A 57,004-nucleotide genomic window follows, 5' to 3' on the forward strand; every position below is an offset into this window, starting at 1 on the left:
TCTCGGCGAGCGTACGCCCCACCGTCCCGGTACCGATGACTCCGAAACGCATCCCCGTCTCCACTCCGCTCACGTACCACCCGGCGCCGGACCGGCGCCGACCTCGCACACCCTAGCCCGAACACTCCTGACGGGTGATCGCATTCCGCCGTCGCGCCGCCAGTTCACCTCACACCCCGTTCACGACCCGCTCGCGCGGTCCTTCGGCGCGGCGAGGACGCAGAACTCGTTGCCCTCCGGGTCGGCGAGGACCACCCACGGCTCGTCGCCGCTCTGGCCGATGTCGGGGCGGGTGGCGCCGAGCGCCAGCAGCCGCCGCACCTCGGACTCCTGGTCGCCGTCGGGGCGGAGGTCCAGGTGCAGGCGGTTCTTGCCGGCCTTGCGGTCCGGGTTGACGCCGAACAGCAGGCCGGGCAGCCGGTCGGGCGCGGGCCTGATCTCGTACTCCTCGGCCGAGTCGTCCACCACCACCCACCCCAGCGCCCGCGCCCACCACTCTCCGAGCGCCACCGGGTCTGCGCAGTCCACCACGATCTGTTCCCACACCAAGGCCATGCGGCCGACTCTAGGCCGGGACGGCCGCGGGCGCGGGGGAACACGACGGGCGGGTGGTGATCCGGCGCGGTCTGCACCATCCGTTGACGTCCGGCCGGGAAAGCGCTTACCGTCACACCCGCCCGGCGCGGTGCGGCGCCGCCCGGGCGCCGCTGCGCCGACCCCCACGGCGCCCCGGCGGCCGTGCGCCGCGAGGTCGCACCCGGCAAGGAGCCCCCTTGATCCCCGAGCCGCACTCCCCCACCCACCTCCCGCTCTCCCCTGCCCGCCTCCCGCTCTCCCGTCGCCGCCTGCTCCAGGCCTCCGCCGTGGGCCTGGCCGCCGCGGGCGCCTGGTCCGTCCTCGGCGGGCAGTCGGCCTTCGCCGCCGACGCGTACGACACGCTCCGCCTGCGCTGGCAGGCGCTGCTGACCGGCACCGGCTTCGACCCGGCCGCGCAGCCGTTCGCCGGCTCCCTCGCCTCCCTCGGCGACCGGGCCCGCACCCAGCAGGCGGCGATGGCGCCCACCGCCGGCTCGCTCTGGCCGGACCTGCCGCTCGGCACGGTCTCCGCCAACATCACCTCCAGCTACCTCCGCCTGCGCACCATGGCGCTGGCCTGGGCCCAGCCCGGGACCGGTTCGACCGCCGACGCGGCGCTCGCCACCGCCGTCACCACCGGCCTGGACCACCTGCACGCGATCGCGTACACCCCGACCGCGACCAACTACAACAACTGGTGGGACTGGCAGATCGGCACCCCGCAGGCGCTGCTCGACACCTGCGTCCTCGTCCAGCCGCTGCTCACCGCCACCCAGATCGCCAACTACTGCGCGGCGGTGGACCATTCGGTCCCCGACTCCAAGGTCTCCTCCTACACCGGGACCTCCACCGGCGCCAACCGGGTCGACCTCTGCCGGGTCCTGGCCCTGCGCGGGGTGATCGGCAAGAGCTCGGCCAAGCTGGCGCTCGCCTCCTCCTCGCTCTCCCCGGTCTTCCCGTACGTGCTGACCGGCGACGGCCTCTACCCGGACGGCTCGTTCGTGCAGCACACCTGGGTGCCGTACACCGGCTCGTACGGCGAGGTGCTGCTCGGCGGGCTGAGCAAGCTCTTCGGCCTGCTCGCGGGCTCGGCCTGGGCGGTGACCGACCCGCAGCGGCAGACCGTGTTCGACGCGGTCGACGCGGCGTACGCGCCGTTCCTCTACAACGGCCTGGTGATGGACTCGGTGAGCGGCCGGGCGATCAGCCGGGGCCTGCAGAGCAGCGACGCGCTGCACCTGCAGCAGGACGACCACGGGCGCGGGCACACGATCATCGGGCACATCCTGCGGCTCGCCGACTCGGGCGCCGCACCGGCCGCGCAGTCGGCGGCGTGGCGGGCGGCGGTCAAGGGCTGGATCGCCCGCGACTACTACCGTCCGTACCTCACCGACGCCGCCGTGGACGTCCCCGAACTCGCCCGCGCCCAGGCGCTGGTGAACGACTCCGCCACCTCCGCCGCCCCCGAGCCGACCGGCGCCCGGGTCTTCGCGATGGACCGGGCGGTGGTCCGCCGCGCCGGCTGGGCGGCCTCGCTGGCGATGTGCTCGGCCCGCACCACCTTCTACGAGACCGGCAACGGCGAGAACCTGCGCGGCTGGCACACCAACAACGGCCTGCTCGCCTGGTGGGGTTCGACCTTCGGCAACGGCCAGTACGCGGACGCCTTCTGGCCGACCGTGAACCCGTACCGGCTGCCCGGCACCACCGTCTCCACCAAGCCGCTGGCCGACGCGGCGGGCGGCGCCTGGGGCGCGGCCCGCCCGGACAACACCTGGGCGGGCGGCGCCTGCGACGGCACCTACGCGGCCGCCGGGCAGGCCGTGCGCGGCCTGTCCTCGACCCTGAGCGGGGTCAAGTCCTGGTTCCTGCTGGACGACACGGTCGTCTGCCTGGGCGCGGGGATCAGCTGCACCGACGGCGTGCCGGTGGAGACCGTGGTCGACAACCGCAACCTCGGCCCGACCGGCCAGCACGCCCTCACCGTGGACGGCACGGCGCAGCCCGCCACCCTCGGCTGGTCGCAGCGCTTCACCGGCGCCCGCTGGGCCGCGATCTCCGGCTTCGGCGCCTACCTGTTCCCCGGCGGGGCGAGCGTGAACGCGCTGCGCGAGGCCCGGACCGGCAGCTGGCACGACATCAACGGGGGCGGCACCACCGAGGCGCTGACCCGCCGCTACCTGACGCTCTGGGTCGACCACGGCACCGACCCGTCCGGCGCCGGCTACTCCTACCTGCTGATGCCGGGCGCGGACGCCGCGACGGCCGCCGCCCGCTCGGCCGCCCCGACCGTCACCGTGCTGGCCAACTCCGCGTCCGTGCAGGCGGTCTCCGACAGCGCCTCGGGTGTCACCGCCGGCAACTTCTTCGCCGCGGGGACGGCCGGTCCGATCACCGTGTCGGCACCGGCCTCGGTGCTGGTCCGCGAGTCGGGCGGCGCCATGACCGTCACGGTGGCGGACCCGGGGCGGACCGCCTCCACCGTCCAGGTCACCGTCGCCCGGTCCGGCTACCGGACGGCCGACCCGGCGGCCGGCGTCACCGTCCTGACCACCGGCGCCGCGGTGACCCTGCTGGTCGAGCTCGGCGGCACCCAGGGCGCGAGCCGGACCGTGACCCTGCGCACCACCGGTACCGCGCCCGCCCCGGCCACCGCGACCCGGCTCGCGCCCACCCAGGACGCCTACGTCCGCGACGGCTCGTACGGCGACACCAACTACGGCACCGCCACCACGCTGACCGTGAAGAACACCAACTCGTCCGGCAGCGGCTACAGCCGGCGGGCACTGCTGTCCTTCGACACCTCGGGGGTGGGCGGGACGGTCCGCCGGGCGGTGCTCTGGGTGCGCGGCGCGGTCGCCGACTCCGGCGGCACCCAGACCTCGCTGCAGGCCTTCGCCACCACCGCCGACAGCTGGACGGAGACCGCGGTCACCTGGAACCGCTCCCCCGCCCCGACCACGGCGCTCGGCACCGGCGCGATCTCGACCGCCGCGGACTGGGTCGGCCTGGACGTCACCGCCGCTGTCACCACCGGCGGCCCGGTCACCCTCGCGGTGTGGCAGCCGCTCGGCGCGGTCGGGCTCGCGGTCAACCTCAACAGCCGCGAGAGCGCCGCCTTCCAGCCCCACTTGGAGCTGATCACGTCCTGAGGGCCGGAGGCTACTGGGGCAGGGCGTCGAAGACCCGGCCGAGCAGGGCGTGCAGCTGCGCCCGTTCGGCCGGGTCGAGCGGGGCGAGCAGCGCGTCCTGCACCTGCCGGGCCTCGCCGTCCAGTTCGGCGAGCGCGGCGCGGCCGGCGGGGGTGATCGTGACGGAGACCCGCCGGCGGTCGGCCGGGTCGCGGCTGCGCTCGACCTGCCCGGCCGTGGCCAGCTGGTCGACCGCCTTGGCCAGGTCGCTCGGGTCGATGCGCAGCCGGGCGGCCAGGTCGCGCTGGGCGTGCGGGCCGAAGTCGGCGAGTGCGGCGAGCACCGCCATGTGCCACAGCCGCAGGCCGCGCTCGGCGAGGCGTTCACCGAGGGCGGTACGGGCGGCCTTGCCGACCCGCGAGAGCAGGTAGGTGCTGAGGGCGGTGAGGCTGGGCGGGACGGCGTCCGGATCGTTCATGCCCACGATTCTAGGGTCTGCACCTATAGTGGGTGTCGACCCACTAATTCTCGCCCTTCCGGAGCGCTCGCCATGGACGCCCTGCACCCCCGCCTGCTCACCACCCGCTTCGCCGACGCCTTCGCGTTCTACGCCGCCGTCCTGCCCGAGCTGACCGGCGCCACCCTGGTCCGCGGCAGCGCCGTCGGGCCGTACGCCCACTGGGACGTCGACGGGCAGGGCCTGCTCTCGCTCTTCGACCGCGCCGCCCTCGCCTCCGCCGTCGGCACCGACGCGCTCCCCGCCACCGCGGACGCCCAGGACGCGCTGATGTTCGTCTGCCACGTCCCCGACGTCGACGCCGGCCACGCCCTGTGCCTCCGGTACGGCGCCACCCCGGTCACCGCACCGGCCGACCGCCCCGAGTGGGGTCCGGGCCTGCGCACCGCCCACCTCCGCGACCCGGAGGGCACCCTGCTGGAGCTCCAGTCCTACTGACGGGCGCCCGGGGTGGCCCGGCCCGCCACCGGTCTCCCCTGTTGCTGCCCGGCCCACAGGCGTACCGTGGCCACACGAACGGGTTTCGCAGCCGGAGGCCGCGATGGCAGACCCGAGGGCCTTCCTCACCACCCCCCGCCGCGCCCGAACGCGGCGGCCGCCGCAGGAGCGCGTCCAGGACTGGGCGGAGGTCGACGGCGGCCGCCCGCCGCTCCCCCTGGTCCGCGAGCAGGCGTCCCGCTGCATGGACTGCGGCCTGCCCTTCTGCCACAACGCCTGCCCGCTGGGCAACCTCGTCCCGGACTGGAACGCCCTCGCCGCCGGCGACGACTGGCGGGCCGCCGCCACCCACCTGCTGGCCACCGACAACTTCCCGGAGTTCACCGGGCGGCTCTGCCCCGCCCCCTGCGAGAGCGCCTGCGTGCTGGCGATCGACTCCGAGGCGGTCACCATCCGCAACATCGAGCTGGCGCTCGCCGACCACGCCTGGGAGATCGGCGTGGACCGCCCCCGCCCGCCCGAGCGGCAGACCGGCCGCCGGGTCGCCGTGGTCGGCTCCGGCCCCGCCGGGCTGGCGGCCGCCCAGCAGCTCACCCGGGCCGGGCACACCACCACCGTGTACGAGCGCGCCGACCGGCTCGGCGGGCTGCTGCGCTACGGCATCCCGCCGTTCCGCCTGGAGAAGCACCGGCTGGACCGGCGGCTCGACCAACTCCGCGCCGAGGGCACCCGGTTCCGCACCGGCGTCGACGTGGGACGCGACCTGCCCGCCGACCGGCTGCGCTCCGACCACGACGCCGTGCTGCTCGCCGTCGGCGCCACCGCACCGCGCGAACTCCCCTCCCCCGGGCACGACCTGCCCGGCGTCCGGCACGCCATGGACTACCTCACCCAGGCCAACCGGGCCGACCAGGGCGACTTCCCCCGGCCGCCGCTCACCGCCGAGGGCCGGCACGTGGTGATCGTCGGCGGCGGCGACACCGCCGCCGACTGCCTGGGCACCGCACTGCGCCAACACGCCACGTCCGTCACCCAGTTGGACATCAACCCGCGACCGCCCGACCACCGCGCCGCCGAACAGCCCTGGCCCGTCCACCCGAAGGTCTACCGGCGCACCGCCTCGCACGAGGAGGCCGGCGAGGAGCCACGGGTCTTCGCCGCCACCACCGTCGGCTTCGACCCGGGCCCGGACGGCCGGCTGGCCTCCGTCCGCTTCGCCCACGCCACCCCGGGCGACCGCCGGCCCGAGGCCGGCACCGAACGCACCCTCCCCGCCCAACTCGCCCTGCTCGCCCTCGGCTTCACCGGCCCCGAGCCCGACAGCCCGCTCGCCGGCCAGCTCGGCCTCGCCTTCGGCCCGCACGGCACCCTGGCCCGCGACGCCCACTTCGCCACCGCCACCGCCGGCGTCTTCGTCGCGGGCGACGCGGGCCGCGGCCAGTCCCTGATCGTCTGGGCCATCGCCGAGGGCCGCGCCGCGGCCGCCGCCGTCGACCACTACCTGCGCGGCACCACCGACCTCCCCACCCCCATCACCCCGGCCGACCACCCCCTGATCCCGTGACACCCACGGCGCCACCGGGTCGGGCACCCCGGCGGTCCGCCGGCGCCGCGAGCAGCGGCCCGACATGCACGGTGGCGACGCCGGACCCGCACTCACCGCGGGCCCGCCGCCACGACCCGGGTGGCCGTTCCCGGTGACGGGCCCGGCCACACTAGGGTGCGTTGCCGTGGACGCTGCTGATCTCGACCGCCGGGCCCGGACCCTGTCCGGGTGCATTCCGCCGCCGCTGGTGGCCCGTCTCCTCGAACGGGGGCACGAACGGGAGGTAGAGCTCCAGGCCGGGCGCGGGGAGTGGTTCTGCGCGCTGGCGTGGGCGCGACTGCTGGGCGAGCGCGGCCGACGCGAGCAGGCGGACGAGGTCCTGGCGCCGTACGTCGCGACGGGCTGGTGGACCGCCGCCCGGGCCCGGGCGGAGCTGCTGGAGGGCTGGGGGCGGGCGCCGGAGGCGATCGAGCTGACCCGCCCGTATGCGGAGGCCGGGGACCGGACGGCCCTGGACTACTTCGCCCGCCTGCTGGCCCGTCACGGCCGCGGCTCCGAGGCGTTCGCCCTGCTGCGGCACGGCATCGAGGACTGGTTCCTCGCCGAGTGCCTGGTGGAGGTCGCCGAGGCTGCGGGCCTGGACGAGGAGGCCGCAGCCCTGCTGGAGGCCCGGATCGCTGCCGCGACCCCGGCCTGCGACGACCCCGCCTGCGACCGGACCCGCATCGAGCCGGACAACGCGGTCAACCTGCTCGCCGCCCTCCGGGAGCGCCAGGGGCGGGTCGAGGACGCGATCGCGCTGCTGCGCACCGGCGACGCCCTGTGCGTCAACGCCCGCGACCCGCTGGCCGACCTGCTGGCCCGACACGGCCGGATCGGGGAACTGCGCGTGTACGCGGCCTCGGAGCCCCTCGGGTACGCCGCACAGCGGCTCGCCGAGGAGCTGGAGGCACGAGGCGACGTGGAAGGCGCGGTCGCCGCGTACCGGAAGCCGGGCGGCCCGGCCGTCGGGGGCAATCACGCGGTCCTGCTGGCGGAACTGCTGGCCCGTCACGGGCGGGGCGGCGAGGCGATCGAGGAGCTGCGCACGTTCGCGGACGCGCCGGGCGGCGCGGAGGACTGGATCGTCCACACGCTGTGCGCCCTGTACGCCGACGACGGCCGGGCCGGCGACGGCCTCGCCTACCTCGACGCCCTCAAGGCGCGCCGGGGCGGGCGGGAGGACTGGGAGTTCTTCGCGATGCGGCTTCCGCTCCTGGCCGCCTGCGGCCGACTCGACGAGGCGGTCGAGCTGGTGCGCGCGCACCCCGAGGGCAGCTCCTGGTACGCGGCGTGGCACCTGCCCGACCTGCTCGCCGCGGCCGGCCGTACGGCAGAGGCCGTCGCCGTCCTCGAACAGCACCCGGACTCGCACACTGGCCGGCTGGCCGAGCACCTCATCGACCTCGGCCGCGTCGAGGACGCGGTCCGTGTCCTCCAGCAGCCGAGGGCCGAACCGGTCCTTCCCGTCCCGGACGGCCCGTACTCCGCCGAGCCACCGTTCTGACGCCGTGTGCGACGGCCGGTCACCTCCGGCGCGGGACCAGGCCCTCGCGTTCCCAGACCCTGCGGGCGGCGGCGATCCGCTGCCGCTTGGTGGCGCACCAGCGCTCGCGGGCGAGCGTCTCGCCGGGCGGCTCCTCCACGCGGTAGCAGAGCGGGCAGACGTGCCCGCCCTGCAGTCCCTCCGAGACGGGCGTGCCGCAGGTCGGGCAGTGCCGGGAGTGGTGGACGTTGCCGCGCATGCCCTCCACGCTAACCGGGATCGCACCGGGCCCCGCCCGCTCACCGATTCCGGCCGCGCGGCCCGGTGCGATCTGCGAAAATCCGAGGCCCTACGACAGCGTCCCCGCGGGCGGCGCCTGCCGCACGGCCCGGTTGGCCGTCGTGAGGACGGCCAACGCCAGCAGCCATGCCGCGCAGAGCCAGACCAGGGGCTCGGCGCCGAGTACGGCGATCAGCGCGCCGCCTGCGAGAGTGCCGACCGACAGGGCCCCGGTGGTGAGCGTGGAGACGGCGCTCGTCGCGCGCCCCCGCAACTCGTCCGGGGTGATCGCGAGTTGGTGCGTGGTCATGGCCACCGTGTACACCGGGGCCACCAGTGATTCGGCGGCCGCGACGGCGGCCAGCAGGAGCGGGGTGGGGGCCAGCGCGTACAGCGGGAACATCAGCGCCTCCACCCACAGCATGGCCACGGCGATCCGCCCGAGCGGGAACCGGCGCGTGACCCGGTCCGACACCAGCGCGCCCGCCATCGCGCCGACGGCCGCGCCGCTGAAGACGACGCCGATCCACAGGGGCGAGGCGTCCAGCTGCCGGGCGAGGGTGATGATCAGCAGGTACCCCGCGCCGTAGCGCACCTTGTCGGCGGCCGACACCAGCGTGAGGAAGCGGATGACGGGTTGGCGCCAGAGCCAGCCGAGCCCCTGGCGGATCTCGGCGGTGAGCCGGACGTCCGTGCGGTCCGCCTTCCGGTCCGCCTGGAACCGGGAGCGCATCAGCCCCAGGGACGCCGCGGACATCGCGAAGGAGACCGCGTTCACGGCGAACGGGACAGTCCGTCCGAGCGCGTAGAGCACCCCGGCGAGGGAGGCCCCGACGACGGCCACCGCTCCGGCGGCGGACTGCGAGAGGCCGAGCGCGGCGGAGACGTGCCGCGGACCGACCACGCTGGGCAGGGCCGCGGTGTTCGCCACGTGGAAGAGGGTCGTCAGGATCCCGGCCAGCACGGCTGTGCCGTACAGCTGGGGCATGGTGAGCCTGTCGCACCACAGGGCGACGGCGACCGCGGCGGCGAGCACGGCCCGGCCGAGCTCGCACCAGATCATGGTGGTCTTCCGGTCCCACCGGTCGGCGAGGGCTCCGGCGACCAGGCCGAACGCCAGGAAAGAGACGGTTCCGAGGCCGAGCACCAAGCCGGCCTGGGTCACCGATCCCGTCAGGGCCAGCACGACCAGGGGCAGGGCCGTGAAGTGCGCCTGGTCGCCGACGGCGGAGACCAGTTGGCCACTTAGCAGCAGCGAGAAGTCCCGGTTCCGGAACAGGCCGGAACCGCGCAGGGCATGCATTGACGTTACGCTCCGTAACAGCTCAAGGACACAAGGGTGGCGTCGAAGCTGGTGTCCGAGCTAGGAGACACGGGGCGCGGCGGGCATGCGCGGACCGTATCCGGGGCTGCGACCCGGCGGCAATCGAATTGATCGGGGCCGCACGGCCGCCCCGTGCGGGTAGCGTGACTCGGCATGATCGAGTCCGAGATCGAGATCACCGAGAACCTCGTCCGGGAGCTGCTCCGGGAGCAGCATCCGGACCTGGCCGACCTGCCCGTCCGCGAGGTGGCGGGCGGCTGGGGCAATCAGATGTGGCGCCTGGGACCGAAGTTGGCGGTCCGGATGCAGCGGATGGACAGCGGCCCCGAGCTGCAGTTGAAGGAGCGCCGCTGGCTGCCGGAGCTGGCCGCGCGCCTGCCGCTCCCGGTGCCCGTCCCGGTCCGGGACGGAGTGCCGTCGGAGCGCTTCCCCAAGATCTGGACCGTCATGAGCTGGGTCGAGGGCACGCCGCTGGACCACGGCGGGATCACCCGCGGCGACCACGCGGCCGACACCCTGGCGGACTTCCTCGGGGCGCTGCACGTGCCGGCGCCCGCCGACGCGCCCACCGCCACGGACTTCAGCCTCCACCCCAGGGACTGCACGGGCGGGTTCGAGCACTTCTTCCGCGACGCCGCCCCGGCCGACCTCGCCGAGGAGATCCGCGCGGTCTGGGACGAGGCGGTGGACACCCCGGAGTGGGCGGGCCCTGCGGTGTGGGTCCACGGCGACCTGCACCCCGCGAACGTCGTCGTCGCGGACGGCACCCTGGCGGGTGTGGTCGACTTCGGCGCGCTCTTCGCCGGCGACCCGGCGTGGGACCTCGCGGCCGCCTGGCTGCTGCTCCCGGCGGGCGGCGCCGCACGCTTCTTCGACCGCTACGTACGGGTGGACGAGGCGACCGTGCGGCGGGCGCGCGGGCTGGCCGCGATGAAGTGCCTGTTCCTGATGGCGATGGGCCTGAGCGGGGACCGGGGTCTGCCCGGTGGCAAGCCGGAGTGGGGGCCCGTGGGCCGGTCCGCGCTCGACCGCGTCCTGCACGGTCTCTGACGCCGGCACGGACCTCCCGGCGGCCGCCGGTGGAACCGGGAGACCTTCGGCGGTAGTCCACTCGTTGCCTGTGGTCGCGGCTCGCTAGGGTATCCGGAGCGTTCGGCGGGCAGGTGACCGCGGGCAGGCGACCGGGATTCGGGGGAGGGCGAGTGGACAACGCTGGGTTGTTGCACCAGCTGCGGATGATGCACGCGCAGGTGGGGGATCCGAATCTGCTGGTGGCGGAGCTCCGGGCGGCGCTGCTCTACCTGCCGCACGACGGTCGGGGCCAGGTGTGGTCCGGCGACCAGGGCGGGATCCGCTGGATCTACGCGTTCACCGGCGAGGAGGAGATGGCGGCCTTCGCCGAGCAGCGCGGCTTCCAGGAGGCCGAGTTGCCGTACCTGACGGTCCGCGGGTCGCGGCTGCTGGAGGTCGGTACGGCCGCGGCGGGGATGCCCGCCGGGGTGGCGCTGGACGCCGCCGGACGGACGCCGATGCTCTTCCCGCCGGTGCGCGGGATCGTGCCGGACGAGGCCGCGGTCGACGCGGGGAGGAACTGATGGCCGGCTACCAGGTGGATCCGCAGGCACTGAAGTCGACCGCGGACGGCATCAACCACTCGATCGAGGAGCTGAAGTCGATCGGGATCGTGGAGAACGCGGAGATCGGCCGCGGTTTCGACAACCTGAGCATGACGGGGATGCAGATCGGCTTCGCCGACCTGCAGCAGGTGTTCGACGAGTTCTGCGAGCGGTGGGCGTGGGGCGTCCGCGCGATGGTGCAGGACGGCAACCAGATCGCCGAGCGCCTGCACCTGTCCGCGGGCCTCTACCACGACCAGGAGCAGTACATCTCGGGCGTCGCCAAGGACGTGTACAGCGCGGCGATGGGCAACCCGAACCTGACCCAGGAGCAGGTCGAGGGCCGCTCCTGGGAGGAGACCCTCAAGGACAACCCGATCAGTCAGGTCGCCAACGCCGACTACTCCGCGCAGTCCTTCGAGGCGGCGGCGAACCACTCGGCCGCGGCGTGGAAGAACACCGAGGCCGACCTGCTGGACAGCCGGATAGCGCTCGGCCAGCCCAACCTCGCGTACGACCCGGCCGCCGCGGCCCGGGCCCGGGAAGAGGCCAAGGCGCTCAACGAGCGGGCGCAGCAGCTCAGCGGTGAGAGCCACTGATGGGCCTCCTCGACAGCATCGGCGAAGGCATCTCGGACGCCTGGGACTCGGGCAAGAAGGCGGTCGGCGGCTTCGTCGACGCCAACGCGCACATCCTCGGCGACGGCCTGGACATGATCGGCCTCGACGACGCCGCGCACGCGGTGGACAAGTGGGGCGACGAGTTCGCCGACTCGATGGGCGCCCAGGTCGGCGAGCTCGGGCTCGGCCAGACCGACGACCCCACCGAGCTGGTGCACGGCGACGTCAAGACGATCGGTGAGAACGTCGGCCACCTGAAGAAGTTCGGGACCGCCTTCGAGGAGACCGGTTCCGGCCTGACCCGGCTGGACCACGAGCACTGGCAGGGCGAGGCCGCGGACGCCTTCCGCAGCAAGTTCGCCCCGCAGCCGGGCATGTGGCTCGCCGCCGCGGACGCCTGCGCGGGCGCCGGCCGGGCCCTGGAAACGTACGCGCAGACCGTCACCTGGGCGCAGGACCAGGCGAAGCAGGCGATCGAGGCGTACAACGCGGCGAAGAAGGCCTCCGAGGACGCCCGCAACGCCTACCAGCGCGAGGTCGACTGGTACAACCAGGAGGCGAAGGCCTGGAACGACTACGCCCGCAGCGGCAACGACCCGGGCCCGCCGCCGCCGATGCCGAAGGAGTTCCGCGACCCGGGGGTGGAGGGCGCGAAGCAGGCCGCTGAGATCCTGCGCAGCGCCCGCAAGCAGCGCGACGAGGCGGGCCGGACGGCGGCGCAGGCGATCCGGGCGATCACCGGGCACGCCCCGGCCAAGCCGAGCTTCACCCAGCGGCTCGAAGCGGGCATCCAGGACGCCGGCGACTTCGTGGCGGTCGGCTACCTCCACCTCGAGGGCGGCATCGTCAAGGGTGCGGCAGACCTGGTGAAGTTCGCCCGCGGGCTGAACCCGATGGACCCGTACAACCTGACCCACCCGGCGCAGTACATGGACCACGTCAGCACGACGCTGGCGGGCCTGGTGACGACCGCCAACCACCCGGTCGAGCTGGGCAAGGCCCTGGTCGGCTCGGGGTGGGGATCGGACCCGTTCGAGGCGGGCGGCAAGTTCATCTTCAACGTGGGCTCCGGCATGCTCACCGGCGGCGGCAGCGAGGCCGCCGTGGTCGCCGAGCGGATGGGCATCGGCGCCGCCGAGCGCACCGCGGTGAGCGCCGCCGAACGCACCGCGATCAACGCGGGCGAGCACGCGGCGATCAACGCCGGGGAGAGCGCCGCGATCAACGCCGGCGAGCACGCCGCGATCAACGCGGGCGAGCAGGCGGCCGTCAACGCGGGCGAGCACGCCGCGGTCAACGCCGGCGAGCAGGCCGCCGTCCAGGGCGTCGAGCACGCCGGGGAGAACGCCGTCGTGGGCGCGCACCCCGGCGTCTCCCCCACCAACCCGGCGGGCCTGCCCGAGGGTTGGACCGTCAAGAGCCCGTGGGAGGGGGGCGCCGACCAGACCGCCGGCGTCGCCCACCCGGTACCGGAGCCGACCCCGCACGCCACACCCGCGCCGACGGAGCCGACCGGCTTCCACCCCGCGGAGCACGGCAGCGGCGACGCCGCGTCGTACGTGCACGGCGACGACGTGGCCCCCGCTGGCCAGCCCCACGGCCACGCGCCGGAGCCGACAGGCCACACGCCCGAGCCGGCGGGCCACACCCCGGAGACGCAGCCCGCCCACGTGCCCGAGGAGCCGACCACCGGCCACCACGCGCCGGAGGAGCACCAGCCGGGCCACACCCCCGAGGAGCACCAGCCCGGTCACGGCGCCGACGAGCCCGCCGGCCAGTCCGAGCACGGCAGCTCGGAGCACGGCACGTCCGAGCACGGCACGTCCGAGCACGGCAGCTCGGAGCACGGCACGTCCGACGGACAGAGCGGTCACAGCGGCGACTCCGACGCCGGTCACGGCAAGCACATGTCGGACGACGACTGGACCGCGCTGTCCAAGGACCAGCAGATGCAGGTCGCGGAGGACGAGATCTCGGGCGGCGCCCGGAAGTTCGCCGACAACGACGAAGCCATGCGGTACGGCGCCGACCACTGGAACAGCAAGCTCGACGAGATCGCCCCCGAGGACCGGTCGGCGGTCCGCGACTACACGTACGAGAACGCCGCGGACAACGGCGGCAAGCCCTGCTACAAGGAGATCAACGGCGCGCTGCGCTCCGACGGCCCGGTCCCCGACGACATCGCGCAGCACGTCGACGCGATGGACCGGGCATTGAAGTCGAACCCGATCCCGGAGGACGTGATGGTCACCCGCGGCACCGACCTCGGGCACATCAAGATGGACCCCGCCGACATGGCCGGCCAGGTCTTCGACGAGAAGTCCTACACCTCCGCCTCGCTGGGCGGGCCCGCCGGGGCGTTCGCCGGCAAGGACGCCGTCCTCCACCTGCGGGTGCCCGCGGGGACGCCGGCGCTGTGGGTGGAGAAGGTCAGCGCCTTCGGTGTCGGTGAGCGGGAGATCCTGCTGGGGCGCGGCCTCCAATGGCGGGCGACCAGGGTGGTTCAGGAGGGCGGCCAGTGGCATGTCTATGGTGAGGTGCTGTGATGAGTGACGAGGACGAGCGCGAGCGCGCGTACAGCTGGGGCAATGAGCGGCTCAACGAGGACATGCAGTTCAGCGTGGTGCCGGGTGGCCCCGCCCGGTACGTCCACACCACGGACAAGGCCGTCGAGTACGTCACGGTGTCCCGTGAGGACGGGGTGCTCGGCTACGTGTGGGCGTGCGACGCCGACGACGCGGCGGGGTGGCAGGTGCGCCCGGCGGGTGGCGACGACGCGTACAACGCCGGTGTCGCCTGGACGATGAAGCTGCGGGATCCCAAGGCGCGGGGTCTCACCCCGTCGCAGGCGCTGGCCGAGCTGGCGGCGAGCCCCGGCAACCCGCAGATCGGCCGGGTCGTGCCGGGTTCGCGGGCCCTGGCGAGCGGCCTCGCCGAGCTGCGGGAGCTCGCGGGTGCGAACCAGGCGCCCAAGCCGGAGACTCCGCGCGTGCGCCGCGGGTCCTGACCCCCGCACCACCGCTCCCGGATGCCGCCGGCCCGCACGGGCCGGCGGCATCCTGCCGTCTACTGACCGGACGGGACCGCGCTCGCGTTCCGGGCGAGGTCGTCGACGGGGAAGGTCACCGTCAGCTTGCTGCCGGGGTTCAGCCGCAGGTCGCACCCGGCCGCGGCGGCGGCCAGCTCCCGGCCGGTCAGCACCGCGGTACCGGCCCAGTGCCGGGGGACGAGTCCCTCGGAGGTGCAGGCGTCGACCGCGTGGCCGCCGCGCACGCCCAGCGAGGTGAACAGGGCGCCGGACGCGTCGACCGTGCACACGTGCAGTTCGGCGCCGAGGAGGGTGGCCAGCAGGTCCTGCGGGCCGCGGATCCCGGTGGCGAGCTGCTGCAGCACGGCCTCGGCCTCGCTCTGCGGCTCGGGAAGGTCGGCCGCCGCGCGGGCGGACCGGTGGGCCGGGTTCGCGATGTACCGGGCCGGGGCGCCGTGGTGGTCGATCTGCCAGCAGCCGACGATGCCCTCGGAGGGCACCGAGCCGGCCGCGTCGAAGGCGGTGTCGACCAGGAACAGCCACTGACCGGGCCGGTGCCGGGCCTCGCCGACCACCGCCTCGGGCAGCGCGGGCTCCGCCGCGCCCGGCACGGCGGGAAGGCCGGCGGGCGGCGGCTCGGGCGAGAAGTAGTAGCCCCCGGTGGTGGAGAGGTCGCGGCTGTTGGGCGCCTGCGGGTCGACCGACAGGCACAGCACGCCGTCCGCCAGCACGGCGACCAGCCGCCCCGAGGCGTCGATCAGCACCGACCGGACCGGCGAGCCGAGCCGGACGTCGACCGCTCCCTCGGCCGCGTCCAGCGACCGCACCCGGATCAGGCCGTCGGCCCACGCCGCCGCGATCACCACGCCCTGCGGCGCGTGGGCGACGGCGACCGCCGTCACCGGGCAGTCCCGCCGGTCGACCGGCGCCGCCATCGGCGCGGACCCGGGCCGCCACAGCCGTACGCACCCGTCCCGGCCGCCACTGACCAGCAGGACCCGTCCGGTAGACGCCAGCACCGTCCCGCCGACCGCCGCGACCGGGCCCTCGTGCAGGCGCTGGGTCGCCGTGCCGCCGTCCGCGGCCCGCCAGTGCACCGCCCCGGCCGAGTCGCCGAGCGCGAGCAGCGGGCCGAGTGCCGTGGGCGTCGCCCGGTCGGGTGCGGCGGGCAGCGCGGGCAGGGCGGAACCCGCCAGCAGGCCCGCGTGGCCGTCCCCGTCGAGCGCCACCACGCCGCCGTCCTCCAGCGCCGCCAGCGCGCGCAGCCCGGCCGGGACGGGGTTGGCGGGCACGTCGCTCAGCTGACCGGTCGCCAGCTGAACGGCCCTCAGGCCGCCCTCCGCGTCCGCCAGCACGGCGTAGCCGCTGTAGGCACCGCGGGTGAGCGACCCGGCGAGCAGCTCCGGCTCCCCCACCGCACACCAGGCGGCCCACTCGGCGCGCCACGGGCCGGGCCGGTCCAGCGCGGCGGCCGCGGCCGGGTCGGTGGCCAGCAGGCGGCTGCGCAGCACGGCGGCCCGCGCCCAGGCGTTGGACGTGCCGATCAGCGCCGGGGCGGCCGAGCGCCAGGCCGCCGCGTAGCGGCTGTGCGGGTGCGCGGCGAACCCGGCCGTGACGGCCACCGGGTCCGCGTACGCGAGGAACCGCGGGTCCTCCAGCAGGGCCTCGGGCTTGGCCGCGGCCACGGCGTGGTGCAGCAGCAGGCCGAGCACGCCCGGGTCGGCGGCCGGCAGGTCGGGGCCGTCGGCGACCCGGGGCACCGCCGCCGCCAGCGCGCGGACCGCGGCGTCGTGGTCGGGGGCGGGCGCACCGGCGAGGACCGTGTCGCGCAGCGGGCCGATGCCCAGCGACCAGGTGTCCTCGGCCTCGGAGGTGGCCGGCAGCCACTCGGTCACCCGGCCGACCGCCTCGGGCCCGGCGAGCGCGGCCCACTCCGTGCGGGTGAGCGGACGGTCGGCGGCGGCGAGCGCGCGCACGGCGGGGCGCAGCTCCGCGGGCAGCGCCGCCCACCAGGCGGTCGCGTACCCGGCGGACGGGTCGGCGTCGGCCGGCACCCGGGCGGCGAGCAGGGCGGGGCCGGGGGCGGGGAAGACGTCCTCGGTCGAGAACGGGGCTCCGCCACCGAGCTTGCCGTACCAGGCCGCGAACCGGGCGGGGTCGGTCCAGCGGGGGTCGTCCAGGTCCAGGACGGCGGCGCCGGGGAACGCCGCCACCGCCTCCGGCGTCCCGTGCTTGCCCAGGTCGAGGACGGCCCGTACGTGCGGCAGGCCCGCCAGACGGGTCAGGAACACGGCGACGGCGGCCGGTTCGGCCGCCCGGTCCACGTCCCACACCAGCATCCGCCGGGGCCGCGGGTCGGCGCCCAGCGCGGCCACGAGCCCGTCCGGCGTACGGGCCGGCAGGCCGAGGCGCCGCGCGAGCAGCCGGCTCACGTCGTCCGGGCCGAGGCCCGCCGCCGACTCCGCGACGTCCACCCGCCGGCCGCCCGGCGAACTGCAGGCCGTCGCCAGCCACCGGACCAGGTGCGTCTTCCCGCTGCCCGGGCCGCCCGTCACCCGGCAGAGCCGGGGAGCGGCCGCGTCGTCCAGCCATGCCAGCAGCGCCCGCCCGGCCGGCTGCCGGCCGGCCCGCAGCGGCGGAAGCCAGCCGTCGACGTTGCCCACCATGCGCGCTCTCCCCCTGTCAGGACCGGCGCACAGTCTATGGCGTCACCGTCCGGGCCCTGCTCGATCGTTCGTTCCCCGTGTCCCGCGCGGGACCGGACCGCCGAGCACCGGGCAAGGGGGCGAGGGGGCGAGGGGGCGAGGAAGGACGAACACGTGCGGTCGGCGCATCGGCGCCCGGGTGGCGTCCGCCGACGACGTGCGCCCGACGATCAGGCCGGCCACGGCCGTCGCCTGCCGAGGTCCGCCCGGGGGGGGTGCCCGGTCAGCCGCTCCGGGCAGGCCGGGTGTCCGGCGGGGAGGCCGCGAGCAGGCTCCTGACCCGGCGCTCGGCCAGGATCGGGATGAAGGTCCGGACCTTGGCGTCGCGCAACTCGTCGTAGGCCCGTACGACAAGGGCGTCCACCGTCGCCGGGTCGGCCCCGGGGTGGGTGGACCTCAGTCGGGCGGCCACCAGACCCATCGCCTCCTCGTCCTCCGGCGAGGCCCAGTCCACGCTCTCACCGCCCACCCGCAGCGGCCCGGACCCGCCGTCGGACGGTCGCGGACGGCCCCCGCCCGCGGATGCCGCCTCGCCGGCGCCCGCGGCACGGGCCCTCCCCTTCGCCTCGGCTGCGGGCACGGTGAGGGTCACCACGACGACCTCGCCGGCCTCTCCCGAGTCGTGGTCGGCCACGGTGGTCAGGCCCACGTCCGCCAGCTCGCGCAGCGCCTCCCGCAGCCGGCGCGGCTCGACGCGCAGAGCCGCCGCCGCGCCGTTCACGGGGAACGTCGCCGTCCGCGCGAGGTGCTGCCGGGGATCGGCGACGAGATCGACCAGCAACCCGGCCGCGAGCCGCCCGCCCGGCACCTGCTCGGCCAGCCTCGCCCACTCTGCCGCCCAGGAATCCGACGCCGTCTGCATCAGCTCACACCCCTTCGCATCAGCCCGCCTCGCCCGGCACCGCCGGCCGCCCGACTCACCGTCCCGCAGCCAGCATTCTCCGGCCGTGCCGACCGGATCGCCCGCCGGCGCGGCGTTTCCACCACGGCGGTGCCCGATCCTGACCTGGACCAATGCATTCATGGCTTGTACATGACACATTTTGCGAGCCGACGAGCGCCGTGAGGTGCGCGAGCGTCTACCGCTCGGCCGCCGCCGTCCCGCCGGTCGGCGACCGGGCGGGATCGCCGGTTGCCGCACCGGGCCGAACGACAGCACCGAGGGCGGCGAGGGCGACCGCCACCAGGGCGACGCAGGCGAGGGCTGTGCGCAGGCTCGTGGCAGCGGCGGTCAACCCCACCGCGGCCGGACCGACCAGGAACCCGACGTAGCCCAGGGTGGTCACGATCGAGATGGCCGAGGCCCGCTGATCGACGGTGCCGGCCCGGCCGGCGAGCGAGAGGACGACCGGAGCGCAGACCGATGTTCCGAGGCCCGCGATCACCACGCCCAGAAGGGTGAGCGCAGCCGTCGGGGCGACGGCTGCGGCGAACGTCCCCACCGCGCCCACCAGGGCGCCACCGATGAGCACGCTTCGCTCCGTCCGCCCCGCGAGCAGTCGGTGGTTCAGGGCTCTGCCCGCCGCGGCGGATGCGGCGAACAACGCGGGCCCGACGGAGGCTGCTTGAGGGCTGCTGGAGAACGCGGACCGCAGCAGAACCGCGGCCCAGCTCTGCCATGCGTTCTCGACCAGGTACGCGAGGGCGCAGAACACTCCCAGGAGAATCAGGGACCGGGTCCAGGGCGTGTGCTGCCGTTCGCCGTGCTTTCTCGGCGGAGGTTCGTCGCGGCCGAGCGCGTGCACGAGTGCAGCCGTTCCCAGGACGACCGTTGCCACGATCCCCAGCAGCCCGCGCAGACCGACCCCGTGGTCGAGGAGCGCACCGGAGGACAGCGCGCCGACGACGACGGCTGCCGAGAAGCACGCGTGCGCCGCGCTCATGATCGGGCCGGAGCGGGCTTCCTCCTCGGCCGCCAGCGCGTTGACGGACACGTCCATCGCCCCGGAGGCGGCACCGGTGAACACCAGCGTCACGACGAGCAGTGCGCCGGAGGTCGCGAGCGCGGGGAGGAACCCCGCGGCAGCCATGGCGGCGATGCAGCTCGTGACGGCGGGCTTCCCCCAGCGGTCGACGGCCCGTCCGGCCGGACGCATGGAGCACAGCGCCCCGAAACCGATCATGAGGATGGCCACGCCGAGTCCGCCGTCACCGACTCGGCTCCGGCGCTGGAGCTCGGGGAGCAACGCACCCCAGGCCCCCCAGTACGTCCCGAAGGACAGGAATGCCGCCAGGACCCGGATGCGTCCGCTCTTCATCAAATCGCCCATGCACCAGGATAGTTGACCCGGCAACCACGGCCCGGCGAACGGCAGACCACCGAGCGCGACCACAGGGCCCGCCCGGCCCCCCGCCCGGAGACCGGGCCGGGGGCGGCCGTCGAGGAAGGGCGATCCGCGCGAAAGCGCTCTGGGGAATCAGGCGCCGGAGTTGTCCACGAACCCCACGACTTCGAAGAATTCAACCTTGGGCGGGACGCCGTAGATCCCCGTCACCTTGTCGACGATCTCCTCCGTGAAGAAGGAGCGCCCCTTCTCCTCGTCGTCCCAGATGTAGAAATTCCTTGCCTGCCCGCTGTCTTCGTCGAGCATGAAGCTCTTGAAGCGCAGGCCGGCCATGCCTTCGAAGGGACCGCGGAGTTCGCCTGCGATCTTTGCGAGAGTCGCGTGATCGAACTTCTCGGCCTGCGTGAAAGTGACGAGCACCCCGATCATCTGGCCTCCTGTCAATGGGGACGTTAGCGACGGATCCTATGACACGCGGTCGGGAATTCTCGTCGTCCGGCCGCGAGTCGGAGGTACGGTCCGGGAGCGCAAGAAAAATATGCCCGCAGGCGGGTGCGGTCAGACGGCGCTGCCTCGCATGCCGTCCCGGGTGGTGTCCAGTTTGCGCAGGACCTTGGCGACGTGCTGCTCGACCGTCCGGGGTGAGAGGAAGAGCGCGGCGGCGATCTCCCGGTTGGTCGCGCCGTCGCTCAGCAGGCGGGCGACTTCCCGTTCCCGCGGGGACAGTTGGTCACCGTACCCGGCGCGTCCGCGGGAGGGCGCGCGCTCCTGTCCGAGGCCGCGCAGCAGGTGCCGGCAGCGAGCGGCGTCGGTGAGCGCGCCGAGGCGGTCGTGCACCGCGGCCGCCTCGGTGAGGGCGGCGACCGCGTCGGCGGGTCGGGTGGCCGCCTGGGCGAGGGCGGCGCGTTCGGCGGCGAGGGCCGCGTAGTGGGGCCGCCCGATGCCGGCCCACTGGGCCCGGGCCCGGTCGAACTCCCGCCGGGCCTCCTCCGGGTCGCCGTCGTCGTTGCCGCCGTTGCCGGTGCCGCCGCCGTTGCCGGTGCCGGTGCCGGCCTCGGCGAGCAGGCCGCGGCACAGGTGCTGCTCGGCGACCGCGCCGGGTGCGTCCAGCCCTGCGATGCCGGCCCGGTGCTCGTCGGCCAGTGCCGCGGCTGCGGCGTGCTCCCCCCGCGCCAGGGCGATCTCGACGGCGGTCGGCACCAGGCCGAGAGCGTACACCCACTCCTCCTTGCGCGGCAGCAGGTCGAGGTAGTCGGCGACCGTCCGCCAGGCCGTGTCCGGGTCGTCCCGGGAGAGTTGGATCCTTGCCAGCCCCGCGGCCGCGCCCATCGCGTTGACGTTCATCCGGGCGGTGTCCCGGGCCAGCACCCGGCCGAACCGCTCCACCGCGCGGGACACCCGCCCGCGGGCCGCCGCCGTGACGCCCTCGGCAGTGGCCAGCAGGTCGTCCACGGCGAGCGGCTCGTCGACGAACTCGCCGCGGAAGGCCGCGTACCGTTCGTCCCAGCCGGCCCACTCGCCCGCGAACCAGGACGACAGCAGCTCGTACGAGCGGCAGTGCGTGATCAGCGCGTGGGCGTGGTGGCGCCGGGCCAGCAGCAGCGCTTCCGCGCACCGGTCGGCGGCGAGCGCGTCCTGGCCGAGGCAGAGGCCGGTCTCGGTGGCGTTGACCAGCGCCCGGGCGGTGTGGCGCAGCACCTCGGGGTCGTCGTCGGTACGGGGCAGGGCGTCGAGCAGGACGGCCGCCTCGGGGTGGCCCTGGGCGGCCAGCACAGTGATCCGGTTGGCCCGCACCGAGGCCTTGGCAACGCGGTCGGGGCTGTCGGCGACGGCGGCTTCGGCGCGGTCCAGCCACGTCCGCTGCTCGGCGGCGGAGAACCGGCTGGCCTCCCCGAGGGCGAGCAGCGACATGGCGCGGGCGGCCTGTTCGGGGCGGCGGCCCTCCAACTCCTCGACGGCTCGTTCGATCTCGGCCTCGCCGGCGGGGTCGGCGGCCTGGTTGAGCAGCATCAGCCCGAGGTCGAGCCGGATCTCGCCGCGGGCGGCGACCGGCAGGCCGGGTCCGGCGACGATCCGCCGCAGGGTGGCGATGGTCCGGGTGTACTCGGTGGCGTCCCAGGCGATCCGGGCGAGCGAGAGCGCGGCGCGGGCGTGCAGGTCGGTGGGCAGCCGGGGCTCGTCGAGGATCTCGTTGAGCAGGGCGGCCGCGGTGCCCTGGTCGCCGACCGCCACCGCGTGGTCGGCGGCGCCCATCGCGTGCTCCAGCCAGGCCTCGGTCTCGCCGAGGGCGCGGGCGTGGTGGGCGATCTGGACGAGCGGCGGTTCGGGCAGGGCGAGCAGGACCTCCAGCACCCGCCGGTGCAGCTGCCGCCGTACCGGGCCGGGCAGGTTGTCGTACTGGGCCTGGCGCGCGAGGACGTGGGCGAAGCCGTAGCTGTCGGGGCCGTGCTCGCGCAGCACGGAGGCCGCCAGGGCGTCGAGCAACGCCTCCCCCGCAGCATCCGCGTCCAGGCCGGCGCAGGCGGCGAGCAGGTGCTCGGCGGCCGGTACGGCGAGGACGGCGGCGGCGTTCACCAGGGCGACCGCGGCCGGGGTGAGGCGGCCCACCCGCTCCGCGAAGATCTCCCGCAGGCTGCGCGGCACTTCGACGACCGAGTCCGCCGACCGGCCCGCCATGCTGATCAGGTCCTCCTCGATGACCAGCGGCAGGCCCTCACTGCGCTCGGCGAGGGTCCGGACCAGGGCCGGTGTCGCCTCCTCGCCGAGCAGGGAGCGGGCCATCGTGCGCATGTCGTCGACGGTCAGCCGGCGCAGCGCGATCTCGGCGCCGCCGATCCCGGGCGGGCGGCGGAAGGCGGCGCCGAGGACGGGTGCCCGGCCGGGGACGTCCTCCGCGCGGTAGGTGAGCACGAGTGCGGTGTCGGCCGGCAGGTCGCGGCCGAGCAGCAGGAGGAGTTCCCTGGTGGCCTCGTCGGCCCACTGAACGTCCTCGACGACCAGGACCGCGGGCGTGATCGCCGAGAGCAGGGTGCGCACGCCCTGGGCCACCAGGTGGCGCGGGGTCACGGTGCCGGTCGGGCGCGGCGGGGCCGGCGGGAGGCGGTCCGCGAGTTCGGGCAGCAGGTCGGCCAGCACCCCCGCGGACGGGCCGAGCCGGCCGCGCTCGGGCAGCCGGCGCCCGGCCTCCCGCAGCGCGTCGACGACCGGTCCGAAGGCGAGCGGTTCGCGCAGCGGGTGGCAGGCGCCGGTGAGCACCTCCACACCCTCGCGGCGCAGCTCGGCCGCACCCTCGGCGACCAGGCGGGACTTCCCGACGCCCGCCTCGCCCTCCACCAGGACGACCGCCGGACGGGAGCGCAGGGCGCCGAGCAGCACGGCGAGTTCGCGCTCCCGGCCGACGAACGCGGGGGTTCTCACGACGCGATCGGCCCTTCCTGCCCGGTTCCGGTGCGGCCCGCCACCGGCCGGACTTCCGCGTGGGCCCGTTCGGCGACGCCGCTGAGCAGCCAAGCCTAGCCGGGCCGGGCCCCCTGATGCGGCGTCAACCCGCGCGGCGATCACCTTCCGCACGGACGGATCCGGGCAGGCCTCCGACCGCGGCCTCGCCGACGTGCGCAGGAGGCCGCTGCGCCAGGCCCGCGTCCTCGGCGCCTGCGGCGCCGGATGCTGCCCGCGACGAGCACCGGACGCCGCGGCGACGGTCAGGTCGGTCACGGCCCCGGTGGGTGTGCGCCGCCGCCGCGGGCGGCCAGGACGCGGGCGCCGCGCGCGGCCAGCATCCCTCGCAGCCGCTCGGCCTCCGTCTCGTCCGTCCCGAACGTATGCAGGTCCGGCACCAGGACGAGGCGCACCGCTCCCGCGTCGGCAGCGGCCAGCAGGTGGGTGAGGGCCGGCCCGGGGCCGCGGCGGGAGTCGGGGCGGTCGAGGAACAGGACCGGGCTCGGCAGCCCGAGGCGGCCGGCCAGTGCTCTCAACTGCGCCCACTGGGCGGCGAAGCGTTCGTGGTCCTCCGGGCAGCACCGCAGGTAGCCGGCGGTCGCGGGCGCCGTCCGGGCGGACGCTGGCGGCGTGGCGGCGGTCATCTCGGCAACTCCTCCGTCGGGCCGCGGCGGGCCGAGCACCCACCGGTCTCCTCGGGTCCGGGCGCACCGGCCCCGGTGTCCGATTCAGCCAGGCCGGCTCGCGCGGGGCGAGGGCGGGCAGGGCACAGCTGCGGTACGTGCCGGTCACGGCGCAGGGGAACGGTACGTAGTGCGTTCGCTCCCCCTACGTGCTCGGAGGTCAGGCCGCCTCGGTGAGCGCCGAAGGACCCGTGCGGGCGCCCCGGCACGGCAGTTCCATCAGGCGGCAGCCGAGCCGCTCCAGCTCCGAGAGGGCCACGGCGACCACTCCCTGGTCCAGGCCGAACACGAACGGGCCGGGGATCAGCAGGGTGTCGACCCAGCCGGCGGCGACGGCCCGCAGCAGGTTCTCCAGGGCCGGCAGCCGCTCCGAGCCGCGCAGGCCGTTGTCCAGGAACCTGGTCGGCAGTGGCAGCCCGGATTCGGCGGCGAGGCCCTCCAGCGCCCGACGGTGGCAGTCCATCTCCGCCGGGTCGAACGGGTAGCAGCGCAGGTAGATGGCCGTCCGCGGCGGAAGTCCGGCGCCACCGGTCCCGACCGCGCCGTCCCTCGTGTGATGAGCCGACATTCCTGTCACCGCCTGCTGGCCTCGGGTGCCGCGCCGGGTGCTGCGGCCCTTCCAGGACACCGCGCGGATCAGTACGTATTCAATGAGGGGAGGTACCTACCCTCACCCTCGGTCGCCATCCGAGGCCCGGCATGCACGCAGCGTAACCCAGGCGGAGGGTCAGCGCCGCGCCGCGCCGCAGGACTCGCGGACCGTCAGTTCGGGCAGCAGCTGCAGGTGGCACACCGGCGTCGCGGCCGGGCTCCCGAGCCTGCGCAGCAGGATCCCCAGGGCCTCGGCGCCCACCGCCCGCTTCGGCGGCGCGACCGCCGTCAGCGGCGGCGCACCCAGCGCGGCGAACACGTCGTCGTAGCTGACCACGGCCAGGTCCTCGGGCACCCGCAGGCCGCGGGCGCGCAGCAGCGGAAGCAGCTGCAGGGCGTCCTGGTCGTTGTGGACCAGGACGGCCGTCACGCCGTCCGCCAGCGCCTCGGCCACCGGCGCGGCGTCCACGACCGGGATTCCGCTCTCCAGCACGGGCCCGGGGACCAGCCCGAGCAGTTCGCAGCCCTCCGCGTAGCCGCGGCGCACCTCGTGCGCCGTCCAGGTGTCGCTGCGGGCCATCAGGGCGATCCGTCCGTGCCCCAGCGCGGACAGGTGGCGCAGGGCGAGCAGCACACCGTGGCGGTGGTCGGAGGAGACGGTGTCGAGCCCGGCCGCCTCGCCGCCGGGCGCGGGGCGGCGCTCGACCAGGACGGTCGGCACGGGGAGCCGCGCCACCCAGTCCTGGTCCTGGGGGCGGGCGTCGGCGGTCCAGTTGGGGGCGAGCAGCAGCCCCTCGACGCCGGACCGCAGCAGCTGGTCGACCTGCACCCGGTCGGCGCTCGCCTCGTACGAGGAGATGCCGAGGACGAGCTGGGCGCTGGTCGGGCCGGCGGCCTGGCGGGCGCCCGCGATCACCTCGTCGAAGTACTGCCCGACGCCGGGCACCAGCAGGCCGACGGACGGTCCGAGCACGGCGGTGCCGGCCTGCACCGACGTCGAGACGACCGAGCCGTGCACGCGGTGCACCAGGCCCACCTCGGCCAGCGCGGCGACGTCCCGGCGCAGGGTGATCACGGGCATCCGGAGCTGCTCCGCGAGCTCGGTGACACGGACCGAGCCGAGCTGGTCCACCGCGTGCAGCACACGGGTGCGGCGCTCGTCGGACGTGCTCGACATACCGTTCTCCTGCCCGCTCCCCGGCCCGGTCGGGAGTGCACCGACCGGTCGGCAGGAATGTACCAGTCGATCGGTCGGCGGCCGGGGGTGGCCGCAGGGCGGGAGGAGGGCCCGGCGCCGGGCCGTGGGGGTGGTCCGGCGCCGGGTGCGGTGGGGCGCGGGGGCTCAGCTCGCGCGGACGGTGATGTCGTCGCACCACCCGTAGCCGGTGCCGGTCCCGACGTAGCAGTAGATCTTGGCGGTGGTGGCGCCGGGGCCGGTGGTGAAGGTGGCCGAGCCGCTCGCGAACGCCGTGCCGGTGAACAGGGTGCGGTTGCTGGACCCGGCCGTGTCGTACTGCTTGACGCCGAGCGAGAGTTGGGTGCCGCTCGCCGAGACCCTGCCCCAACCGGCGAGGGTGTACGTGGTGTTGGGCTTCACCTGGACGATCTGCTCGGCCGCGGCCTGGGCCGGGCCGACCTTCACGGCGCGGTTGCCGCCGTGCTTGACGGCGGTGTCGACGGTGACGCCGCCGTAGCTGCTCCACGGGTTGAGCGCGGAGTTCTCGAAGCCGGAGTTGCGCACCAGGTTGACCGGGGTGCAGGCGGTGTCGTCGAAGGCGGAGTCCTGGGAGAACCCGCGGTCGGTGCGGCAGACCTGCGGCACCGGGTTGCCGAACCAGTCGCGGCTGCCCAGGGTGGGGATCGGGGCCCCGACGGCCCGGGCCGGGGAGGTCGCGGCGAGCCGGTAGTCGGCGGGGGCGGCGCCGCCGGCGTTGGCGAACTGCGGGTCCGTGGTCTTCTTCTCCGGGTCGGCGGGCTCGTTGGCCGGGTGGTTGCCGTAGAAGGTGTTGGCGGCCCAGGAGTAGTCGGCGGCGTTGTAGTTGCCGTTGTTGTTGATGCCGTCGAAGCCGCCGCTGCCCAGGTTGACGAACACGTTGTTGGTGAAGCGGGCCTTGGTGGTGCCGTAGCCGTCCTGGACGATGTCCGCGGTCGAGCCGGAGGGGAGGTAGACGGTGTTCTGGTAGAGGTCGGCGCTCGACTCACCGGAGGCGACCAGCCAGCGGTCCTCGTCGTGGTGGCTGAGGTTGTACCGGACCACCGTGCCGGTGGAACTGGACCCGGAGCCGCACGCCCCGCAGAACAGCATGAAGCCGCCCTCGTTGTCGTGGCTGTGGTTGTACTGGAAGACGGCCCGGTTGTTGCCGTAGTCCGAGTCGAAGGCCATGCCGTCACCGTTGTCCGACAGCCGGCGGACGTGGTGCACCTCGTTGAACTGGATCACGCTGTCGTCCGAGTTGATGGTCCAGATGCCGGCGTTGGAGCCCATCGGGCGCATCGCGATGTCGTACGCGGTGTTGTGCTCGACCAGGCCGTGGTCGGCGGCGCGCAGCACGATGCCGTCGCCGCCGGTGTCGCTGACGGTGTTGCCGCGGAACACCATGCGGGTGCTGGCCCGCCAGTTGCTCACCCCGGCGCAGCCGTCGCCGGTGCCGTACTGCGGGCGGCACATCCAGGTGGTGCGGTTGGTCAGGCCCTCGCGGTCGACGCTCCTGATGGTCGAGTTCTGGACCACGACGTCGTCGAAGTTGGTCGGGGTGGTGGTGCCGGAGACCCGGAACTGGATGCCGTTGGACCACTTGGTGGCGTCGCCGTTGACGTTGTGCACGGAGACGTCGTCGACCAGGTAGTGGGTGCCGACGCCGTCGGGGAGGTCGGCGACCTCGACCAGCAGGCCGTTGCGCTCGCGCTTGGTGCTGTTGGTGTCGGCGAAGGTGATCTCCAGGTCGCGGATCTCCCACTGCTCGACGTTGGAGAGGTGGACGGCGGCCTTCTCGGTGGAGGCGGGGTCGCCGGCGACCACCGGGCGGGCGGTGCCGGTGCCGTACGCGGCGAGGGTGATCGGCGACCCGGCGGTGCCGGAGCCCTGGGGCTTCAGCGTGCCGGTGCAGGTGGCGCCGCGCTTGAGCAGCAGCTTGTCACCGGGCTGGAGGACGTGGGCGTTGGCGGTGGCGAGGTTGTTCCACGGGCTGGTCTGGCTTCCGGTGCCGTCCGAGGCGGCGGAACAGTCCAGGTACCAGGTGGTCGGGGCGGCTGCGGCGGTGGTGGCGGGAACGACGGGGAGGAGCAGCGCGGCGGCGAGGGTGCCGGTGAGCGCGGCGCGACGGAGGAGCATGGTGGGGACTCCCGAGGAGGGTGGGGGTGGGGAGGTGGGCGCCCGCACGCACCCTAGAACTGGTGCTTGATCAAGTCAATGCATTGCGATCACATTCGCAGATGCGAGACCGAACGATCAATCATTGGTCATTTGCATTGACCCGATCCAGCAGCCGCTCTACGTTCGAGTCCCCACCCTCAGAGGACCGATCCCCATGCCGCTGCGCCGTCTCCTGCCACCGTGCCTCACCGTCGGTGCCGTCCTGGCCGCCCTCCTGGGCGTCCCCCATACCGCCACCGCCGCGCCCGCGGTGTCCTTCGTCAGCCCCGCCGCGGGCACCCTCACCGGCACCGTCGACATCGAGGTCGACGCCCCGCCGACCACCACCGCCGTCCGCTTCTCCATGGACGGCACCGCCTTCGCCGAAGTCACCGACCGGTACGCGAAGTCGCAGAAGGCGGAGCCGATCTGGCGTACCGCCACCGACGCCGCGTGGTTCCCGCCCGGCACCCACACCCTGCTCGCCGAGGCAGTGACGCCGACCGGGACGGTCACCGCCACCAGGTCCGTCACCACCGTGCGCCCCGCCGACCCGGCCGGGGTGACCACGCTGAACGGCTCCTGGCGGTTCGCCGTGGACAGCGAGCTGAGCAGCGGCGCGCTCGACGGAACGGCGCCGCCCGCCGTGCAGCCGGGCTTCGACGAGTCCCCCACCACCGCGGTCCTGGTGCCCGCCACCTACGGCACCGTCCGCGACAGGTGGAACAGCGAGACCGGGCACCGCGCGCTCTACCGCAAGCAGGTCGACCTGGGCACCAAGGGCACCCAGCGGGTCCAGTTCGTCTTCGACGCCTGCTACTTCAGCTGCGACTACTACCTGAACGGCAGCAAGGTCGGCTCGTCCAGGGCCGGCATGCTCCCCCAGCGCGTCGACGCCACCTCGGCGGCCCACGACGGCGCCAACACGCTCGCGGTGGTCGTCGACAACCGGCAGGCGACCATCGCCGCCTTCACCACCACCGCGCTGTACTGGCAGTACGGCGGCCTGCTGCGGGGCGTCCGGCTGGAGCGCACGGAGGCCGCCGCGATCACCGGCGTGACCGCCGAGGGCGACCCGGCCGACGGGAAGCTGACGATCCGCGCGCAGGGCACCAACGCGGGGACCTCATCCGCGACGGTGACGGTCGGCCTGCAGCTACAGGCGCCCGGGTCGTCGTCCGTGCTGTCCGACACCACGGCCTCGCTGACCGTCCCGGCAGGCGGCGGCGACACCGCGCCGGTGACGCTGACCGTGCCCTCGCCGCAGCTGTGGAGCCCCGCCGATCCCAAGCTCTACACCCTCGTGGTCACCCCGTCCGCCGGCCGGGGTCAACCCGCCACCCTGCACCCCGCGTTCCGCACGGTGGCGGTCTCCGGCGGCGACGTGACGCTCAACGGCCAGGTGCTCTCCGGACTCCGCGGTTTCAACCGGCACAGCGACTATCCGGGTCTCGGCCGCACCGAGCCGGACGGCCTGGCGGTCCGTGAGCTGCGCGAGTTCTACGACAAGGGGTTCCGCATCATGCGCCCCGGCCACTACGCACCCTCCCCCGCGCTGCTGGACGAGGCCGACCGGCTCGGCATGCTGGTCGTCGACGAGATCCCGGTCCAGCAGATGACCGGCACGGCGCTCGCCACCGCCTCCGTCCAGGCCTTCGCCAAGGACCAGCTCAAGCGCATGATCGACCGCGACCGCGGCCACCCGGGCGTCATCGTCTGGTCGGTCGGCAACGAGAACAACACCACCAACGACAGCGGCGCCGCCTACGTCAAGGCCATGACCGACTACGGCCGCTCGCTCGACCCGAGACGCCTCTACACCGAGGCCAACAACAAGTTCACCAGCAGCAAGGCCTACGGCTACGAGGACATCGTCCTGCCGAACATCTACTACGGCTGGTACGGCTCGCACGACGCCTCCGAAATCGCCGCCGGGCTCGACGCCGTCCAGCAGACCGCCGGCGGCAAGCCCCTGCTGGTCAGCGAGTACGGCGCCGAGGCCGTCCGGGGCCGCGACGGGTACGTCCGCGGCACCGAGTTCTACCAGGCGTCCGTGATCGACGAGTACAACCGACTGGCCGGCAACCGGCCGCACACGCTCGGCATGATGGTCTGGTCGGCCGCCGACTTCCTCGTCTCGACCAGTTGGACCGGCAGCAACCCCGAACCCGCCCCGCCCTACAACGCCAAAGGCATCCGGACCTGGTTCCGGGAGCCGAAGCTCGCCTGGAAGGTGATCTTCTCGCCGGTCCGGATCCGCGCCCTCGCCCCGCTCTCCGTCCCGGCCGCCCAGCAGACCTCCGTCACCGTGCCGGTCACCGTCGACGACGTCTCCGGGCGCGGCGCCTCCGGCACGCTCCAGGTCACGCCGCCGTCCGGCTTCACCACCGGCCAGTCGCAGCCGTTCACCGTCTCCCCCGGCGGCAGCACGGAACTTCGGGTCACCCTCGACGGACGGATGCTCGCCGACGGCACCCCGGCGGCCCCCGGGCTGGTCCGGGCCGTGATCGACGCCGACACCGAGGCGATGCCCCGCCCACTGAACCTCACCCCGGGCGGCGCCGTGTTCGCCCTGGACGCCGGCACCGACACCGGCCCCGTCGCCCCCGGCTACCGAGCACTCAAGCCCTCGACGGCGTACAGCTCCACCACCGGCTTCGGCTGGACCGGCGGCGCCCCGCAGTCCCGCGACCGGATCAGCCCGGACGCGCTCCGCGCCGACTTCGCCACCGACACGGTCAAGCGCACCCTCCGCGTGAACGTCCCCGCCGGGAACCACACCCTGTACGTCCTGGTCGGCGACAACCAGTACGCCGCCGACCCGCAGACCGTCGCGGTCGACGGCACCGCCGTGATCACCACCCAGCGCCTCGACACCGGCACCTTCCGCTGGTACGCCGCCCCGGTCACCGGCGGCGGCCCGGTCGACATCGCCTTCTCCCCCGGCGCCGCCGGTACGTACTGGAAGGCCTCGGCGATCGTGATCCAGTAATCAGCCCGGCGCCGGCCGGCCACCGGCCGGCGCCGGCTCACACCCGCGTGACGGCCGCCCCGGCGTCCAAGCTGCGGGCGGCCCGCAGCTTGGAACCAAGCGGCACGGACAACCGGTCTCGCGTCGAGCGCAGCTGCCGCACTCACCACGGCGGGGGTCTCGTCGAGGCCGACGTGGTCCACATCCGCCGTCTGCGGAGGCACCCACCCGGCCGGATCCAGCAGGGCGTCCTCGGTCTCGCCGGCATCGGAGCGGCCGCCGCAGCCCGTGTTCCGATCGAGGACCCCGCGCGGCAGCGGCACCCCGTCCATGCGGCGCGCACTGCACGTCCGACGGCCCACAGGCCCTGCGCCGACCGCGCCGTCCTCGACGGCGGCCTCGCCATGGCCTGGACGGCCATCGCCCTCGCCACCGGCGAGAGTCACCGGACGTCGTTGCTGGAGCGCCTGGCCCGCCGCCCGCCGGCGGCCGGTCAGGCCTGAACCGGCGGGGACAACGGCGCGGCCGGCCCCGGCGGTGCATCCGGGGCCGGCCTCGGCGGTCGCTGTCCCTCTTACAGCCGGGCCGCCGTTCCGCTCCCGGCCGTGCCGGCGGTACGCCGGACGAAGGCGACGGTCCCCTCGGGGCCGGGAGCGAAAGTGTGGGAGCGGGTGCCGCTCAGGGCGTGCGGACCCAGAACTCGATGGACAGCGGGGGCACGGTGAGGGTCAACGTGGGGCCCGACTTCGTGGGCAGGGTCAGGTTGTTGGTGGCGGGCCCGTAGCGGTGGCCCTGGAACGGGGCCGCGGTCTGGGTGTCCACGGTGTAGGTGAAGGCCGTCGTGGTGGACCGGTTGGTGAGGGCGAACACCTGCTTGCCCGAGGGGGTCTTCCAGGCCATGATCCGGTGCTCGGTGTACGGGCTCCCGTCGGTGTGGACCGGCTCCTCGACGTGGTGGCGCACCGAGTCCCACGGCATGTACTTCACGAAGCCGGCCACCGCGTTCCAGTTCTGCGGGTTGAAGTCCCAGTGGCCGACCGGGATGTTCGGGAAGTGGCTGAAGTCGGTGTCGGACGGCGGACGCCAGAAGCCGAGCGAGTACCCCGGCGACTCGGCGTTGGTGGTGGGCTTCAGGGCGTGCAGCCAGAACCAGGTGGGCGAGTTCTGGAAGGTCATCCAGTTCATGATGGACTGCGCGGTGTTGAGCGTGCGGACGTCCGACGTCTTGTTGTCCAGGTACTCGAACTCGTTGTTGAACACCGGCTTCCCCGCTGCGCCCGAGGTGTAGTCGGTGGTGATCTGCTCGTTGCTGTCCGTGCCGATCCGGTGGTAGGTCCACGCGTCGACGTAGGAGAGCGCCTGCGGGTCCGCCTTGATCGCCTGGCCGCGGTCACCGCTCCAGCCGTCCAGGCTGTTGGCGTGGATCATCACGTTGGGGTACTTGGCGCGGATCTTGGGGGCGACGGCCTTGAAGGCGGTCAGGTACTGGGTGGCGTCGTAGGTGCAGCCCGAGTAGTCCGGCGAGAACTTCGGCTCGTTCTGCAGGCCCCACATGGAGATCGGCACCCCGGCAGCGACCAGGTAGTCCAGGTCGCCGACCATCGCGTCGCCGAGGGCGTCGAGGTCCGCGGGGGCGAACGAGGCGAGGGTGCCCTTGATGTAGGAGTTGGTGGACTTCCAGCCGGGTGCCGGGGACCAGTACTCGGCGGCCACACCCTCGATCCCGGCCTGCTGGATCATGCCGGCCAGCAGCGCCGACTGCCCGGGGTAACGGTCGACGATGTGCTTGTTGGTGGCGTCCAGGCCCCGGTGGTAGAGGCCGAGGGCGAGCCGGCAGTACCGGAAGCCGCGGTCGGTGCGGCCGGCCTTGAGCATCTGCTGGTAGAAGCGGGTGCGCTCACTGTCCGTCAGGTCGTACGGGACGCCGCTGACGGTGTTCGGCAGGCCGTTGTTGCCGGAGCCGATCGAGTCCGACTGGATCTCGAAGCCGAGGCCGAGGATGGTCTGCCGGGCACCGTTGTCGTACCGGATGGTGTACGAGCCGGAGGTGATCTCCGCCGCGTGAGCGGGGGTGACGGAGAACAGCGGGGAGACCGCCGCTCCGGCGCCGGCGACGGCGGCGCCCCGGAGCACGGATCTGCGGCTGATCCGGCGCGGCTGGGGTTCGTGCATGGTCGTGCCTCCTGGGTGGGGTGGGGGTGAGGAGGTGCGGAGGTGGATCAGAACCGGGCGACGACGTAGCGGTCGACCATGTCCTCGTCGAGGTCGAAGCCGAGCCCGGGGCCGGTGGGGACGGTCAGCGCGCCGTCGGCGAAGACCGGCGGGTTGCGCAGGATCCGCTCGCGGATCGGGTTGGGCAGCCGGTTGTACTCGTAGGTGCGCAGGTTGGGGACGGCCGCGCAGAGCTGGAGCGCCGCGCAGAGGCTGACCCCGGAGCCGACGCCGTGGGGGGCGATGTCGACGTGGAAGGCGGAGGAGAGCGCGGACAGCCGCATCGCCTCGGTGATGCCGCCACAGCGGGCGACGTTCGGCATGAAGACGTCGATGGCGTGCTGGACCAGCGAGTCGCGCATGTCGAAGCGGGTGAAGTGGGTCTCGCCGTTGACGATCGTCAGGCCGGTGCGGCGGCGCAGCTCGGCGAGGTTGGCGAGGTCGTCGACCTGCAGCGGCTCCTCGTACCAGGAGATGCCGAGGTCCTGCAGGACGGCGGCGACCCGGGTGGCCTCGTCGAGGTCGTAGGCGCAGTTGACGTCGGTGAGGATCTCGATGTCCTCGCCGACCGCCTCGCGGACGGCGGTGAGGTGGGCGCGGTCGGTGCGCTCGCCGCGGCCGATCTTGACCTTGAGGGCCTTGAAGCCGTTCTCGACGAAGCCGAGGGCCTGCTCGGCGGAGTCGGCGGGGTCGGCGTGCAGAGCGACCGGGCTGGCGTAGCAGTCGATCTTCTCGCGGATCGGTCCGCCGAGCAGGCGGTGCACGGGCTGGCCGGCGAGCTTGCCGCGCAGGTCCCAGAGGGCGAGGTCGATGCCGGCCATGGCCTCCAGGTAGAAGCCGCGGTTGTGGCCGCCGGCGGCCTGGCCCTGGTAGAGGCGTTCCCAGATCGCGCCGGTGGCCAGCGCGTCCTGGCCGATCAGCAGCGGTGCGAGGACGGTGGCGACGACGGTGGCGGTGACCTGGGGGGCGGGCAGGCCGTAGGCCTCGCCGATGCCGACGGTGCCGTCCTCGGCGTGGACCTTGACCAGGGTGGCGTACTGGCCGCGGCGCGGCAGCACCAGGTGGCTGGAGGCGGGGTAGCGCAGCCAGTCCGGCACGTCCTCGGGCGAGTCGTACAGGTCGTCGAAGCTGGCCGACAGGGCCAGGGCCTCGATCTTGGCGATGCGGACGGGCTGGGTGCTCACGGGGCTGTCTCCTGGACGTGCGGACGGGGAGGGTCAGACGGTGGCGCGCGCGGTCTCGCGGCCGCTGAGCACCGCGAGGGCGGTGACCAGGCAGGCGGCCATGACGTACAGCGCGACGGGGGTGATCGAGCCGCTGCCGGCGACCAGGGCGGTGCCGATGAACGGGGCGGTGCCGCCGAACAGCGCGCCGCCGAACTCGCGGCCGACGCTGACCCCGCTGAACCGCACCCGGGCCTCGAACTGCTCGGCCACCAGGGCGGCCTGCGGGCCGAACACCATGTCCTTGCAGATCGGCAGGGCGATCACCATGGCGAGCAGGATCAGCGGGGCGCTGCGAGTCTCCAGCAGCTCGAAGAACGGGAAGACGTAGGCGACCGTGGCCAGCAGGCCGGCCCAGACCGTCACCCGGCGGCCGATCCGGTCGGAGAGCCAGCCCCAGAACGGGATGGCGACGATCTCGACCGCGGCTGCCAGGGCGATCGCCCACAGCATGGTGGATTTCGGGATGTGCAGGGTCCTGGTGGCGTAGGCCAGCGAGAAGGCCTGGATCAGGTAGCCCCAGACGAAGCCGGAGACCGTGATCCCCATGGTGCGCAGGACGGCCGCGGGCTGGGTGCGCAGGATGGTCAGCAGGGGGAATCGGACGGTCTGCCCGTGCTCCTCCAGCGCCTCGAAGACCGGCGTCTCGTCGATGCCGCGCCGCACCCACAGGCCGAACACCACCAGGGCGATGCTCAGCAGGAAGGGGATCCGCCAGCCCCAGGTGAGGAAGGCGTCGTCGGGCAGCAGCGAGACCAGGCCGAACACCGCACTCGCGAGGACGAACCCGGCGCCGGTGCCCATCGCGGGGACGGCGCCGAACAGGCCGCGCCGGCCGGCGGGTGCGTTCTCGACGGTCAGCAGGGTCGCGCCGGCGAACTCGCCGCCGACCGCGATGCCCTGGCAGATCCTCAGCACGATCAGCAGGACGGGCGCCCAGACGCCGACGGCGGCGTGCGTGGGCAGGACGCCGACCAGGGTGGTGGCGGCGCCCATCGCCAGCATGGTGACCAGCAGGACGTACTTGCGGCCGATCCGGTCGCCGAGGTGGCCGAACAGGATGCCGCCCACCGGCCGGGCGGCGAAGCCGACCGCGAAGGTGGCGAACGAGGCGAGGGTGCCGCCGGTGCCGGACGAGCCGAAGAAGAGCGGCCCGAAGACCAGCGCCGAGGCGAGGCCGTAGAGGTTGAAGTCGTACCACTCCATGACGGTGCCGACGGTGCTCGCCAGCATCGTCCGCCGGCCTGCGCCTCGGTGCGGCTCGGTGCTCATGTCGCTCTCTGCGGGCGGTACTGCGGTACTCATCATGATCACTCCACCCGGTGGGAACGGCGGGATGGGGTAATCGTATGCGATATACGAAATATTCACCAGGGGGTGGTGCCACTCTCTTTCCCGCGGTCCCGGCCGTCGGCCCACGCGGCCGCCGGACGTGCCGACACACCACTCGGGCGCGCCAGCACGGCGCCCGCCAGTGCGTCCGGGCGCTCCAGCCGGTGCCGGGCGGTGGTCACGAACATCAGGCCGCCGCCGAACGCCACGCTGCTCGGATGCGCCGTGGGCACCGCCGGCTCGTCGAGCACCCGCCCGTCCGGGGCGTAGCGGCGGACCCGGCCGCCGCCCCACAGCGCCACCCACAGGCACCCGTCGTCGTCCACGGCCATCCCGTCGGGCCGGCCGTCCGCCCCGGTGACGGCGGCGAACCGGCGGCCGGGCCCGAGCGCGCCCGAGTCCGGCTCGACCGGGTACGCGGCCACCAGCCCGCGGGCGCTGTCGGCGAGGTAGAGCGTGCGCCCGTCCGGCGAGAAGGCCGGGCCGTTCGGCACGGTCAGCCCGGTCAGGACGCGCACGACGGCCCCGTCCGGGTCCAGCCGCCACAGCGAGCCGGCGGCCCGCGCGGCGCCGGTGTCCATGCTGGTGGCCCAGAACCGCCCGGCGGGGTCGCACACCGCGTCGTTCATCCGCATCGCCGTCGCCGCCCCGCCCTCCGGCCGCGCCAGCCAGCGCACCCGCCCACGGGCCGGCTCCGTGGCGCCGCCGGGATCCGCCCCTCGGGCGACAGGGTCCCGCCCGCCCGAGGGCGGCACAGCGCCCTGTTCGACCGTCCCGCGACCGGCCCGGATCGCCGCCGACCACACGCCGCCCGGCTCCGTGGCCCGCCGACGGGTCGGGGCCGGCAGGGGCCCGGGCGGGGAGTCCCCGGTGCCACCGGCGAGCAGGGCCATTCCTGTGCCCGCTGCGGCGATCCACTCCCCCGGTCGGCCGCGGACCGGTGCGACGGCGCCGAGCGGGAGTCCGAGCGAGGCCTCGCGACGGGCCTCCCCCGGCCGGTCGCCCGGGCAGCTGTAGAGGTCGCCGTCGAGCAGGTCGACGAAGACCAGCCGCCCGTCGACCCAGCGGGCGCCCTCGGCGAGCCGGTACCGGCCGGGCGTCCACTCCTGCCAGCCGGTGGAACTCGTCCCGGCGGAGCTCATCGCAGGGTGCTCCCCGGTACGGCGTCCAGCAGGCCGAGTTCGGCGCGGGTCGGCAGGCCCTCCCAGTCGCCGGCGGCGGCCACCGCGAACGCCCCGGTGGTGACCGCGCGGGCGAGCCGGCCGGCCGCCGGCTCGCCGTCCAGGAGTCCGGAGAGGTAGCCCGCGACGAAGGCGTCCCCGGCTCCGACGGTGTCGCGGACCGGCACCCGCACGGCGGGCAGGTCGACCGTGCCGTCCGGGGTGTGCACCGAGGCGCCGTCCGCGCCGCGCTTGACCACGACCTCCGCGACGCCGAGGTCGAGCAGGGCCTCGATCCGTTCGGCCTCGCCGCGCGCTCCGGCGGGGGCGGCGAGGTCGAGTTCGTCCTCGGAGGCGATCAGCAGGTCGGTGTCCTCGACGAGCGGCCGCAGGACCGCCGCCGCCTCGTCCCTGCTCCACAGCCGGGAGCGGTGGTTGACGTCGAGCGAGACGGTGGCCCCGGCCTGGGCCGCGGCCTCGACGGCCTGCTGCGGACCGGGACCGAGCGCCGCGGTGACACCGGTGAGGTGGACGATCCGGGCGCCCTCGGCGAGGGCGGCGCCCAGGTGTTCGGGGGTGAGCCGGGAGCCGGCCGAGCCGCGGCGGTAGTAGGCGACCCGGACCAGGTCCGCCACCCGGGGTTCGAAGACCACCAGCCCGGTGGGGCCGGCGGGTTCCACCGCCGTATGGGTGGTGTCCACACCCTCGGCCCGCAGGGTGCGCAGGACCAGCCGGCCGAACTCGTCGTCGCCGACCAGGCCGACCCAGCGGGCGCGGTGGCCGAGCCGGGCGAGTCCGATGGCCACGTTGGACTCGGCGCCGGCGGTGGTCAGCCGCAGGGCGCCGCCGAGGATCAGCGGGCCTTCGGCACGGAAGGCGGCCATCGTCTCGCCGACGGTCAGGACGTCGATCATCGCGACTCCCCGGCGAGTGCGCGGAAGGCGGCGATCCGCTCGCGCAGCCCCTCCCGGTCGGGGGCACTGGCGGCCCGGCCGATCAGCGGGCCTCCGACGCCGACGGCCAGTGCCCCGGCGGCGAGGTAGTCGCGCGCGGCGGCCGCATCCACGCCGCCGACCGGGACGAACGCGACCTCCGGGAAGGGGTCGCGCAGCGCCCGCAGGTGGGCGGGGCCGCCGAGTCCGGCGGGGAAGAGCTTGACCGCGGTGGCGCCCTCCACCAGGGCGGCGGCCACCTCGGTCGGGGTCATCGCTCCGGCCAGCACCGGGAGGCCGAGCGCGCGGGCCTCGCCGACCGCGTCCGTCACTCCGGGGGTGACGGCGAAGACCGCTCCGGCGGAGGCGGCCCGCCGGGCGTCGGCGGTGGTCAGTACGGTGCCGGCGCCGAGGGCGGCGTGCGGGCCGAGGACGGTCGCGGCGCGTTCGATCACGCCGAGCGCGTCGGCGGTGGTGAGCGACACCTCGACCAGGTCGATGCCGGATCCGACCAGGGTGAGCACCGTGTCGAGGGCGGCGTCGGGGTCGCTTCCGCGCACGATGGCGAGCAGCCTGCGGTCGGCGAGCCGGGTGAGCAGGTCGGTGGGTTCCATGGGAGCCTCCGAGGTCCACGGACAGTATTTGGAATATCGTATACCTTTCTCGTCAGCATCCCAGCTCATGGAAGGCACGACCGATGACACGCACCGCAGTGATCACCGGGGCCTCGGGCGGCATCGGCCGCGCGGTGGCCGCCCGGCTGGCCGCCGACGGCTACCGGATCGCCGGACTCGACCTCGTCGACCCCGCCATGCCCGAGGTCGCCCACTACCCCGCCGACGTCACCGACGCCGGCCAGGTGGCCGCCGCCGTGGAGCGGGCCGCCGCCGACCACGGACGGCTCGACGCCCTGGTGACCTGCGCGGGCATCACCGAGGGCAGCCCCCTGCACGAGACCTCCGAGGCGGACTGGCACCGGGTCATGGACACCAACCTGACCTCGGTCTTCCTGTCCGTCCGCGCGGTCCTCCCGCACCTGCTGCGGGCCGGCGCGGGCGCGGTGGTGACGGTCGGTTCAGTGCTGCACCGCACGGCGGCGCCCGGACTGCCCGCGTACGCCGCCGCCAAGGGCGCGATCGCCGCGCTCGGCCGGCAGCTCACGGTGGACTACGGGCACCGGGGGATCTCGTTCGTCACCGTCTCCCCGGGCTGGGTCCGCACCCCCGCCACCGAGTCGCGCCTCGCCCCCGGCGAGCGGCTGGAGCGCCTGCGGGAGAGCAACCCGATGCGACACCTGGTCACCGCGGAGGAGATCGCCGCGGCGGTCGCCTTCGCGCTCTCGCCCGCCGCGGCCGCGCTCAGCGGCTCCGAACTGGTCCTGGACGCCGGGGCGTCGACGGTCAGCCCGGCCAGCCTGCTGCGCGACGGCCACCGGCGGCGGATGGGGCTGCCGCCCCTCGACGCGGACTGACCGGGAACGCCGGAGGGGACCGGCTCGGCCGGTCCCCTCCGCGCGGATCACTCTCCTTCGCCGACCTCGTGGGTGGCCTGGGCCTCGACGTGGTGCTTGGCGGCGCGCTCCGCGTCCTGCGGGTCGCGGTCACGCAGGGCGGCCACGATCGCGTCGTGCTCCTCCACCACCGCGCGCCAGTTCTGGCTGTCGACCGGCGCGGTCACCCGGAAGCGGCGGATGGTCAGCAGCAGTTGCTCGGTGAGCTCGCCGAGGATCCGGTAGCCGGCCGCCTCGGCGAGCACCCGGTGGAAGCGGGAGTTCAGCTCCGGCAGGGCCGCGACCCGGCCGGCCGCGAGCTCGGCCCTCATCTCGGCCTGGACCGCGTCCAGTTGCTCCAGCTGCGGGTCGGTGACCCGCTCGGCGGCGAGCTGCGCGACCAGGCCCTCGATCGCGGCGCGGGCCAGGAAGACGCCGCGCATCTCGGTGACGTCCACCTCGGCGACGGAGACCCCGGAGTGCACCCGGGAGACGACCAGGCCGTCGGCCTCCAGCCGCTTGACCGCCTCCCGGATCGGGATCTTGCTCACGCCGAAGTTGCGGGCCAGCTCGTCCATGTTGAGCCGCTCGCCGGGCAGCAGATCACCGTTGGCGATGGCCTCGTGGAGGCTGTCGTAGACGAGGTCGGCCTTGCTCTTCACTACGGGCAGTCGCTCCGCCCACGCCTTCTGTGCCATCCGTCCATCGTATGCGATATCCCTTCGGACGTCACGAGGCCGCCCCCGGTCCCGTCGAGCGGTCGGGACCGGGGGCGGCGGTGGCGCGGAAAGCGGGGTCAGGAGGTGGAGCAGAAGGTGATGTACGTCTGCTTCACACAGCTGACGGTCGTGGTGGCCGTGCCGGTGGCGCCCTTGCCGTCGGTCACGGTCAGCCGGGCGGTGTAGGTGGCCGTGCGGTCCGGGTAGGTGTGGCTCGGCTTGAGCTCGGTGGCGGCCGCGCTGCCGTCACCGAAGTCCCAGCGGTACGAGGCGATGGCGCCGTCCGGGTCGTAGGCGTTCGTGGCGTCGAACCCGCACCAGGCGGCGGCGGTGCAGAAGCCGGTGAACGAGGCGACCGGCTTCTCGTTGGCCGCCGGGTCGGTGGCCCGCACGTACACGGTGTTGCCACTGGTGCGGCCGCTGCTGTCGGTGACCGTCACCCGGGCCGGGTAGACACCGTACGAGGCGTAGGTGTGGACGGGCTTGGCGCCGGTGCCGGTGGTGCCGTCGCCGAAGTTCCAGCTGTAGCTGAGGCCGGTGCCGCTGGACAGCGAGGCGTCCAGGGTGCAGGACTTGCCGGTGTTGTCACAGCTCGCGACGGCGGTGGCGTCGGGTCCGGCAGTGCCACCGGCCGGGAAGAGCGCCGGGTCGTGCAGGTCGAGCAGCGGCTCCTTCACGCCGTCACCGGAGTTGTCGGTCCAGTTGGAGTTTCCGGCCGCCACCAGCCTGTCGCGGACGGCGAGGACACCGGCCCGGTCGTGCGGGCGGTTGCCGCCACGGGTCAGCCACGCCGCCGCGCCCGCGACGTGCGGAGCGGCCTGCGAGGTGCCGGAGTAGTTGGACCAGCCGCCGTTCTTGAACGCCGACTGGATGCAGTCGCCGGGCGCCGCGATGTCCACGCCGCGGCCGAAGTTGCTGAAGTTGGAGAGGGAGTCGTCCTTGTTGGTGTTGTTCTTGTTGCACCAGGCGAAGTTGCCCAGACCGCCGGCCTTGCCGTCGGCGTCGCTGACCGAGGAGACGGTGATCGCGTCCGGCACGTTCGCGGGGCTCTGGTTGGAGACGTCGCGGTGGTCGTTGCCGGCCGAGACGACGATCACGATGCCCTTGGCGATCGCCCGGTTCACGGCGTCGACGACGGCCTGTTCGGTGCCGTCGAAGCCGATGCTGATGTTGGCGACCTCGATCTCGTCGGCGTGCGCGGTCACCCAGTCGATGCCGTTGACGATCTCCTCGGTGGTGCCGGAGCCCTCGCTGTTGAGCGTCTTGACGGACCAGAGCCGGGCGCCGGGGGCGACGCCGACGTAGCCGATGCCGTTGTCCAGGCCGCCGATGATGCCGCCGACGTTGCTGCCGTGGCCGTTGTCGTCGTACCCCGCGTTCTCGACGCAGGAGGTGACGCCCACGCAGTTGACCCGGCGGACCACGTTCAGGTCCGGGTGGTAGTAGTCGGTGCCGCTGTCGATCACCGCGACGTCGACGTCGACCCGCTGGTCCAGGCCGTCGCCGACCTTCAGGCCCGTATTACCGGCGGCGAAGGTCCGGCTGGTCCCGTTGGGGGTGGTCTGGGCGTCGGCGTGGCCCGTGGCCGAGGCCTCGACGTACTTGACCGCCGGGTTCGCCCGCAGCTGCGCCACCGCCGAGGGCGTCAGCTTCGCCGAGAAACCGGTCAGCGCCGACCGGTACACCGAGCCCAACCGCAGGCCCTTCACACCGTGCGCGACCGCCGTGGGGTCGACCTGCGCACCGTCCTTCAACACGACGACGTAGCCGGATTCCGACTCCGCCGGTGCAGCCGTGGCGGCAGGCGCCGCCCCGACTCCGGTGACCGCCGCCAGCACCACGCCGGCGAGTATCGCGGTCCGCTTCATGCTTCCTCCTCGTGGGGGTTCGGGAAGTTGCCGAGAAGGCTAGAAGCGGAACACCCAAGCTGAACCTGCGGTTTACCGCCCCTGACGGGAAACCGACAACCGCGGGGTCGGCACCTGACGCCCCGTGCGGACCGCGGTCTACGATGCGGCGGCGCACCTCGCCGCCCGACCACCGTGAAGGAGCTGGACCATGCTGGAGGCCCTCGGCGTCCCCGAGCCCGAGGAGGAGCTGTACCGCGTCCTGCTGGGTCGGCCCGGGCGCTCGCTCGCCGAACTCGCCGAGGCCACCGGCGCCGAGCCGACCCGGCTGCGGCGGCTGCTGCGCGGCCTGGAGTCCCGCGGCATGGTGACCCGTACCCCGACCCGGCCGGTCCGCTTCCGGCCCGCCCCGCCGGACGCGGCCCTGGAGGTCCTGGCGCTGAGCCTGCACCAGCAGGTCGAGCAGGCCCGGCTGGCCGCCGGGGAGCTGACCGCGCTGTGGCGCGCCGCCGTCGCCGACCGAGACTCCCCGGTGGAGGTGGTGCAGGGCGCCGAGGCCAACCTGCGTTGCCTGCTGCGCGCCCAGCTCGACGCGGTCGAGGAGGTCCTGATCCTCGACCGCCCGCCGTACGTCGCCGAGGCCGGCACCCGTGAGCAGGCCGAGGTCCAACTGGAGCTGATGGCGCGAGGGGTGGGCTACCGCACGGTGTACGACCGGGCCGCCCTGGAGGAGCCCGACCAGCCCGCCACCGCCCGCCGGCTCGGCCGCAGCGGCGAGCGGGCCCGGGTGGTGGACGGGCTGCCGATGAAACTGGTGGTCGTCGACCGGCGGACCGCGCTGGTGCCCTTCGTCCTCGGCGAGGAGCCGCAGACCGTGGTGCTGCGCGACTCGCCGCTGCTGGCCGGGCTGCTGGCGCTCTTCGAGGCGCAGTGGGAGGCGGGTGCACCCCTGTGGTCGGCCGGGCCGCCGTCCGACGGCCTGAGCGAGGAGGACCTGCAACTGCTCGGCTTCGCCGCCGCCGGGTACACCGACGAGCTGATCGCCGGGAAGCTGGGCGTCAACAAGCGGACGGTGGAGCGGCGGATGCGCCGGCTGATGGACTCCCTCGGCGCCCGGACCCGCTTCCAGGCGGGCCTGCAGGCCGGCCTGCGCGGCCACCTCGGCTGAACGGTCCCTGTCGGCGGACGCGAAGAACCCCCGCCCGGCTCAGGGGGAGGTCGAGCCGGGCGGGGGTGTTGGGGACGTACCGGTCGTCAGCCGGCCGAGCAGAGCATGTAGTAGGGGTACTTGGTGCAGGTGACGGACAGCGAGCCGCTGCCGGTGCCGCCCTGGTTGTCGGTGACAGTGACGGTCGCGGTGTACTTGCCGGAGACGGTGTTGGGGAAGGTGTGGCTCACCTGGGCGCCGGTGCCGGTGGTGCCGTCACCGAAGTTCCAGCTGTACGAGGCGACGGTGCCGTCCGGGTCGAAGGACTTGGAGGCGTCCAGCGAGCAGTTGCCGTTGACCGTGCAGAAGCCGCTCAGCGAGGCCACCGGCCTGTCGTTGTGGCCGGGCTCCAGCAGGCGGAAGGTGACCCGGTTGCCGCTGGTGCGGCCGCTGCTGTCGGTGACGGTCAGCACCGGGGTGTAGGTGCCGTAGGCGGCGTAGGTGTGGGTCGGGGTGGCGCCGGTGCCGGTGGTGCCGTCGCCGAAGTCCCAGCGGTAGCTGAGGCCGGTACCGCTGGACAGCGAGGCGTCGAAGCCGCAGGCCCGGGTGGCGCTGTCGCAGGAGCGGACGAAGGTGGCGTCGGGGCCGCCGGCGCCGCCGGCCGGGAAGACCGCCGGGTCGTGCAGGTCCAGCAGCGGCTCCTTCACGCCGTCACCGGAGGTGTCGGTCCAGTTGGAGTTTCCGGCCGCCACCAGCCTGTCCCGGACGGCGAGCACCCCGGCCCGGTCGTGCGGGCGGTTGCCGCCCCGGGTCAGCCACGCGGCGGCTCCGGCGACGTGCGGGGCGGCCTGCGAGGTGCCGGAGTAGTTGGAGTAGCCGCCGTTGTCGTACGCGGAGCGGATGCAGTCGCCGGGGGCCGCGATGTCCACGCCCCGGCCGAAGTTGCTGTAGTTGGAGAGGGTGTCGTCCTTGTTGGTGTTGTTCTTGTTGCACCAGGCGAAGTCGCCGAGCCCGCCCGCCTTGCCGTCGCCGTCACTGACGGAGGAGACGGTGATCGCGTCCGGCACGTTCGCCGGGGTCTGGCCCGCCACGTCCTTGTGGCTGTTGCCCGCCGAGACGACCACCACGATGCCCTTGGCGATGGCGCGGTTGACCGCGTCCTTCACGGCCTGGACGTCGCCGTCGAAACCGAGCGACAGGTTGGCCACCTCGATCTCGTCGGCGTGCGCGGTCACCCAGTCGATGCCGTTGACGATCTCCTCGGTGGAGCCGCTGCCGTTCTTGTCCAGCACCTTGACCGACCACAGCCGCGCCCCGGGGGCGACGCCGACGTAGCCGATGCCGTTGTCCAGCTCGCCGATGATGCCGCCGACGTTGCTGCCGTGGCCGTCGTCGTCGATGCCCGCGTTGTCGTAACAGGACGTCACACCCGAGCAGTTGACGCGGTGGACCACGTTCAGGTCCGGGTGGTTCTGGTCGGTGCCGGTGTCGATCACCGCCACGTCCACGTCGACCCGCTGGTCGAGGCCGTCGCCGACCTTCAGGCCCGCGTTGGCCGGGGCGAAGATCCGGCTCACCCCGTTCGGGGTGGCCTGGGCGTCGGCGTGCGCGGTGGCCGAGGCCTCGACGTACTTCACCGCGGGGTCGGCCCGCAGCTGCGCCACCGCCGACGGCGTCAGCTTCGCCGAGAAACCGGTCAGCGCCGACCGGTACACCGAGCCCAACCGCAGGCCCTTCACACCGTGCGCAACCGCCGTGGGGTCGACCTGCGCACCGTCCTTCAACACGACGACGTAGCCGGATTCCGACTCCGCCGGTGCAGCCGTGGCGGCAGGCGCCGCCCCGACTCCGGTGACCGCCGCCAGCACCACGCCGGCGAGTATCGCGGTCCGCTTCATGCTTCCTCCTCGTGGGGGTTCGGGAAGTTGCCGAGAAGGCTAGAAGCGGAACACCCAAGCTGAACCTGCGGTTTACCGCCCCTGACGGGAAACCGACAGCCGGGTGACGGCGGGCCGGGACGCGGCCTGACGGGTTGCCGACAGTGGCGGGAAGCACCGCCCCGCGGGCCTCGTCCCGGGCCCGGCGCCCGCCGTAGCGTCGCTGTCCCCGGCGTCTGCCGTCCCCCGGCACGCCGACAGGAGAGGAACACCGTCGCGTTGAAGATATCCACCAGGGTCGCCGCCGTGACCGCGATCGCGGTCGCCGCCGCCTGCGGGGCCTGCCTGCTGCCCGCGGCCGCGCAGGCCGCCCCCACCGCCCCCGCCGATCGTGCCGCCGCCGACCCGGCCGACCGCACCGCCGCGGCCGGCGCCGAGCACAACCTGCCCGGACCGCTGACCGGCCGCGTCGAGGCCGAACAGAAGGCCGCCACCGAGCAGTTGATGGCCGGCACCGCCGTCGTCGAGCAGCACGGCGCCGGCAGCAGCGTCCGGCTCGGCCCGGAGAAGTACGTGGAGCTCGCCCGCGAGCGCACCGACCGGATCTTCACGGTGCTGGTGGAGTTCGGCGACCGGGTCGACACCGCCACCAGGCTGCCCGACGGCAGCGTCAAGTACGGCGGCGCGCCCGGCCCGGCGCACAACGCGATCGCCCGGCCGGACCGCAGCAAGGACAACTCCACCGCCTGGCAGGCCGATTACAATCAGCGGCACTACCAGGACCTGTACTTCTCGACCACCGGCGACTCGCTGCGCACCTACTACGAGAAGCAGTCCTCCGGCCGCTACTCGGTGGACGGCCAGGTCACCGACTGGGTGAAGGTGCCGTGGAACGAGGCCCGGTACGGTGCCGACTTCTGCGGCGACATCCAGTGCGGCAACGGCCAGGACCTGGTCCGCGACGGCCTCGACGCCTGGGTCGCCGACCAGAAGGCCAAGGGCCGCACCGCCGAGCAGATCCGCGCCGACCTCGCGCAGTTCGACCGCTGGGACCGCTACGACTTCGACGGGGCCGGCGACTTCGACGAGCCGGACGGCTACCTCGACCACTTCCAGATCGTGCACGCGGGCGAGGACCAGTCGGCCGGCGGCGGCGTCCAGGGCACCGACGCGCTCTGGGCGCACCGCGGCTACGTGTACGGCTCGGCGGCCGGCAAGACCGGCCCGGAGGGCAACAGGCTGGGCGGCACCCCGGTCGGCGACACCGGCCTGTGGGTCGGCGACTACACCATGCAGCCGGAGAACGGCGGACTGGGCGTCTTCGCCCACGAGTTCGGCCACGACCTCGGCCTGCCGGACCTGTACGACACCTCCGGCCAGGGCATCGACAACTCGGTCGGCTACTGGTCGCTGATGTCGTCCGGCTCCTGGCTCGGCGAGGGCAGGGACGAGATCGGCGACAAGCCGGCCGACCTCGACGTCTGGTCGAAGCTGCAACTGGGCTGGCTGACCTACGACCGGGCGAGCGCCGGGAAGGTCTCGGTGCACCGCACCGGCCCGGTCGAGTACAACACCAAGCTGCCGCAGGCGGTGGTGGTCGAGCTGCCGAAGAAGACCGTCACCACCGACATCAACACCCCGTACGCGGGCGGCAACGAGTGGTGGAGCGGCAGTGCCGACGGCCTCAACGTCTCGCTCTCCCGCGAGGTCGACCTGACCGGCGCGAAGAGCGCCGTGCTGACCGCCAAGGGCTGGTACGAGCTGGAGAAGGACTTCGACTACGGCTACGCCGAGGTGTCCGCCGACGGCGGCGCCACCTGGGCCGTCCTGACCGGGACCTTCGACGGCGTGCCGATCCCCGCCAACGACAGCGGGACGCCCGCCCTGACCGGCGACTCGGCCGGACGCTGGGGCGACCTGGCGTACCCGCTGGACGCGTACGCCGGGCAGAAGGTGCGGGTCCGGTTCCGGGTCACCACCGACGGCAGCGTCCACCTCAAGGGCCTGGCCCTGGACGACCTGGCGGTCACCGCCGACGGCCGCACCCTGTTCACCGACGGGGCCGAGTCCGACGACAACGGCTGGACCGCCAAGGGCTTCAGCCGCACCACCGGGCACTTCACCAAGGACTACGCCCAGTACTACCTGGTGGAGAACCGCCAGTACGTGTCCTACGACCGGATGCTGGCGACCGGCCCGTACTACTTCTCCTCCACGGTGCGCCCGCTGTGGGTGGAGCACTACCGCAACCAGAACGGCCTGCTGATCTGGCTCTGGGACACCTCCCAGGCCGACAACAACGTGGCGAACCACCCCGGGCAGGGCCTGGTGCTGCCGGTGGACGCCCATCCCGCGCCGCTGCGCTGGACCGGCGGCACCGCGATGCGCCCGCGCCTGCAGGGCTACGACTCGACCTTCGGATTCGAGGCCACCGACGGGCTGAGCCTGCACCGGGCGGATGTGCTCACCACGCTTCCGGGCGAGCCCGGCGTGCCGGTCTTCGACGACCACAACGCCGCCTACTGGGATCCGGCGATCCCATTCAGCAGCGTCAAGGTGCCGGACACCGGCACCCGGATCGAGCTGCTCTGGAACAGCACCGACACGCTGGAGTCGATCGTCATGGTCCGCCCCGCCCGATGAACCGCCCCGGCCGCGCGGCTCACTCGGAGCGGCGCGGCCGGCGGCCCACCGGCAGGCCGGACGACTCCTTGATCCGCTTCATGATGATCTGGGAGTTGACCTCGGTCACCCCGGACAGCGAGGTGAGCCGCTCGATCCACAGGCGCTCGTACGCCTGCAGGTCCGCGACCGCGATCCGCAGCAGGCAGCCGGGGCTGCCGAAGAGCCGGTACGCCTCGATCACGTCCGGGATGTCCTGGAGCGCCGCCTCGAACGCCTCCACCACCTCGCGCTCGCGGCGCACCTCGATCGACACCAGCACCTCGAACCCCCGGCCGACCGCCTCCGGGTCGACGATCGCCCGGTAGCCGACGATCACGCCGTCCTGCTCCAACTGCCGGACCCGGCGCATGCAGGGGGAGGCCGTCAACCCCACCCGCTGGGCCAGTTCCTGGTTGCTCAGCCGGCCGTCCGCCTGGAGCTCGCGCAAGATGTGCAGATCGATCTCGTCCATGGCGCGATATTCCACCACACCCGCACCGACGAGCAGAGATTTTCGCGATCGCGTTGCGCACCGATCCCCATAATCTTGCGCCGCCCCCTCCTCCGAACGCGAACGGAGCGCCCCACCGTGACCCAGGTCAGCCTCATCACCACCGGCGGCACCATCGCCAGCAGCCGGCACGGCGCCGGCTGGGCCGCCGACACGCCCGGCGGCTCGGTGCTGGCGGGTACGCCCGTCCCGTCCGGCGTGCACGTCCGGGTGGTCGACCTGCTCACCCTCAACAGCGCCCGGCTGACCACGACGCACCAGCTCGCCCTGCTGCGCGCCGTCCAGTGCGAGCTGGCCCGCCCCGAGGTGGCGGGCGTCGTGGTCAGCCACGGCACCGACACCCTGGAGGAGTCGGCCTTCCTGGTCGACCTGCACCACGCCGACCACCGGCCGGTCGTCTTCACCGGCGCCCAACTGCCCTTCGACGCCGAGGACGGCGACGGCCCGGGGAACCTGCGCGACGCGCTGCTGGCCGCCGCCACCCTCACCGAGGTCGGCACCGTCGTGGTGTTCGACGGCCGGATCCATCCCGCCCGGGGCACCGTGAAGAGCCACACCCTCGACCTCGACGCCTTCGCCTCCCCCACCGGCCCGATCGGCGAGGTCGGCTACGCCCGGGTCGCGCTGACCCGCCGCCCGGCCCGGCCGGACGCCCTGCCGCTGCCCCGCGAACCCCGCACCCCGCCCCGGGTCGACGTCGTCACCCACCACTGCGACGCCGACCCGGTGCTGTTCCGAGCCGCCCTCGCGGCCGGGGCGGAGGGCGTCGTGCTGGTCGCCACCGGGGCCGGGAACGCCACTCCCGACTTCGTCCGGGCCGTGGCCGAGGCCACCGCGCGAGGCGTGCTGGTGGCGCTCACCACCCGGGTGGCGGGCGGTCCGGTCGCCGAGCTGTACACCCACGGCGGGGCGGTCGACCTGGTCGCCGCCGGTGCTGTGCCCACGGGTGTGCTGCGCGCCGGGCAGGCCCGGATCGCCGTCCTGTCCGCGCTGCTCGCCACCCCCGACACCGAGCAGCGACGCGCCTACCTGCGCCACGTCCTGGCCCTGCCCGAGCCCGCCGACGACCCGACCGGCGACGAACCGACCGGCGACGACCCGACCGGCGACGACCCGACCGGCGACGACCCGACCGGCGACGACCCGACCGGCGAGGACGGGACCGCGAACTCCGGACCCGACCGCGGCTGCGCCGCCGCACCCACCGAGATGGAGCCCGCCCGATGACCACCCGGCCGAACGCCGCCCCCGCTACCGCCACCACCCGCACCGAGCACGACCTGCTGGGCGACCGAGAGGTCCCCTCCGACGCCTACTACGGTGTGCACACCCTGCGGGCGGTGGAGAACTTCCCGATCACCGGGACGTCGCTGGCCGCCCACCCGGAGCTGGTGGTGGCGCTGGCCACCGTCAAGGAGGCCGCGGCACGGGCCAACCGCGACCTCGGCCTGCTGGACGACGAGCGTGCCGGGGCGATCGTCATGGCCTGCGCGGAGATCCGCGCGGGCGCCCTGCACGAGCAGTTCGTGGTGGACGTGGTGCAGGGCGGGGCCGGCACCTCCAGCAACATGAACGCCAACGAGGTGATCGCCAACCGGGCCCTGGAGCTGCTGGGCCACCCGCGCGGCGCGTACCGGCACCTGCATCCGCTGGAGGACGTCAACGCCGGGCAGAGCACCAACGACGTCTACCCGACCGCCGTGAAGCTCGCCCTCGACGCCGCGGCCCAGGAGTTGCTGGCCGCCATGGCGGTGCTGCGGGACGCCTTCGCGGCCAAGGCGGAGGAGTTCTCTGACGTCCTGAAGATCGGCCGCACCCAGCTGCAGGACGCGGTGCCGATGACCCTCGGGCAGGAGTTCGCCACCTACGCGGTGATGCTGGAGGAGGACCGGCGGCGGCTCTCGGAGGCGTGCGCGCTGATCCACGAGGTGAACCTCGGCGGCACCGCGATCGGCACCGGCCTCAACGCTCACCCGGACTACCCGCGGGCGGCCTGCGCCCACCTGCGCCGCCTCACCGGCCGCCCGGTGGAGCTGGCCGCCGACCTGGTGGAGGCCACCCAGGACGCCGGCGCCTTCGTCCAGCTGTCGGGCGTGCTCAAGCGGACCGCGGTCAAGCTCTCCAAGGTCTGCAACGACCTGCGGCTGCTCTCCTCCGGCCCGAGGGCCGGCCTCGGAGAGATCAACCTGCCCGCCGTGCAGGCCGGTTCGAGCATCATGCCGGGCAAGGTCAACCCGGTGGTCCCGGAGGTGGTCAACCAGATCGCCTACGAGGTGATCGGCAACGACCTGACCGTGACCATGGCCGCCGAGGCCGGGCAGCTGCAGCTGAACGCCTTCGAACCGCTCATCGCGCACAGCCTGCTGAAGAGCATCACCCACCTGCGGGCCGGCTGCCTGACCCTGGCCGAGCGCTGCGTGGCGGGCATCACCGCCAACCGCGAGCACCTGGCGGCCCAGGTGGCGCAGTCGATCGGGCTGGCGACCGCGCTCAACCCTCACCTGGGGTACGAGCGGGCCACCGCGATCGCGCAGCAGGCGCTCGCCGGCCGCCGCGGGGTGGCCGAACTGGTCCTGGAGCAGGGCCTGATGCCGGCCGAGCTGCTCGCCGAACTGCTCACCCCGCAGCGGCTGACGGGCCGCGGGCCCGCGTCGCGCACCCGGTCCTGACCCGAGGTCAGGGCCCCTCGATCGGCGCCGGTCCGCCCTGACCCGGCGCCCGACGGCCCGGCGGGATCAGCCCAACAGCCCCCGCCGGGCCGCCTGCAGTCCCGCCTGGAAGCGGGTCTGCGCGCCGAGCGACTCCATCAGCCGGCGCATCCGCCGTTCCACCGTCCGCTTGCTCATCCCGGTACGCCGGGCGATCGCCGCGTCGGTGTAGCCGGCCGCCGCGTACCCCAGCAGCCGCTCGCCGGTGGCGTCGGCCCCGGCAGCGGCCGTCCCGACGACCACGGCACCCACACCCGCACCGGCCCCGGCGCCGCGCGCCGTCCACAACGGGGTGGCGCGCTCCCACAGGCACTCGAACATCGCGCCGAGCCCGGTCAGCAGCGGCGACTCCTGGAGCACCAGGGTCTGCCGGGACTCCAGCGGCCCGGACGGCACCAGTCCGGCGGCGCCGTCGACGATCAGCATCTTCAGCGGCACCCCGTCCAGGACCCGCGCCTGCTCGCCGTGTTGCGAGAGCTGCCAGGCACGCTCGATCTGGCCCGGCCCGGCCAACGACTGCTTGTCGTAGACGGTGCGGTAGCGCACGCCCCGGGCCATCGCCTCCAGCTGGGCGTCCAGCTGGGGCAGCACCCCCTCCTCCACGTACGGCGGCCGGTCGAAGGTCAGCACCTCGGCGCGGGCCGCCAGTTGGGTCTGCAGGAAGCGCCGGACCCCGGCCTCCCGACCGTGCACCACCTGGACGGGCGCTTCGCGGGCCTGCACCGCGCCCTGCCAGAGCCGCGACAGCTCGGCGGAGGCGGCGCGGGCCTGCTCGATCTCCTGGTGGCGCCGGCGGGCCAGCACCCCGACCGCGAGCTCCGGCGAGGCGGACCGGAAGGACACCGGCCGGGTGGCGACCCGGACGACCAGCCCGCAGTTCTCCAGCACCCGCAGGCGGCGGCGCACCGTCAGGGCCTCCCGGCCGGTGGCCTCGGCGAGTTCGGCCAGCGTCGGCGCGGACCGCCCGAGGACCTCGCGGTAGAGCTGTTCGTCGCTCTCGGAGATCCCGAAGGGTGCCAGCATGCTCGTTCCTCCGTCCGTGCTGTCGACACCCGGTTCACGGTCCCGACGTCCAGGCAGGCTAAGCGCCCCACCGGGGTGGCGGACAGACGGAATCCCGACTCTGCCGGTATTCCGACAGCCCTCGGGATGCGGGAGATCGGTCCGTCCAAACCCTCGCGCGAAACATCGTATATCGCATACTCTGACGCCCTCTCCATCCCTTCCCCCACCCAGGGAGACCCCCATGTCCCACGCCGGACAGCACCCCCTCGGCCGCAGGTCCCTGCTCCGCGGCGCCGCGATCGGCGCCGCCGCACTGGCCACCGGCCCGCTGATCGGCCGGTCTCCGGCCCGCGCCGTTGGGCTCGACTCGGCGAGCTACACCATCCGGTACGACAACGGCGCCCGGCAGACCATCCTCGGCCTCGGCTTCGAGATCCAGTCCGACTCGATCAACTCCGGCAACAACGGCATGCCGACCGAAGTGAGCGGCGTCCCGTTCGACCTGACCCCGAGCGAGCGCACCCGCTTCTACCAGCAGATCCTCAAGGCCAACCGCTCCGACCGCGGCTTCCGCTACTGCCGGCTCGCCCTCGGCCTCTACCACCGAGGCCTGGACCCGACCAACAAGCACATCATCGACCGCTACGAGGGCCAGACCGCCCTGCTCGCCGAGATGATCCAGCAGGCCGGCATCGAGGGCGTGGCCGCCGAGTACTGGTCGCCCGCGCCCGGCTGGAAGTCCAACAGCTCCTACATCAAGGGCACCCTGGCCTCCTTCGACCCCGCCTTCCTCGACCAGGTCGGCGATGCCATGGTGCAGGACCTCGACTACCTGGCCGCCCGTGGCGTCCCGATCTCGATGTGGGGCCTGCAGAACGAGCCGGACGCACTGCCCGCGTACTCCTCCTGCTTCTACGAGCCCGCCGACTACCTGGCGGCGTTCAAGGCAGTGACACCGAAGATCAAGGCCAAGTACCCGAACGTCCTGATCCACGCGGACAGCCGCGGCGGCTGGAGCGGCGACCGCGGCAAGCTCGTCGCGGCCGACCCGCAGGCGCTCTCCTACGTCGACGCCTGGACCTACCACCGGGTCGGCACCTACGCCGACGAGCAGATCAGCGGCGACTACACCTCGGGCGCGGCCGGGAAGCCGGTGTTCAACAACGAGTTCGAGTACCTGCACCCGACCAGCTCGTTCAACCGGACGATCAACACCGCGCACTCGATCATGAACTGGATGGTCTTCCAGAACGCGCCCACCTGGTTCTGGCTGCACGCCCTGAAGCCGACCACCAACTCCGAGTCCAAGGGCTACTCGCTCGGCTTCTGGCGCCCGCCGTCCGACACCGACTTCAGCTCCGGTCACTACCCGAGCATCCAGACCGGGCACTGGGACTTCAACCCGGAGAACTGGAACGCGGTCGCCGGCTTCGTCCAGTACATGCCGTGGGACTCGGTCCGCCACCACGTCGAGGAGCCCGTCCACAGCGACGGCACGCCGTACAACGACCATCGGATCATGGCCTGGAAGACTCCCTCGGGCAAGCAGGTCTTCGCCGTCACCAACCGCTCGTCCAGCGCCCCGTTCACCTACACGGTGGACACCCAGACCGCGTCCGCCTTCGAGGGCCACCGCTTCGGGCCGACCACCAACAACCAGACCCTCAGCCGGCGGACCGGACCGGTGATCACCGTGACCGTCCCGCCGCTGTCGATCGAGTTCTGGGTCCGCACCCCCTGACCCGCGCCCGACCGACCCCCGCTCGACGCTCCGCCCGCCCCGGCCGTCCGGGGCGGGCGGATCTACGATGAGCCACGGGCACCGACCGCCGGTGCGACAGGATCGAGGTGGCGACGGGTGCTGCAGGCGCTGGGCGTGTCGGAGCCGGAGGAGGCGCTGTACCGGGTGCTGCTCGGGCGCCCCGAGCAGTCGCTCGCCGAGCTCTCCGCCGCGACCGGCCGGGAGCCGTCCGGGCTGCGCCGCCAACTCCGCGCCCTGGAGGAGCTCGGCCTGATCACCCGTTCGCCGACCCGCCCGGTCCGGTTCCGGGCCGCGTCGCCGGAGCTGGCGATCGAGGTGCTGGCGCTGAACCTCCACCAGAAGGTCGAGCAGGCCCGGCTGGCGGCCGGCGAGCTGACCGCCGTCTGGCAGGCCGCCACCGCCGACCGGGACCAGCCGGTCCAGGTCATCCAGGGCGGCGCGGCCAATGTGCGGCACTTCCTGCAGACCCAGCAGACCACCCAGCGCGAGGTGCTGATCTTCGACCGGCCGCCGTACGTGCTGGAGGGGATCGGCACCCAGGTCGAGGTGCAGCTGGAGCTGATGGCGCGGGGGGTGTCGTACCGGACGGTCTATCACCGGGAGGCGCTGGCCGGGCCGGAGGAGCTGGCCACCGCCCGGCGGCTGAGCCGGCACGGCGAGCAGGGCCGGGTGGTCGACGACCTGCCGCTGAAGATGATGATCGTGGACCGCTCGACCGCCTTGGTGCCGTTCGTCCTGGAGGAGGAGCGGCAGACCCTGGTGCTGCGCAGCTCCCCGCTGCTGGACGGGCTGGTGGCGCTGTTCGAGGCGGTCTGGCAGCGGGCGATGCCGCTGTGGTCGCCCGGGAAGGCGTCGAACGAGCTGAGCGAGGAGGACGTCCAGCTGCTGGGCTTCGCGGCGGCCGGCTGGACGGACGAGATCATCGCGCGCCGGCTCGGGGTGAACCAGCGCACCGTGGAGCGCCGGATGCGGCGGCTGATGGACTCGCTCGGCGCCCGTACCCGCTTCCAGGCCGGCCTCCAGGCGGCCCGCCGGGGCCTGCTCGGCTGACCCTCCCCCGCCGGTCCCGGGCTGTCGGAATCCCGACCGCGCCGGGATTCCGTCGTTTCGCACCCGTCCGTTTCGTCCTAGGCTGAGCCCTCTTCACCCCCTGCGGGACGCCTGCGTTCAACCCGCCCGCCAACCCCGGGAAACGATCCGGTAACACCCCTGGCGAGGCAGATCGTATATCGCATACCTTTACGGCATTCCCGGGAGCCCCGCGCCACCAAGCCGGCTCCCGCCCCACAGTCCGTCTAGGAGTCGCACCATGGCTTCCCTCCGCCGCCGCCTCGCCGCCGCCGCCCTGGCCTCCGCCTTCGTGGCCGCGGCCTCCTCCTGCGCCTCCTCGGGCTCGGGTGGCTCCTCCGAGGCCGGCGGGCGCACGACCGTCAAGTTCTGGTCCATGCCGTTCTGGATCGGGCAGGACACCAAGGTCAAGCAGCTCGTCGACGATTTCAACGCCTCGCAGACCAAGGTCACCGTCGAGTTCACCCAGCTCGAGTGGAAGGACGGCCGCGACAAGATCAAGCAGGCGATCGCCGCCGGCAACGGCCCCGACGTCTGGCTGATGAACAACGGCCTGGAGCTCGACTACCTCAAGGCCGGCGCGCTGGCCCCGCTCGACAAGCTCGGCTACACCGCCAAGGACACCGAGAACTTCCTGCCGCTCGCCAAGATCGACGAGTACAACGGCAAGATGTACGGCGTCCCGCTGTACTTCGACGTCGACGTGATGCTCTACCGCACCGACATCCTCCAGCAGTACGGGTACACCGCCCCGCCGAAGACCTGGGACGAGCTCAAGTCGATGGCGGCCGGCATCACCACCAAGTCGGCCGCGGCCGGCAAGAAGGTCAGCGGCTGGCAGTTCAAGGGCATGGACGACCACCTCAACGCCATCAACTCCACCTGGGAGAGCTTCCTCTGCCAGGCCGGCGGCTCCCTCACCTCCGCGGACTTCAAGACCTCCACCCTGAACTCCGAGGCCGGCAAGACCGCCATGGAGTACATGAAGTCCTTCTACACCGACAAGATCTCCCCCACCGGCACCAGCGCACTGAACGGCTTCATCAGCGGCGACGTCGCGATGTTCCCGTTCTTCCAGTCGGTCATCGCCAACGTCCAGGCCGGCAACGAGAAGACCAAGGACAAGTGGGCCGTCGCCCCGATGCCCACCGGCCCCAAGAGCGGCTGCTCGATGGTCGGCGGCCACAGCCTGGTCGCCCGCGCCGACGGCAAGAACCTCAACGCGGCCGGCACCTTCATGAAGTGGCTGGCCTCCCCCGAGCGCAGCGCCGACTACATGCAGTTCCACGCCATCTTCCCGTACCAGCGCGACAAGGTCGCCCCCGAGATCCAGTCCAAGGTCAACGCCTGGCTGAGCTCCGACCCCAACTGGAACGCCATCTTCGAGCAGCTCGGCCGGAACACCCCCGACCTGGTGCTCCAGGACCGGCATGCCTTCCAGACCCGCTGGGACGCCCAGAAGGCCAACATCGTGGCCGGCGTCAACGGCCAGATGCCGGTCGACAAGGCGCTCAAGACCATCGACGACACCGTCGGCCAGGCCCTGTCCAACGAGAAGTAAGCGAACCCATGACCACCATGACCGAGCTTCAGCCGAAGCCCGGGGCCACCCGCTCCGGCGGCGCGCACACCTCGCGCGCCGCCGGGCGGCGCCGCCGCCGCCGTCCCACCGGGGCGCTGGCCGGCTGGCTGACCGTCGCCCCCGCCCTGCTGGTGATCCTGGCGTTCACCTTCTACCCGATGGTCCAGGCGATGCTGCTGAGCACCGACCACTGGAACCTACTGGGCCCGCGCACCTTCGTCGGCGCCGAGAACTACACCACCATCCTGGGCACCGGCGCCTTCCGCGAGAGCCTGTGGAACACTGCGGTCTTCACCGCGGTCACCATGGCGGGCACCTACGTCCTGGCCCTCGCCACCGCGATCGCCGCCAACCGCGAGATGCGCTCCGCCCGCCTGGTGCGCACCATCACCGTGCTCCCGGCCGTCATCCCGATGGTGGTCGCCGGCCTGGTCTGGAAGTGGCTCTACGAGCCCGACCACGGCCTGGTCAACTCCCTCGCCGCACTGGTCGGTTCGGACGGTGCCCGGTGGCTCTTCGACAATCACCTTGCACTGCCCGCGGTCGCCGTGGTGTCGATCTGGAAAGAGTTCGGCATCTACGCGCTGATCCTGCTCGGCGGGCTCCAGCGCATCCCCGACGAGATCTACGAGGCGGCCACCATCGACCGGGCCGGCCCCTGGCGGCAGTTCCGTTCGATCACACTGCCGATGCTCCGCCCGGCCTCCGCCGCCGTCTTCCTGCTCCTGCTGTTCAACTCCTTCAAGGTCTTCGACCAGGTCTGGGTGATGACCGAGGGCGGGCCGGGCAACGCCACCCTCACCGTGGTCACCTTCATCTACACCAAGCTGCTGTCCGACGTCGGCGTGGCCGCCGCCGCCTCGGTGGTGCTGTTCGCCATCCTGCTGATCGTCACCCTGATCCGCATGCGTCTCACCTCCAAGGAGGAGTCATGAAGCGCCCCGCCGGCCGGTTCGGCTCCGCCGCCTGGCTGACCGCGGTCTCCGTCTTCGCCGGACTCCCCGTCCTGTGGATGGTGCTGACCTCCTTCCAGACCATGGACCAGCTGCTCGGCACCGGACACGAGCTGATTCCCTCCAGCCTGACCGTGGACGCCTACCGGGAGGTCACCACCCGCTTCCCGTTCGGCCAATGGTTCCTCA

At 73.6% G+C, this 57,004-nt stretch carries 46 protein-coding genes (2 of these 46 cut by a window edge); 21 read left to right on the forward strand and 25 right to left on the reverse strand.

Annotated elements, in window-relative coordinates; all coding sequences use genetic code 11:
- Window positions 1–52 carry the 5' portion of an NADPH-dependent F420 reductase gene (locus ACGFX4_RS10910; RefSeq protein WP_393071831.1) on the reverse strand. It extends 605 nt beyond the left edge of the window, so 52 of the gene's 657 nt are visible here — the first part of the coding sequence; the start codon lies at window positions 50–52; its stop codon lies off the left edge, out of view.
- 128 nt (window positions 53–180) lie between these two features.
- Window positions 181–555 carry a VOC family protein gene (locus ACGFX4_RS10915; protein ID WP_393071833.1) on the reverse strand — a complete coding sequence of 125 codons (375 nt, stop codon included), beginning with the start codon at window positions 553–555 and terminating at the stop codon, window positions 181–183.
- Between the two features lie 218 nt (window positions 556–773).
- On the opposite strand from ACGFX4_RS10915, the gene ACGFX4_RS10920 reads away from it, so the two are divergent.
- On the forward strand, window positions 774–3,728 hold the full coding sequence (locus ACGFX4_RS10920; protein WP_393071835.1) for a polysaccharide lyase family 8 super-sandwich domain-containing protein: 2,955 nt from the start codon (window positions 774–776) through the stop codon (window positions 3,726–3,728).
- Between the two features lie 10 nt (window positions 3,729–3,738).
- On the opposite strand, the gene ACGFX4_RS10925 is transcribed toward ACGFX4_RS10920, so the two are convergent.
- The gene (locus ACGFX4_RS10925) at window positions 3,739–4,185 is read right to left on the reverse strand and encodes a MarR family winged helix-turn-helix transcriptional regulator (protein WP_393071837.1); all 447 of its coding nucleotides are present in this window, start codon (window positions 4,183–4,185) and stop codon (window positions 3,739–3,741) included.
- A 72-nt stretch (window positions 4,186–4,257) separates the two neighbouring features.
- On the opposite strand from ACGFX4_RS10925, the gene ACGFX4_RS10930 reads away from it, so the two are divergent.
- From ACGFX4_RS10930 to ACGFX4_RS10940, 3 genes are all read left to right on the forward strand, one after another.
- On the forward strand, window positions 4,258–4,662 hold the full coding sequence (locus ACGFX4_RS10930) for a VOC family protein (RefSeq protein ID WP_393071839.1): 405 nt from the start codon (window positions 4,258–4,260) through the stop codon (window positions 4,660–4,662).
- Window positions 4,663–4,765: 103 nt separating this feature from the next.
- Window positions 4,766–6,226: a glutamate synthase subunit beta gene (locus ACGFX4_RS10935; RefSeq protein WP_393071841.1), complete on the forward strand. Its 1,461-nt coding sequence runs from the start codon at window positions 4,766–4,768 to the stop codon at window positions 6,224–6,226.
- A 166-nt stretch (window positions 6,227–6,392) separates the two neighbouring features.
- Window positions 6,393–7,754 (forward strand): hypothetical protein, encoded by a 1,362-nt coding sequence (locus tag ACGFX4_RS10940; protein ID WP_393071843.1) that lies wholly within the window; start codon window positions 6,393–6,395, stop codon window positions 7,752–7,754.
- Between the two features lie 19 nt (window positions 7,755–7,773).
- Here the strand turns inward: ACGFX4_RS10940 and ACGFX4_RS10945 are convergent, their stop codons facing one another.
- Both ACGFX4_RS10945 and ACGFX4_RS10950 read right to left on the reverse strand, forming a co-directional pair.
- Entirely contained in the window at window positions 7,774–7,992 is a 219-nt protein-coding gene (locus ACGFX4_RS10945) for a hypothetical protein (RefSeq protein ID WP_345701068.1), read from the reverse strand.
- Window positions 7,993–8,082: 90 nt separating this feature from the next.
- Entirely contained in the window at window positions 8,083–9,315 is a 1,233-nt protein-coding gene (locus ACGFX4_RS10950) for an MFS transporter (protein WP_393071846.1), read from the reverse strand.
- Window positions 9,316–9,489: 174 nt separating this feature from the next.
- Between ACGFX4_RS10950 and ACGFX4_RS10955 the strand changes: the two genes are divergently transcribed.
- From ACGFX4_RS10955 to ACGFX4_RS10975, 5 genes are all read left to right on the forward strand, one after another.
- Window positions 9,490–10,386 carry an aminoglycoside phosphotransferase family protein gene (locus ACGFX4_RS10955; protein ID WP_393071848.1) on the forward strand — a complete coding sequence of 299 codons (897 nt, stop codon included), beginning with the start codon at window positions 9,490–9,492 and terminating at the stop codon, window positions 10,384–10,386.
- A gap of 152 nt (window positions 10,387–10,538) precedes the next feature.
- Window positions 10,539–10,931 (forward strand): SseB family protein, encoded by a 393-nt coding sequence (locus ACGFX4_RS10960; RefSeq protein ID WP_393071850.1) that lies wholly within the window; start codon window positions 10,539–10,541, stop codon window positions 10,929–10,931.
- Complete coding sequence (locus ACGFX4_RS10965) at window positions 10,931–11,551, forward strand: hypothetical protein (RefSeq protein WP_393071852.1); 621 nt, start codon at window positions 10,931–10,933, stop codon at window positions 11,549–11,551. The genes ACGFX4_RS10960 and ACGFX4_RS10965 overlap by 1 nt, the downstream gene beginning before the upstream one ends.
- Window positions 11,551–14,118 carry a putative T7SS-secreted protein gene (locus ACGFX4_RS10970; protein ID WP_393071854.1) on the forward strand — a complete coding sequence of 856 codons (2,568 nt, stop codon included), beginning with the start codon at window positions 11,551–11,553 and terminating at the stop codon, window positions 14,116–14,118. The genes ACGFX4_RS10965 and ACGFX4_RS10970 overlap by 1 nt, the downstream gene beginning before the upstream one ends.
- Complete coding sequence (locus tag ACGFX4_RS10975) at window positions 14,118–14,579, forward strand: hypothetical protein (protein ID WP_393071856.1); 462 nt, start codon at window positions 14,118–14,120, stop codon at window positions 14,577–14,579. The genes ACGFX4_RS10970 and ACGFX4_RS10975 overlap by 1 nt, the downstream gene beginning before the upstream one ends.
- A 59-nt stretch (window positions 14,580–14,638) precedes the next feature.
- On the opposite strand, the gene ACGFX4_RS10980 is transcribed toward ACGFX4_RS10975, so the two are convergent.
- The 9 genes from ACGFX4_RS10980 to ACGFX4_RS11020 all read right to left on the reverse strand — a co-directional run bounded on the left by ACGFX4_RS10980 (window position 14,639) and on the right by ACGFX4_RS11020 (window position 27,633).
- Window positions 14,639–17,266 carry a type VII secretion system-associated protein gene (locus tag ACGFX4_RS10980; RefSeq protein ID WP_393071858.1) on the reverse strand — a complete coding sequence of 876 codons (2,628 nt, stop codon included), beginning with the start codon at window positions 17,264–17,266 and terminating at the stop codon, window positions 14,639–14,641.
- Window positions 17,267–17,528: 262 nt separating this feature from the next.
- Window positions 17,529–18,167 carry a three-helix bundle dimerization domain-containing protein gene (locus tag ACGFX4_RS10985; RefSeq protein WP_393071860.1) on the reverse strand — a complete coding sequence of 213 codons (639 nt, stop codon included), beginning with the start codon at window positions 18,165–18,167 and terminating at the stop codon, window positions 17,529–17,531.
- A 217-nt stretch (window positions 18,168–18,384) separates the two neighbouring features.
- Complete coding sequence (locus tag ACGFX4_RS10990) at window positions 18,385–19,638, reverse strand: MFS transporter (protein ID WP_393071862.1); 1,254 nt, start codon at window positions 19,636–19,638, stop codon at window positions 18,385–18,387.
- 84 nt (window positions 19,639–19,722) lie between these two features.
- Window positions 19,723–20,019: a hypothetical protein gene (locus tag ACGFX4_RS10995; protein ID WP_393071864.1), complete on the reverse strand. Its 297-nt coding sequence runs from the start codon at window positions 20,017–20,019 to the stop codon at window positions 19,723–19,725.
- 129 nt (window positions 20,020–20,148) lie between these two features.
- Window positions 20,149–23,007 (reverse strand): ATP-binding protein, encoded by a 2,859-nt coding sequence (locus ACGFX4_RS11000; RefSeq protein WP_393071866.1) that lies wholly within the window; start codon window positions 23,005–23,007, stop codon window positions 20,149–20,151.
- 293 nt (window positions 23,008–23,300) lie between these two features.
- Window positions 23,301–23,672, reverse strand: a complete 372-nt coding sequence (locus tag ACGFX4_RS11005; protein ID WP_393071868.1) for a recombinase family protein — start codon at window positions 23,670–23,672, stop codon at window positions 23,301–23,303.
- 199 nt (window positions 23,673–23,871) lie between these two features.
- Window positions 23,872–24,279 carry a hypothetical protein gene (locus ACGFX4_RS11010; RefSeq protein WP_393071870.1) on the reverse strand — a complete coding sequence of 136 codons (408 nt, stop codon included), beginning with the start codon at window positions 24,277–24,279 and terminating at the stop codon, window positions 23,872–23,874.
- A 159-nt stretch (window positions 24,280–24,438) separates the two neighbouring features.
- Entirely contained in the window at window positions 24,439–25,479 is a 1,041-nt protein-coding gene (locus ACGFX4_RS11015; RefSeq protein WP_393071872.1) for a substrate-binding domain-containing protein, read from the reverse strand.
- Between the two features lie 165 nt (window positions 25,480–25,644).
- A complete protein-coding gene (locus tag ACGFX4_RS11020) occupies window positions 25,645–27,633 on the reverse strand; it encodes a carbohydrate binding domain-containing protein (RefSeq protein WP_393071874.1) in 1,989 nt (662 codons plus the stop codon).
- Between the two features lie 196 nt (window positions 27,634–27,829).
- On the opposite strand from ACGFX4_RS11020, the gene ACGFX4_RS11025 reads away from it, so the two are divergent.
- Both ACGFX4_RS11025 and ACGFX4_RS11030 read left to right on the forward strand, forming a co-directional pair.
- Complete coding sequence (locus ACGFX4_RS11025) at window positions 27,830–30,646, forward strand: glycoside hydrolase family 2 protein (protein WP_393071876.1); 2,817 nt, start codon at window positions 27,830–27,832, stop codon at window positions 30,644–30,646.
- Window positions 30,647–30,819: 173 nt separating this feature from the next.
- Window positions 30,820–31,128 (forward strand): hypothetical protein, encoded by a 309-nt coding sequence (locus tag ACGFX4_RS11030; RefSeq protein ID WP_393071878.1) that lies wholly within the window; start codon window positions 30,820–30,822, stop codon window positions 31,126–31,128.
- 175 nt (window positions 31,129–31,303) lie between these two features.
- On the opposite strand, the gene ACGFX4_RS11035 is transcribed toward ACGFX4_RS11030, so the two are convergent.
- The 6 genes from ACGFX4_RS11035 to ACGFX4_RS11060 all read right to left on the reverse strand — a co-directional run bounded on the left by ACGFX4_RS11035 (window position 31,304) and on the right by ACGFX4_RS11060 (window position 38,097).
- Window positions 31,304–32,797, reverse strand: coding sequence for a twin-arginine translocation signal domain-containing protein (locus ACGFX4_RS11035; protein WP_393071880.1), 1,494 nt, complete (start codon window positions 32,795–32,797; stop codon window positions 31,304–31,306).
- A gap of 47 nt (window positions 32,798–32,844) precedes the next feature.
- Window positions 32,845–34,020, reverse strand: a complete 1,176-nt coding sequence (locus ACGFX4_RS11040) for a mandelate racemase/muconate lactonizing enzyme family protein (protein WP_393071882.1) — start codon at window positions 34,018–34,020, stop codon at window positions 32,845–32,847.
- Between the two features lie 33 nt (window positions 34,021–34,053).
- Entirely contained in the window at window positions 34,054–35,364 is a 1,311-nt protein-coding gene (locus ACGFX4_RS11045) for an MFS transporter (protein ID WP_393071884.1), read from the reverse strand.
- Window positions 35,365–35,426: 62 nt separating this feature from the next.
- Window positions 35,427–36,533, reverse strand: a complete 1,107-nt coding sequence (locus ACGFX4_RS11050; protein WP_393071886.1) for an SMP-30/gluconolactonase/LRE family protein — start codon at window positions 36,531–36,533, stop codon at window positions 35,427–35,429.
- Window positions 36,530–37,465, reverse strand: a complete 936-nt coding sequence (locus ACGFX4_RS11055; RefSeq protein ID WP_393071888.1) for a sugar kinase — start codon at window positions 37,463–37,465, stop codon at window positions 36,530–36,532. Before ACGFX4_RS11055 ends, ACGFX4_RS11050 begins: the two co-directional genes overlap by 4 nt.
- Complete coding sequence (locus ACGFX4_RS11060; RefSeq protein WP_393071890.1) at window positions 37,462–38,097, reverse strand: bifunctional 4-hydroxy-2-oxoglutarate aldolase/2-dehydro-3-deoxy-phosphogluconate aldolase; 636 nt, start codon at window positions 38,095–38,097, stop codon at window positions 37,462–37,464. The genes ACGFX4_RS11055 and ACGFX4_RS11060 overlap by 4 nt, the downstream gene beginning before the upstream one ends.
- Window positions 38,098–38,180: 83 nt before the next feature.
- On the opposite strand from ACGFX4_RS11060, the gene ACGFX4_RS11065 reads away from it, so the two are divergent.
- The gene (locus ACGFX4_RS11065; protein WP_393071892.1) at window positions 38,181–38,954 is read left to right on the forward strand and encodes an SDR family NAD(P)-dependent oxidoreductase; all 774 of its coding nucleotides are present in this window, start codon (window positions 38,181–38,183) and stop codon (window positions 38,952–38,954) included.
- A 47-nt stretch (window positions 38,955–39,001) separates the two neighbouring features.
- Here the strand turns inward: ACGFX4_RS11065 and ACGFX4_RS11070 are convergent, their stop codons facing one another.
- Window positions 39,002–39,670 carry a GntR family transcriptional regulator gene (locus ACGFX4_RS11070; RefSeq protein ID WP_393071894.1) on the reverse strand — a complete coding sequence of 223 codons (669 nt, stop codon included), beginning with the start codon at window positions 39,668–39,670 and terminating at the stop codon, window positions 39,002–39,004.
- Window positions 39,671–39,768: 98 nt separating this feature from the next.
- Entirely contained in the window at window positions 39,769–41,559 is a 1,791-nt protein-coding gene (locus ACGFX4_RS11075; RefSeq protein WP_393071896.1) for a S8 family serine peptidase, read from the reverse strand.
- Between the two features lie 190 nt (window positions 41,560–41,749).
- Here ACGFX4_RS11075 and ACGFX4_RS11080 point away from each other — a divergent pair, with 190 nt between their 5' ends.
- Window positions 41,750–42,706, forward strand: coding sequence for a helix-turn-helix domain-containing protein (locus tag ACGFX4_RS11080; protein WP_393071898.1), 957 nt, complete (start codon window positions 41,750–41,752; stop codon window positions 42,704–42,706).
- A gap of 86 nt (window positions 42,707–42,792) precedes the next feature.
- Here ACGFX4_RS11080 and ACGFX4_RS11085 read toward each other — a convergent pair whose 3' ends face one another.
- Window positions 42,793–44,583 (reverse strand): S8 family serine peptidase, encoded by a 1,791-nt coding sequence (locus ACGFX4_RS11085; RefSeq protein WP_393071900.1) that lies wholly within the window; start codon window positions 44,581–44,583, stop codon window positions 42,793–42,795.
- A gap of 264 nt (window positions 44,584–44,847) precedes the next feature.
- Between ACGFX4_RS11085 and ACGFX4_RS11090 the strand changes: the two genes are divergently transcribed.
- Window positions 44,848–47,205: an immune inhibitor A domain-containing protein gene (locus tag ACGFX4_RS11090; protein ID WP_393071983.1), complete on the forward strand. Its 2,358-nt coding sequence runs from the start codon at window positions 44,848–44,850 to the stop codon at window positions 47,203–47,205.
- Between the two features lie 19 nt (window positions 47,206–47,224).
- On the opposite strand, the gene ACGFX4_RS11095 is transcribed toward ACGFX4_RS11090, so the two are convergent.
- Window positions 47,225–47,698, reverse strand: a complete 474-nt coding sequence (locus tag ACGFX4_RS11095; RefSeq protein WP_393071902.1) for an Lrp/AsnC family transcriptional regulator — start codon at window positions 47,696–47,698, stop codon at window positions 47,225–47,227.
- Between the two features lie 117 nt (window positions 47,699–47,815).
- On the opposite strand from ACGFX4_RS11095, the gene ACGFX4_RS11100 reads away from it, so the two are divergent.
- Both ACGFX4_RS11100 and ACGFX4_RS11105 read left to right on the forward strand, forming a co-directional pair.
- Entirely contained in the window at window positions 47,816–48,964 is a 1,149-nt protein-coding gene (locus ACGFX4_RS11100; RefSeq protein WP_393071904.1) for an asparaginase, read from the forward strand.
- On the forward strand, window positions 48,961–50,406 hold the full coding sequence (locus ACGFX4_RS11105) for an aspartate ammonia-lyase (protein WP_393071906.1): 1,446 nt from the start codon (window positions 48,961–48,963) through the stop codon (window positions 50,404–50,406). Before ACGFX4_RS11100 ends, ACGFX4_RS11105 begins: the two co-directional genes overlap by 4 nt.
- A gap of 66 nt (window positions 50,407–50,472) precedes the next feature.
- Here the strand turns inward: ACGFX4_RS11105 and ACGFX4_RS11110 are convergent, their stop codons facing one another.
- On the reverse strand, window positions 50,473–51,468 hold the full coding sequence (locus ACGFX4_RS11110) for a helix-turn-helix domain-containing protein (protein ID WP_393071908.1): 996 nt from the start codon (window positions 51,466–51,468) through the stop codon (window positions 50,473–50,475).
- Between the two features lie 223 nt (window positions 51,469–51,691).
- On the opposite strand from ACGFX4_RS11110, the gene ACGFX4_RS11115 reads away from it, so the two are divergent.
- The 5 genes from ACGFX4_RS11115 to ACGFX4_RS11135 form a co-directional block, all read left to right on the forward strand.
- Window positions 51,692–53,191, forward strand: coding sequence for a hypothetical protein (locus ACGFX4_RS11115; protein WP_393071910.1), 1,500 nt, complete (start codon window positions 51,692–51,694; stop codon window positions 53,189–53,191).
- 117 nt (window positions 53,192–53,308) lie between these two features.
- A complete protein-coding gene (locus ACGFX4_RS11120) occupies window positions 53,309–54,262 on the forward strand; it encodes a helix-turn-helix domain-containing protein (protein WP_393071912.1) in 954 nt (317 codons plus the stop codon).
- A 259-nt stretch (window positions 54,263–54,521) separates the two neighbouring features.
- Window positions 54,522–55,841, forward strand: a complete 1,320-nt coding sequence (locus tag ACGFX4_RS11125) for an ABC transporter substrate-binding protein (RefSeq protein WP_393071914.1) — start codon at window positions 54,522–54,524, stop codon at window positions 55,839–55,841.
- 8 nt (window positions 55,842–55,849) lie between these two features.
- Window positions 55,850–56,797, forward strand: coding sequence for a carbohydrate ABC transporter permease (locus ACGFX4_RS11130; protein WP_393071916.1), 948 nt, complete (start codon window positions 55,850–55,852; stop codon window positions 56,795–56,797).
- Window positions 56,794–57,004, forward strand: partial view of a carbohydrate ABC transporter permease gene (locus ACGFX4_RS11135; RefSeq protein WP_393071918.1) — the start only. Its footprint extends 611 nt past the window's final position; 211 of the gene's 822 nt are visible here — the first part of the coding sequence; the start codon lies at window positions 56,794–56,796; its stop codon lies off the right edge, out of view. The genes ACGFX4_RS11130 and ACGFX4_RS11135 overlap by 4 nt, the downstream gene beginning before the upstream one ends.

The organism is Kitasatospora sp. NPDC048365 (assembly GCF_043200835.1).
GTDB lineage: Bacteria > Actinomycetota > Actinomycetes > Streptomycetales > Streptomycetaceae > Kitasatospora > Kitasatospora terrestris.

Excerpts from the sequence above, each read along its gene's own strand:
- ACGFX4_RS10915 (WP_393071833.1), bottom strand. The coding sequence starts at position 555 with ATGGCCTTGGTGTGGGAACAGATCGTGGTGGACTGCGCAGACCCGGTG.
- ACGFX4_RS10925 (WP_393071837.1), bottom strand. The coding sequence starts at position 4,185 with ATGAACGATCCGGACGCCGTCCCGCCCAGCCTCACCGCCCTCAGCACC.
- ACGFX4_RS10930 (WP_393071839.1), top strand. The coding sequence starts at position 4,258 with ATGGACGCCCTGCACCCCCGCCTGCTCACCACCCGCTTCGCCGACGCC.
- ACGFX4_RS10935 (WP_393071841.1), top strand. The coding sequence starts at position 4,766 with ATGGCAGACCCGAGGGCCTTCCTCACCACCCCCCGCCGCGCCCGAACG.
- ACGFX4_RS10945 (WP_345701068.1), bottom strand. The coding sequence starts at position 7,992 with ATGCGCGGCAACGTCCACCACTCCCGGCACTGCCCGACCTGCGGCACG.
- ACGFX4_RS10950 (WP_393071846.1), bottom strand. The coding sequence starts at position 9,315 with ATGCATGCCCTGCGCGGTTCCGGCCTGTTCCGGAACCGGGACTTCTCG.
- ACGFX4_RS10955 (WP_393071848.1), top strand. The coding sequence starts at position 9,490 with ATGATCGAGTCCGAGATCGAGATCACCGAGAACCTCGTCCGGGAGCTG.
- ACGFX4_RS10965 (WP_393071852.1), top strand. The coding sequence starts at position 10,931 with ATGGCCGGCTACCAGGTGGATCCGCAGGCACTGAAGTCGACCGCGGAC.
- ACGFX4_RS10970 (WP_393071854.1), top strand. The coding sequence starts at position 11,551 with ATGGGCCTCCTCGACAGCATCGGCGAAGGCATCTCGGACGCCTGGGAC.
- ACGFX4_RS10975 (WP_393071856.1), top strand. The coding sequence starts at position 14,118 with ATGAGTGACGAGGACGAGCGCGAGCGCGCGTACAGCTGGGGCAATGAG.
- ACGFX4_RS10980 (WP_393071858.1), bottom strand. The coding sequence starts at position 17,266 with ATGGTGGGCAACGTCGACGGCTGGCTTCCGCCGCTGCGGGCCGGCCGG.
- ACGFX4_RS10985 (WP_393071860.1), bottom strand. The coding sequence starts at position 18,167 with ATGCAGACGGCGTCGGATTCCTGGGCGGCAGAGTGGGCGAGGCTGGCC.
- ACGFX4_RS10995 (WP_393071864.1), bottom strand. The coding sequence starts at position 20,019 with ATGATCGGGGTGCTCGTCACTTTCACGCAGGCCGAGAAGTTCGATCAC.
- ACGFX4_RS11005 (WP_393071868.1), bottom strand. The coding sequence starts at position 23,672 with ATGACCGCCGCCACGCCGCCAGCGTCCGCCCGGACGGCGCCCGCGACC.
- ACGFX4_RS11010 (WP_393071870.1), bottom strand. The coding sequence starts at position 24,279 with ATGTCGGCTCATCACACGAGGGACGGCGCGGTCGGGACCGGTGGCGCC.
- ACGFX4_RS11015 (WP_393071872.1), bottom strand. The coding sequence starts at position 25,479 with ATGTCGAGCACGTCCGACGAGCGCCGCACCCGTGTGCTGCACGCGGTG.
- ACGFX4_RS11020 (WP_393071874.1), bottom strand. The coding sequence starts at position 27,633 with ATGCTCCTCCGTCGCGCCGCGCTCACCGGCACCCTCGCCGCCGCGCTG.
- ACGFX4_RS11025 (WP_393071876.1), top strand. The coding sequence starts at position 27,830 with ATGCCGCTGCGCCGTCTCCTGCCACCGTGCCTCACCGTCGGTGCCGTC.
- ACGFX4_RS11035 (WP_393071880.1), bottom strand. The coding sequence starts at position 32,797 with ATGCACGAACCCCAGCCGCGCCGGATCAGCCGCAGATCCGTGCTCCGG.
- ACGFX4_RS11045 (WP_393071884.1), bottom strand. The coding sequence starts at position 35,364 with ATGAGTACCGCAGTACCGCCCGCAGAGAGCGACATGAGCACCGAGCCG.
- ACGFX4_RS11050 (WP_393071886.1), bottom strand. The coding sequence starts at position 36,533 with ATGAGCTCCGCCGGGACGAGTTCCACCGGCTGGCAGGAGTGGACGCCC.
- ACGFX4_RS11055 (WP_393071888.1), bottom strand. The coding sequence starts at position 37,465 with ATGATCGACGTCCTGACCGTCGGCGAGACGATGGCCGCCTTCCGTGCC.
- ACGFX4_RS11060 (WP_393071890.1), bottom strand. The coding sequence starts at position 38,097 with ATGGAACCCACCGACCTGCTCACCCGGCTCGCCGACCGCAGGCTGCTC.
- ACGFX4_RS11065 (WP_393071892.1), top strand. The coding sequence starts at position 38,181 with ATGACACGCACCGCAGTGATCACCGGGGCCTCGGGCGGCATCGGCCGC.
- ACGFX4_RS11070 (WP_393071894.1), bottom strand. The coding sequence starts at position 39,670 with ATGGCACAGAAGGCGTGGGCGGAGCGACTGCCCGTAGTGAAGAGCAAG.
- ACGFX4_RS11075 (WP_393071896.1), bottom strand. The coding sequence starts at position 41,559 with ATGAAGCGGACCGCGATACTCGCCGGCGTGGTGCTGGCGGCGGTCACC.
- ACGFX4_RS11080 (WP_393071898.1), top strand. The coding sequence starts at position 41,750 with ATGCTGGAGGCCCTCGGCGTCCCCGAGCCCGAGGAGGAGCTGTACCGC.
- ACGFX4_RS11085 (WP_393071900.1), bottom strand. The coding sequence starts at position 44,583 with ATGAAGCGGACCGCGATACTCGCCGGCGTGGTGCTGGCGGCGGTCACC.
- ACGFX4_RS11095 (WP_393071902.1), bottom strand. The coding sequence starts at position 47,698 with ATGGACGAGATCGATCTGCACATCTTGCGCGAGCTCCAGGCGGACGGC.
- ACGFX4_RS11105 (WP_393071906.1), top strand. The coding sequence starts at position 48,961 with ATGACCACCCGGCCGAACGCCGCCCCCGCTACCGCCACCACCCGCACC.
- ACGFX4_RS11110 (WP_393071908.1), bottom strand. The coding sequence starts at position 51,468 with ATGCTGGCACCCTTCGGGATCTCCGAGAGCGACGAACAGCTCTACCGC.
- ACGFX4_RS11115 (WP_393071910.1), top strand. The coding sequence starts at position 51,692 with ATGTCCCACGCCGGACAGCACCCCCTCGGCCGCAGGTCCCTGCTCCGC.
- ACGFX4_RS11125 (WP_393071914.1), top strand. The coding sequence starts at position 54,522 with ATGGCTTCCCTCCGCCGCCGCCTCGCCGCCGCCGCCCTGGCCTCCGCC.
- ACGFX4_RS11130 (WP_393071916.1), top strand. The coding sequence starts at position 55,850 with ATGACCACCATGACCGAGCTTCAGCCGAAGCCCGGGGCCACCCGCTCC.